General features: G+C 71.7%; 53 protein-coding genes (2 of these 53 only partly in view). 25 read left to right on the forward strand and 28 right to left on the reverse strand.

Annotated features, from left to right (window positions below; genetic code table 11):
* The 3 genes from OG522_RS21385 to OG522_RS21395 form a co-directional block, all read right to left on the reverse strand.
* On the reverse strand, nt 1–899 hold the 5' portion of the coding sequence (locus tag OG522_RS21385) for a transporter (protein WP_329464599.1). It extends 709 nt beyond the left edge of the window; only the first 899 of its 1608 coding nucleotides appear in the window; the start codon lies at nt 897–899; its stop codon lies beyond the left edge, outside the window.
* Nucleotides 896–1720, reverse strand: coding sequence for an ABC transporter ATP-binding protein (locus OG522_RS21390; RefSeq protein WP_329464600.1), 825 nt, complete (start codon nt 1718–1720; stop codon nt 896–898). The genes OG522_RS21385 and OG522_RS21390 overlap by 4 nt, the downstream gene beginning before the upstream one ends.
* 67 nt (nt 1721–1787) lie before the next feature.
* Nucleotides 1788–2477 (reverse strand): bifunctional DNA primase/polymerase, encoded by a 690-nt coding sequence (locus OG522_RS21395; RefSeq protein ID WP_329464601.1) that lies wholly within the window; start codon nt 2475–2477, stop codon nt 1788–1790.
* Nucleotides 2478–2736: 259 nt separating this feature from the next.
* Between OG522_RS21395 and OG522_RS21400 the strand changes: the two genes are divergently transcribed.
* The gene (locus OG522_RS21400; RefSeq protein ID WP_329464602.1) at nt 2737–4119 is read left to right on the forward strand and encodes a transcriptional regulator; all 1383 of its coding nucleotides are present in this window, start codon (nt 2737–2739) and stop codon (nt 4117–4119) included.
* A 109-nt stretch (nt 4120–4228) separates the two neighbouring features.
* Nucleotides 4229–5851, forward strand: a complete 1623-nt coding sequence (locus tag OG522_RS21405; protein ID WP_329464603.1) for a hypothetical protein — start codon at nt 4229–4231, stop codon at nt 5849–5851.
* A gap of 10 nt (nt 5852–5861) precedes the next feature.
* Here the strand turns inward: OG522_RS21405 and OG522_RS21410 are convergent, their stop codons facing one another.
* Nucleotides 5862–7223: an ABC transporter substrate-binding protein gene (locus OG522_RS21410; RefSeq protein ID WP_329464604.1), complete on the reverse strand. Its 1362-nt coding sequence runs from the start codon at nt 7221–7223 to the stop codon at nt 5862–5864.
* Nucleotides 7224–7396: 173 nt separating this feature from the next.
* Between OG522_RS21410 and OG522_RS21415 the strand changes: the two genes are divergently transcribed.
* Nucleotides 7397–7843 carry an SCO4402 family protein gene (locus OG522_RS21415; RefSeq protein WP_329467670.1) on the forward strand — a complete coding sequence of 149 codons (447 nt, stop codon included), beginning with the start codon at nt 7397–7399 and terminating at the stop codon, nt 7841–7843.
* Nucleotides 7844–7899: 56 nt separating this feature from the next.
* Complete coding sequence (gene purU / locus OG522_RS21420) at nt 7900–8751, forward strand: formyltetrahydrofolate deformylase (RefSeq protein WP_329464605.1); 852 nt, start codon at nt 7900–7902, stop codon at nt 8749–8751.
* A 54-nt stretch (nt 8752–8805) separates the two neighbouring features.
* Here purU and OG522_RS21425 read toward each other — a convergent pair whose 3' ends face one another.
* A complete protein-coding gene (locus OG522_RS21425; protein WP_329464606.1) occupies nt 8806–10188 on the reverse strand; it encodes a zf-HC2 domain-containing protein in 1383 nt (460 codons plus the stop codon).
* Nucleotides 10185–10766: a sigma-70 family RNA polymerase sigma factor gene (locus OG522_RS21430; RefSeq protein WP_329464607.1), complete on the reverse strand. Its 582-nt coding sequence runs from the start codon at nt 10764–10766 to the stop codon at nt 10185–10187. The genes OG522_RS21425 and OG522_RS21430 overlap by 4 nt, the downstream gene beginning before the upstream one ends.
* Nucleotides 10767–10976: 210 nt before the next feature.
* On the opposite strand from OG522_RS21430, the gene OG522_RS21435 reads away from it, so the two are divergent.
* On the forward strand, nt 10977–11351 hold the full coding sequence (locus OG522_RS21435) for an STAS domain-containing protein (protein ID WP_329464608.1): 375 nt from the start codon (nt 10977–10979) through the stop codon (nt 11349–11351).
* Nucleotides 11352–11435: 84 nt separating this feature from the next.
* Nucleotides 11436–11957, forward strand: coding sequence for an EF-hand domain-containing protein (locus OG522_RS21440; RefSeq protein WP_329467671.1), 522 nt, complete (start codon nt 11436–11438; stop codon nt 11955–11957).
* Between the two features lie 7 nt (nt 11958–11964).
* On the opposite strand, the gene OG522_RS21445 is transcribed toward OG522_RS21440, so the two are convergent.
* Entirely contained in the window at nt 11965–12909 is a 945-nt protein-coding gene (locus OG522_RS21445; protein WP_329464609.1) for a phosphatidylinositol-specific phospholipase C, read from the reverse strand.
* A gap of 43 nt (nt 12910–12952) precedes the next feature.
* On the reverse strand, nt 12953–14488 hold the full coding sequence (locus OG522_RS21450) for a class I adenylate-forming enzyme family protein (RefSeq protein ID WP_329464610.1): 1536 nt from the start codon (nt 14486–14488) through the stop codon (nt 12953–12955).
* 185 nt (nt 14489–14673) lie between these two features.
* Between OG522_RS21450 and OG522_RS21455 the strand changes: the two genes are divergently transcribed.
* The 3 genes from OG522_RS21455 to OG522_RS21465 all read left to right on the forward strand — a co-directional run bounded on the left by OG522_RS21455 (nt 14674) and on the right by OG522_RS21465 (nt 17600).
* Nucleotides 14674–15837, forward strand: coding sequence for an acyl-CoA dehydrogenase (locus OG522_RS21455; RefSeq protein ID WP_329464611.1), 1164 nt, complete (start codon nt 14674–14676; stop codon nt 15835–15837).
* A complete protein-coding gene (locus OG522_RS21460) occupies nt 15837–16694 on the forward strand; it encodes an acyl-CoA dehydrogenase family protein (protein WP_329464612.1) in 858 nt (285 codons plus the stop codon). The genes OG522_RS21455 and OG522_RS21460 overlap by 1 nt, the downstream gene beginning before the upstream one ends.
* A 384-nt stretch (nt 16695–17078) precedes the next feature.
* Complete coding sequence (locus OG522_RS21465; RefSeq protein WP_329464613.1) at nt 17079–17600, forward strand: ATP-binding protein; 522 nt, start codon at nt 17079–17081, stop codon at nt 17598–17600.
* Nucleotides 17601–17836: 236 nt separating this feature from the next.
* Here OG522_RS21465 and OG522_RS21470 read toward each other — a convergent pair whose 3' ends face one another.
* On the reverse strand, nt 17837–18763 hold the full coding sequence (locus OG522_RS21470) for a cyclase family protein (protein ID WP_329464614.1): 927 nt from the start codon (nt 18761–18763) through the stop codon (nt 17837–17839).
* Nucleotides 18764–18850: 87 nt separating this feature from the next.
* On the opposite strand from OG522_RS21470, the gene OG522_RS21475 reads away from it, so the two are divergent.
* The 3 genes from OG522_RS21475 to OG522_RS21485 all read left to right on the forward strand — a co-directional run bounded on the left by OG522_RS21475 (nt 18851) and on the right by OG522_RS21485 (nt 22097).
* Nucleotides 18851–19762, forward strand: coding sequence for an SDR family oxidoreductase (locus OG522_RS21475; protein WP_329464615.1), 912 nt, complete (start codon nt 18851–18853; stop codon nt 19760–19762).
* 146 nt (nt 19763–19908) lie between these two features.
* Nucleotides 19909–21051: an acyl-CoA dehydrogenase family protein gene (locus OG522_RS21480; RefSeq protein ID WP_329464616.1), complete on the forward strand. Its 1143-nt coding sequence runs from the start codon at nt 19909–19911 to the stop codon at nt 21049–21051.
* Nucleotides 21048–22097, forward strand: a complete 1050-nt coding sequence (locus tag OG522_RS21485) for a Zn-dependent alcohol dehydrogenase (RefSeq protein WP_329464617.1) — start codon at nt 21048–21050, stop codon at nt 22095–22097. Before OG522_RS21480 ends, OG522_RS21485 begins: the two co-directional genes overlap by 4 nt.
* A 28-nt stretch (nt 22098–22125) precedes the next feature.
* On the opposite strand, the gene OG522_RS21490 is transcribed toward OG522_RS21485, so the two are convergent.
* Nucleotides 22126–23115 (reverse strand): GlxA family transcriptional regulator, encoded by a 990-nt coding sequence (locus tag OG522_RS21490; protein WP_329464618.1) that lies wholly within the window; start codon nt 23113–23115, stop codon nt 22126–22128.
* 113 nt (nt 23116–23228) lie between these two features.
* Between OG522_RS21490 and OG522_RS21495 the strand changes: the two genes are divergently transcribed.
* On the forward strand, nt 23229–24536 hold the full coding sequence (locus OG522_RS21495) for an MFS transporter (RefSeq protein WP_329464619.1): 1308 nt from the start codon (nt 23229–23231) through the stop codon (nt 24534–24536).
* Nucleotides 24537–25128: 592 nt separating this feature from the next.
* The gene (locus OG522_RS21500; RefSeq protein ID WP_329464620.1) at nt 25129–25401 is read left to right on the forward strand and encodes a hypothetical protein; all 273 of its coding nucleotides are present in this window, start codon (nt 25129–25131) and stop codon (nt 25399–25401) included.
* 226 nt (nt 25402–25627) lie between these two features.
* On the opposite strand, the gene OG522_RS21505 is transcribed toward OG522_RS21500, so the two are convergent.
* The 4 genes from OG522_RS21505 to OG522_RS21520 all read right to left on the reverse strand — a co-directional run bounded on the left by OG522_RS21505 (nt 25628) and on the right by OG522_RS21520 (nt 31053).
* A complete protein-coding gene (locus tag OG522_RS21505) occupies nt 25628–26218 on the reverse strand; it encodes a flavin reductase family protein (protein ID WP_329467672.1) in 591 nt (196 codons plus the stop codon).
* Between the two features lie 114 nt (nt 26219–26332).
* Nucleotides 26333–27187, reverse strand: a complete 855-nt coding sequence (locus OG522_RS21510; RefSeq protein WP_329464621.1) for an enoyl-CoA hydratase/isomerase family protein — start codon at nt 27185–27187, stop codon at nt 26333–26335.
* A gap of 144 nt (nt 27188–27331) precedes the next feature.
* Nucleotides 27332–29557, reverse strand: a complete 2226-nt coding sequence (locus tag OG522_RS21515; RefSeq protein WP_329464622.1) for an acetate--CoA ligase family protein — start codon at nt 29555–29557, stop codon at nt 27332–27334.
* A gap of 356 nt (nt 29558–29913) precedes the next feature.
* The gene (locus OG522_RS21520; protein WP_329464623.1) at nt 29914–31053 is read right to left on the reverse strand and encodes a flavin-containing monooxygenase; all 1140 of its coding nucleotides are present in this window, start codon (nt 31051–31053) and stop codon (nt 29914–29916) included.
* Between the two features lie 152 nt (nt 31054–31205).
* Between OG522_RS21520 and OG522_RS21525 the strand changes: the two genes are divergently transcribed.
* Both OG522_RS21525 and OG522_RS21530 read left to right on the forward strand, forming a co-directional pair.
* Nucleotides 31206–31628, forward strand: a complete 423-nt coding sequence (locus OG522_RS21525) for a Zn-ribbon domain-containing OB-fold protein (RefSeq protein WP_329464624.1) — start codon at nt 31206–31208, stop codon at nt 31626–31628.
* Between the two features lie 8 nt (nt 31629–31636).
* Nucleotides 31637–32194, forward strand: a complete 558-nt coding sequence (locus OG522_RS21530; RefSeq protein ID WP_329464625.1) for a GNAT family N-acetyltransferase — start codon at nt 31637–31639, stop codon at nt 32192–32194.
* A gap of 114 nt (nt 32195–32308) precedes the next feature.
* On the opposite strand, the gene OG522_RS21535 is transcribed toward OG522_RS21530, so the two are convergent.
* Nucleotides 32309–32971, reverse strand: a complete 663-nt coding sequence (locus OG522_RS21535) for a pyridoxine/pyridoxamine 5'-phosphate oxidase (protein ID WP_329464626.1) — start codon at nt 32969–32971, stop codon at nt 32309–32311.
* A gap of 103 nt (nt 32972–33074) precedes the next feature.
* Nucleotides 33075–34259, reverse strand: coding sequence for a thiolase C-terminal domain-containing protein (locus OG522_RS21540; RefSeq protein ID WP_329464627.1), 1185 nt, complete (start codon nt 34257–34259; stop codon nt 33075–33077).
* 152 nt (nt 34260–34411) lie between these two features.
* Between OG522_RS21540 and OG522_RS21545 the strand changes: the two genes are divergently transcribed.
* Nucleotides 34412–35599, forward strand: a complete 1188-nt coding sequence (locus OG522_RS21545) for an acyl-CoA dehydrogenase family protein (protein ID WP_329464628.1) — start codon at nt 34412–34414, stop codon at nt 35597–35599.
* Entirely contained in the window at nt 35596–36093 is a 498-nt protein-coding gene (locus OG522_RS21550) for a nitroreductase family deazaflavin-dependent oxidoreductase (RefSeq protein WP_329464629.1), read from the forward strand. Before OG522_RS21545 ends, OG522_RS21550 begins: the two co-directional genes overlap by 4 nt.
* Nucleotides 36094–36212: 119 nt before the next feature.
* On the opposite strand, the gene OG522_RS21555 is transcribed toward OG522_RS21550, so the two are convergent.
* Complete coding sequence (locus tag OG522_RS21555) at nt 36213–36860, reverse strand: TetR family transcriptional regulator (protein ID WP_329464630.1); 648 nt, start codon at nt 36858–36860, stop codon at nt 36213–36215.
* A 555-nt stretch (nt 36861–37415) separates the two neighbouring features.
* On the opposite strand from OG522_RS21555, the gene OG522_RS21560 reads away from it, so the two are divergent.
* From OG522_RS21560 to OG522_RS21570, 3 genes are all read left to right on the forward strand, one after another.
* Nucleotides 37416–38213, forward strand: coding sequence for a VOC family protein (locus OG522_RS21560; protein WP_329464631.1), 798 nt, complete (start codon nt 37416–37418; stop codon nt 38211–38213).
* A gap of 146 nt (nt 38214–38359) precedes the next feature.
* Nucleotides 38360–40726, forward strand: a complete 2367-nt coding sequence (locus OG522_RS21565; RefSeq protein ID WP_329464632.1) for an outer membrane protein assembly factor BamB family protein — start codon at nt 38360–38362, stop codon at nt 40724–40726.
* Nucleotides 40727–40996: 270 nt separating this feature from the next.
* Nucleotides 40997–41785: a putative protein N(5)-glutamine methyltransferase gene (locus OG522_RS21570; protein WP_329464633.1), complete on the forward strand. Its 789-nt coding sequence runs from the start codon at nt 40997–40999 to the stop codon at nt 41783–41785.
* Nucleotides 41786–42183: 398 nt separating this feature from the next.
* Here the strand turns inward: OG522_RS21570 and OG522_RS21575 are convergent, their stop codons facing one another.
* The 4 genes from OG522_RS21575 to OG522_RS21590 form a co-directional block, all read right to left on the reverse strand.
* On the reverse strand, nt 42184–42432 hold the full coding sequence (locus OG522_RS21575; protein WP_329464634.1) for a hypothetical protein: 249 nt from the start codon (nt 42430–42432) through the stop codon (nt 42184–42186).
* Nucleotides 42433–42468: 36 nt separating this feature from the next.
* The gene (locus tag OG522_RS21580; RefSeq protein ID WP_329464635.1) at nt 42469–42954 is read right to left on the reverse strand and encodes a glycine-rich domain-containing protein; all 486 of its coding nucleotides are present in this window, start codon (nt 42952–42954) and stop codon (nt 42469–42471) included.
* Between the two features lie 336 nt (nt 42955–43290).
* Nucleotides 43291–43563 carry a DUF7848 domain-containing protein gene (locus tag OG522_RS21585; protein WP_329464636.1) on the reverse strand — a complete coding sequence of 91 codons (273 nt, stop codon included), beginning with the start codon at nt 43561–43563 and terminating at the stop codon, nt 43291–43293.
* Between the two features lie 196 nt (nt 43564–43759).
* Nucleotides 43760–43951, reverse strand: a complete 192-nt coding sequence (locus tag OG522_RS21590; protein ID WP_329464637.1) for a hypothetical protein — start codon at nt 43949–43951, stop codon at nt 43760–43762.
* A gap of 178 nt (nt 43952–44129) precedes the next feature.
* On the opposite strand from OG522_RS21590, the gene OG522_RS21595 reads away from it, so the two are divergent.
* Nucleotides 44130–45365 (forward strand): helix-turn-helix transcriptional regulator, encoded by a 1236-nt coding sequence (locus OG522_RS21595; protein WP_329464638.1) that lies wholly within the window; start codon nt 44130–44132, stop codon nt 45363–45365.
* A gap of 352 nt (nt 45366–45717) precedes the next feature.
* Here OG522_RS21595 and OG522_RS21600 read toward each other — a convergent pair whose 3' ends face one another.
* Genes OG522_RS21600 through OG522_RS21610 form a run of 3 tightly spaced genes read right to left on the reverse strand, consistent with a single transcriptional unit; the run spans nt 45718 to nt 48071 of the window.
* On the reverse strand, nt 45718–46491 hold the full coding sequence (locus OG522_RS21600) for an enoyl-CoA hydratase/isomerase family protein (RefSeq protein WP_329464639.1): 774 nt from the start codon (nt 46489–46491) through the stop codon (nt 45718–45720).
* Nucleotides 46488–46919: a Zn-ribbon domain-containing OB-fold protein gene (locus OG522_RS21605; RefSeq protein ID WP_329464640.1), complete on the reverse strand. Its 432-nt coding sequence runs from the start codon at nt 46917–46919 to the stop codon at nt 46488–46490. The genes OG522_RS21600 and OG522_RS21605 overlap by 4 nt, the downstream gene beginning before the upstream one ends.
* Before the next feature lie 3 nt (nt 46920–46922).
* Entirely contained in the window at nt 46923–48071 is a 1149-nt protein-coding gene (locus OG522_RS21610; RefSeq protein WP_329464641.1) for a lipid-transfer protein, read from the reverse strand.
* 141 nt (nt 48072–48212) lie between these two features.
* On the opposite strand from OG522_RS21610, the gene OG522_RS21615 reads away from it, so the two are divergent.
* Nucleotides 48213–49820 carry a FadD3 family acyl-CoA ligase gene (locus OG522_RS21615; protein ID WP_329464642.1) on the forward strand — a complete coding sequence of 536 codons (1608 nt, stop codon included), beginning with the start codon at nt 48213–48215 and terminating at the stop codon, nt 49818–49820.
* A complete protein-coding gene (locus OG522_RS21620) occupies nt 49817–50107 on the forward strand; it encodes a type II toxin-antitoxin system VapC family toxin (protein ID WP_443074726.1) in 291 nt (96 codons plus the stop codon). Before OG522_RS21615 ends, OG522_RS21620 begins: the two co-directional genes overlap by 4 nt.
* A 97-nt stretch (nt 50108–50204) precedes the next feature.
* Here the strand turns inward: OG522_RS21620 and OG522_RS21625 are convergent, their stop codons facing one another.
* The 4 genes from OG522_RS21625 to OG522_RS21640 form a co-directional block, all read right to left on the reverse strand.
* Complete coding sequence (locus OG522_RS21625; RefSeq protein WP_329464643.1) at nt 50205–50675, reverse strand: SRPBCC family protein; 471 nt, start codon at nt 50673–50675, stop codon at nt 50205–50207.
* Nucleotides 50676–50873: 198 nt separating this feature from the next.
* A complete protein-coding gene (locus OG522_RS21630) occupies nt 50874–51056 on the reverse strand; it encodes a hypothetical protein (RefSeq protein ID WP_329464644.1) in 183 nt (60 codons plus the stop codon).
* A 181-nt stretch (nt 51057–51237) separates the two neighbouring features.
* The gene (locus tag OG522_RS21635) at nt 51238–51447 is read right to left on the reverse strand and encodes a hypothetical protein (RefSeq protein ID WP_329464645.1); all 210 of its coding nucleotides are present in this window, start codon (nt 51445–51447) and stop codon (nt 51238–51240) included.
* 206 nt (nt 51448–51653) lie between these two features.
* Nucleotides 51654–54665: an AfsR/SARP family transcriptional regulator gene (locus tag OG522_RS21640; RefSeq protein WP_329464646.1), complete on the reverse strand. Its 3012-nt coding sequence runs from the start codon at nt 54663–54665 to the stop codon at nt 51654–51656.
* Between the two features lie 240 nt (nt 54666–54905).
* Between OG522_RS21640 and OG522_RS21645 the strand changes: the two genes are divergently transcribed.
* Nucleotides 54906–55891 carry the 5' portion of an amidohydrolase family protein gene (locus OG522_RS21645; RefSeq protein WP_329464647.1) on the forward strand. It continues 235 nt past the right edge of the window, so 986 of the gene's 1221 nt are visible here — the first part of the coding sequence; the start codon lies at nt 54906–54908; its stop codon lies off the right edge, out of view.

The raw sequence follows: 55891 nt of genomic DNA on the forward strand, positions 1-55891 counted from the left end.
CCGGTGCGGCCCTCGGGGAGCAGCGCGGCGAGCCCCTTGCCGGAGGACTCCTTGCGGGAGGCGTCGGACGCGGCGAGCGTGGAGCCGTCCGGCGTGGTCATCAGCTTCACCAGCGATCCCTGCCAGGCGTACAGGAGCAGCCCCAACGCGGCCAGGGTGAGCAGGAGTTGGGCCGCCGCGCGGCCGTACGCGCCCGCGCCCACCGAGTCGACCGCGCCGATCGCGGCACCCGGCGGCAGCCAGCGCACCACCTTCGCGACCGGGTCGAGCGCCGAGAGCCCGCCGGCGTCGCCGAGCCGCCGGGCGCCGAAGTTCACGAACTGGAAGCCGATCGCGATCACCAGGCCGCTCAGCACCGCGAGGTCGCGGCCCTTGCGCGAGGTGAGCAGCCGGGTGTTGGCGGCCGCGACGGCACGGGCGAGCGCCAGGCACACGAGCAGCGCGAGCGGCACGGCGAGGACCGCGGTCAGGGCGGCGCCGATCCCGTGTGCGACGGCGATCGCCGAACCCAGCACCAGGCAGAGCGTGAACAGCGGCCCGATCCCCACCAGGGAGGCCACCAGCAGCGCGCCGACCAGGGGGCGCGGGCGCAGCGGCAGCATGACGAGCCGGGTCGGGTCGAGGGTCTCGTCGCCGCTCGGGAAGAACAGCGGCATGACCGCCCAGCCGACCGCCATCAGCGCCACGATCAGTACGGTCAGCGTGCTCGCGTGGGGGGTGCCGCGCAGCAGGATCAGGCCCAGCAGTTGCAGCGCCGCGAACAGCAGGGCCAGGACCGCGGAGGTGATGTAGGCGGCCCGCCGGCCGCTGGACTGGCGCAGTCCGTTCTTGAGCAGCGACAGCTTGAGGCGGACGAAGACGGGCATCAGCGCGGAGGCGCTCTGGGACTGCGCGGTCATCGGGCGCCGCCGCCGAGCCAGTCGAGCGAGTCCCCGGCCTTGCGGCCGCCCGCGCCGACGAGTTCGAGGAAGGCGTGCTGGAGCGAGTCGGCGCCGCCGCGCACCTCGGCCAGGGTGCCCTGCGCGCGGATGCGGCCCGCGGCCATCACCGCGACCCAGTCGCACAGCGACTCGACGAGCTCCATGACGTGGCTGGAGAACACGACGGTCGCGCCGGAGCCGGTGTAGCGCTCCAGAACGCCGCGGATGGTCTGCGCGGACACCGGGTCGACACCCTCGAACGGCTCGTCCAGAAAGAGGACTTCGGGGTTGTGCAGCAGCGCGGCGGCCAGGCCGATCTTCTTGCGCATGCCGGTCGAGTAGTCCACCACCAGCTTGTGCTGGGCGCCCGCGAGATCGAGTACGTCCAGGAGCTGGGCGGCCCGTTTGTCGACCTCGGCGCCGGGCAGCCCGCGCAACCGGCCGGAGTAGCCGAGGAGTTCACGGCCCGAGAGCCGCTCGAAGAGGCGCAGCCCCTCCGGCAGCACGCCGATGCGGGACTTCACGGCGACCGGATCGCGCCACACGTCGTGGCCGGCCACCTCCACCGTGCCCTGATCGGGCCTGAGCAGCCCCGTCACCATGGACAGCGTGGTGGTCTTGCCCGCGCCGTTCGGGCCGACGAGCCCGATGAACTTGCCCGCGGGCAGCTCCAGATCGATCCCCGCGACCGCGATCTGCTCGCCGAAGCGCTTCCACAGCCCCTGTACGCGGACGGCGGCCGGCGCCGTACGCGCTCCGCCCGCCGTGTCCGCTGTTCCTTCGAATGCCTGGTCCGGCATGGTGGTGCCTTTCGTCCCCGTGACGGTGCTGACCAAGCCACCATAGGAGTGAAAGGCGGCATGCGCGCTAGGGGCGTCGGGTCCTTGCCGCCGCCGCCTCGCGGCCACAGGCGTAGGCGAGGGGACTGATCAGTTCCTCGGCGTCCGGCAGCCAGCGGTTCGCGGGGGTGGGGCGGCGCGCCCACTGCACCGCCCCGTGCCCGCCGACCCGGGTCGGCGGCGCCGCCACGTAGTCGCCCTCGCCCCGGGTGACCAGGTCGATCGCGGCGGGCGTCCACCCCAACTTGCGTACCAGGTCCGGGACTTTGGCGCCCGCGCCGGGCAGTACGAAGAACAGCATGCGGCGGTCGGGGGTGCAGGTGACCGGGCCGAGCGTTAGCTCCATGCGCTCCATGCGGGCGAGCGCGAGGAACCCGGCCGACTCCGGTACGTCGATGGCGTCGAAGGTGCGCCCGGTGGGAAGCAGGATCGAGGCCCGGAGCTGCTTGGACCACAGGCGGCGCGCGGCGACTCCGCTGCCGGTCGCCTGGGTCGCCCAGTCCGGCCGGGCCGGGTGCGCACCCGGTTTCGGGCACGCGGTGTCACCGCACGAGCAGCGCTCGACGCCCTCGTCCGCCTCCAGCGAGGTGCCGGGGAACACGTCCCAGTGCCGCTCCTCCGCGTACCGTACGGCGCTGTCCAGGAGCTGTTCTCCGCGCTGCTGGGGGATCTGTGCGGATGCCGTACCCGTGCCGGTGCCTGTGATGGTTTCTTCCACGACGGACTCAACTCCCGCCACCACCGAGGGTTACGGGCGTGCGAAGCGCGGGATCAGCGGTATCGGTCCTGCATATGGGGCGCATGGGTGCATGGGCGGGGGCGCGCGTGCGGCTGGGTGGCGGCGGCAGGGTAGCCATATGCCGGGGAAGCTCACAGGAATGCTGGCAATGACGCCATTTTCCGGATTCTCCTCGTTTCTCTGCATATTCGCAGGGCAGTGATCTCTCACTGATCAACTGCCGTCTCAGGGGGTTCTCATGGCAGCCAGGCCTCTAGTCGCCCGCCAGCCCAATGAACGGCTGCAGGCGCTCATCCAGGAAGCCGGATGTTCCAACGCGGGGCTTGCCCGGCGGGTGAACATGGTCGGCGCGGAGCGGGGCCTCGACCTCCGCTACGACAAGACGTCCGTGGCGAGGTGGCTGCGCGGACAGCAGCCGAGGGGGCGGGCCCCGGGCATCATCGCCGAAGCACTGGGCCGCAAGCTGGGCCGCACCGTCACGATCGACGAGATCGGCATGGCCAACGGCAAGAACCTCGCGACGGGCGTGGGCCTGCAGTTCTCGCCCACCGTCCTCGGCGCGATCGAGCAGGTCTGCGAGCTGTGGCGCAGCGACGTGGGGCGCCGGGACTTCCTGTCCGGCTCGACGGTGGCGTCCTCGGCCCTGGTCGAGCCGAGCCGGGACTGGTTGATCACCGGGGCCGACACCCAGGTGGCGCGCAGCGCCGGGCAGCGGGTGGGCACGGCCGACGTCGAGGCCGTACGCGCGATGACCGACGCCCTCGTACAGCTGGACCACAGGTTCGGGGCGGGGCACGTGCGGCCGGTCGTCGTCCACTACCTCAACAGTGTGGTGTCCGGGCTGCTCGCCGGGTCCTACCGGGAGTCCGTGGGGCGGCAGTTGTTCGCGGCGGTGGCCCGGCTCACCGAACTGGCGGGATACATGGCCGTCGACACCGGCCAGCCCGGCCTGGCCCAGCGCTACTACATTCAGGCGCTGCGCCTGGCCCAGGCCGCCGACGACCGGGGATACGGGGGATACGTCCTGGCCGCGTCGATGAGCCACCTCGCCGCCCAGCTCGGCAACCCGCGCGAGATCGCCCAACTGGCGCGGGCCGCACAGGAAGGCGCGCGCGGCCGGGTCACCCCGCGGGCCGAGGCGATGTTCTACGCGGCCGAGGCGCGCGGGCACGCGCTGCTCGGCGACGCGCGGACCTGCCAGGCGGTGGCGGCCCGTGCGATCGCCGCGCTGGACGCGGCGCCGGACGGATCCGGCGACGACCCGGCGTGGATCGCACACTTCGACCACGCCTACCTCGCGGACGAACTCGCCCACTGCCACCGGGACTTGGGCCAGGCGGAGGCCGCCGCGCGGCGGGCCGAGGAGTCCCTGGCCGGGCACCCCGAGTCGCGGGCCCGGCGGCGCGCCATCGGCCTCGTCCTGCTCGCCACCGCGCAGGTCCAGCAGCGCGAGGTGGAGGAGGCGTGCGCGACGGGCACCCGGGCGGTGGAGCTCCTGTCCACCCTGCGCTCCAACCGGGGCGTGGACTATCTCGAAGACCTCCAGGAGCGCCTGGAGCCGTACGAGAACGAGCCCGCGGTGCGGGAGTTCGGCGAGCGCGTGGAGGCCCAGGCGGCCTGAGTGCCTGGTGGAGAGGGCGGCGAGGGAGGGCTTGGCAAGGGCGTGGGGGGACCCGGTAGCGTGAACCGACGATCGAGAAGGTCCACGAGGTCCACGTACAGGAGTTCCGGTGACGCAGAGCCGACAGGGTGACGAGCCGCAGCATCCGGCTGTCCGGCCCGCGCACGAGGGCGTCGTGCTGCCCGCCGACACGAGCGGTCCCCGCGCCGGGGAGGCGCTGCCCGCGCCTGGCGGAGCCCAGCCGTGGGACCGCCCGTGGGGCCCGCAGTCCTCCCAGGCTCCCCAGCCGCCTTCTCACGCCCCGCAGCCGCAGGGACCGCAGACGTTCGGGCAACCCCTCCCGCCCGAGAACTCCGGCCGGGACGCGGAGGCGACCCAGTACATAGCGCCGATGCCGGGCGGACCGGGCAATTCAGGCAGCGAGGCCACGCAGTATCTGGCCCCCGTGCCCGCGGGTACGGGTAGCGAGGCCACCCAGTACATAGCTCCCCTGCCCGCCGGGCAGGGCGTCGAGGCCACCCAGTATCTGGCCCCCGTGCCCGCGGGTGCGGGCAGCGAGGCCACGCAGTACATAGCGCCGATGTCGAGCGGACCGGGCAATTCGGGCAGTGAGGCCACCCAGTACATCGCTCCCGTGCCGGCTGGTGGCGGGGACGCCGAGGCCACCCAGTTCATAGCCCCGGTGGGCGGGCCCGGGGCGTTGCCGCCGGAGAGCGCCGGGCAGGCGGCCGCCTTCCCCGCCGCACCGGCTCCCGGCGGCGCCGACCCGACCCAGGTCCTGCCGCCGGTGCCCCCGGCGCCGCAGGACGCCCCGTACGGGATACGGCCGGGCGCGCCGGGCGACCGGCAGCCCCCCGCCGAGTTCGACAGCCTCTTTCGGGCCGACGATCCGCAGCAACAGGGCGCCGGTACCCAGCAGTTGCCCCGCTTCCAGCCGTCCGTACCGCTGAACCGGCCGCAGCAGCAGGCCCCTTACCAGTCGCCGCAGGCCCCGGCACAGCAGTTCCCGGCGCCGCCGCACTCCGCGGCCGCGCCCCCGTTCCAGGAGGGCCCCGGGCAGCAGTCCGGGTACGAGCCCGAGGCGCCCCGGCGCAAGTCGCGGGCTGGTCTGATCGCCGCCGTCGTGGTCGGCTGCGCGGTGATCGGGCTCGGCGCGGGTGCGCTGCTCAGCGGCGGCGACAGCGGCTCCAAGACGAGCGACCAGCAGCCCGCGGGCGTGAGTTCACCAGCCACGGGTGACGGCGGCGGAGCCAAGGACGCGGGCGCCGACCCCGCCAAGGCGCAGGCCGAGGCGCTCGACAAGGTGCTCGCCGACAGCGGCAGCAGCCGGGACGCGGTGATCGGCGCGGTCGCCGAGATCCGGGCGTGCGGCAAGCTCGACCAGGCGGCCGCGGCCCTGCGCGGCGCCGCCAAGCAGCGCGGCGACCTGGTGACCCGGCTCGGCGGTCTCTCCCTCGACAAGCTGCCGGCCCACGACAAGCTGTCCGGTGACCTCACCAGGGCCTGGCAGTCCTCGGCCGCCGCCGACAACCACTACGCGGCCTGGGCCGACGCGGTGGCCGGTGACAAGGGCAAGAACTGCAAGGACGGCCACGCCAAGCGCAACAAGGACGCGGGCCAGGGCGACAAGGCGAGCGGGGACGCCACCAAGGCCAAGCAAGAGGCCTCGGGCCTGTGGAACGCCATCGCCACGAAGTACAGCCTGACCAAGCGCGGCGCCACCCAGCTCTGAGTGGCGACACCTAGCCGTTGGCGGCCGAGTCCTCCAGCGTCGAGCTCACATCGGTGAAGCCCTTGCGCAGCGAGACGAGCCGGCCGTCGCGTACGACCTGGAAGGTCACCTGGCGGTTGACGATGCGCGGGAAGTCCGGCGCGGCCAGCATGTCCTCGAAGCGCCAGCAGAGGTCGGGGGTGAGGCCGCCGGTGTTCACGACGGCGCCCGTGTTGAGCGCGCGGACGAGATCGGGCGGGCGCACGCTGTCCTGACCGAGGGACTCGACGACCTTCTTCAGGACCGTGTAGGCGATCCAGGTGGTCTGCACGCCCGCGTCCGCCGCGTCGATCGAGTCGTCCCCGAAGGCCTCTTCGCTGATGACCTTCTTCATCGGGTCCCAGCGCGGATCGTCGGCCTCCGGATACCAGCCGGTGACGTACGCGCCCTCGAAGGGGCCGTCCTTGCCGCCGGTGCGGTCGATGAGCGACTGGCCGACCGAGCCTATGACGGACGCCACCCGCACCATCTGGTCGTCGCTCTGCACCCGGCGGAAGGAGTCGAAGAACGTTTCCGTGCGGTCGCCGAGCACGGCCGTCACACAGCCCTTCTTCGCCTTCTCGGCGGCCGCCTTCCGGCCGATCCGGCTCACGAGCGCGGGATCCGCCCCGGCCTGCGCGAGCGCCCGCTCGGCCTGCGCGGTGTAGTCGCCGGCGTCGTCGGCCGTGCGGATGTCGGCGGCGGGCCTGCGGTGGGCGGCGTCGAGACCGGCGTCGAGCAGGTCCGGCAGGATGTCGCCGGAGATGGTGTCGGGGCGCACCAGTGCAACCTGTTCGCAGTCGGGCGCCAGTTGCCGGCCGCTGCCCGCGATCAGCGCCGCCTGGCCGCCGTTGACGGGATAGGAGAGCGCGCTGGTGAACTCCTGGTCGGAGATGCCGTAGCCGCCGAGATAGGGGATGCCGGCCGCTTCGAGCGGGGCCATGAAGGCGCTGCCGTACTGGCTGTACGAGCCGACGACGGCGACCGCCTGCTCCTTCACGGCGCGGCGTGCGCAGTCCGAGGCGCCGGTCGCGGTGTTGTGCTCGTTGCAGGTGATGACGTTCAGTTCGTGGCCGCCGATGCCTCCGTTGGCATTGGCCCAGCGGGCGAACGCCTTCGCCATGGCGGGCATGCCGGGGGCGTTGGTGGCCGAAGTGCCGTCGGGGGCCCAGGTCATGACGGTGATGGGCTCCCTGGAGCCCCCCGCGACTCCAGGGAGCACCCCGCAGCCGGTCAGGAGCCCGGCGCCCACCGCCGAACATGTGGCGAACACGGTGGCCGTCGTGCCGAGCGAGCGGTGGGTCCGGGCCGAGCGCCGAGTGAGCCGAGGACGCCGCCATCCGTAACCGGTCATGTGCCCACACACTTCCGCCCCAGGGGTAACGGGGAAGTGTGCGACGGTCACCGCAGGGTGACGTACAGATGAATTGCGGGGCCCGGTCGGGCGGCGAACAGGGGGAACGTACGATCGAAAACGTGCAGCAAGGTTCAGCAGGCTCTTCCCGTCGCGGCCGTCGCTCCTCCACCATGGGCGGCATGCCGTTGAATGACATGCCGTGGTGGCGCTGGCGTACGAACGTACGGTCCGCGCTGCACATGCTCTCCGACCCCGTCTTCCACGAGGAGACCTGGCTGGCCGGGCGCGAGGGGTTCGGGGACGTCACCGACGCCGTGTACCGGCTGGTCGAGGACACCTGGCTGGACAGCTGGTCCGCCGAGAAGTACGTCGGCACCATCTTCCGCGATTCGGGCGAGGCCGCACTCGTCGACCTCGCGGTGCTGCGGGTGCTGCGCATCATGCACCAGGTCGGCGCCGACGCCCCGGTCTCCGCCTACCTCGCCCACCCCGCCTGGCCCGAGGCCGTGCAGGCGGCGCGCGAGGCGCACGTGCGGCTCGCGCAGAGCGACGGGGAGGACCCCGATGCGCCGCCGCGCTCCCTCGAAGTGCTGAGGATCCTGACCCGGTCGGCCTGAGGTCCGGATTCTGGGCGGCCCCTTGCGGGGGTGTCCGGGTGTGGCATCCTGCCTGGATGACTGACCAGTATGTCCTCACGCTCTCCTGTCCGGACAAACAGGGCATCGTGCATGCCGTATCGAGCTATCTGTTCATCACGGGCTGCAACATCCAGGACAGTCAGCAGTTCGGCGACCGCGACACTGGTCTCTTCTTCATGCGGGTCCACTTCTCGGCCGAGGCCCCGATGCACGTCGACAAGCTGCGCGCCAGCTTCGCGGCCGTCGGCGACGCCTTCCAGATGGACTGGCAGATCCACCGTCCCGAGGAGCGGATGCGGATCGTCCTCATGGTGTCGAAGTTCGGGCACTGCCTGAACGACCTGCTGTTCCGCGCCCAGTCGGGCGCGCTGCCGGTGGAGATCGCGGCGGTCGTCTCCAACCACACCGACTTCGCCGAGCTCGTCGCCTCCTACGACGTGCCCTTCCACCACATTCCGGTCACCAAGGACACGAAGGCGGACGCCGAGGCGCGACTGCTCGCCCTGGTGCGCGAGGAGCGCGTCGAGCTCGTCGTGCTCGCGCGCTACATGCAGGTGATCTCCGACGACCTGTGCAAGCAGCTCAGCGGGCGGATCATCAACATCCACCACTCGTTCCTGCCGAGCTTCAAGGGCGCCAAGCCCTACCACCAGGCGCACGCCCGCGGTGTGAAGCTCATCGGTGCCACCGCGCACTACGTGACGGCCGACCTCGACGAGGGGCCGATCATCGAGCAGGAGGTCGAGCGCGTCGGGCACGACGTCACCCCGGAGCAACTCGTCGCGATCGGCCGGGACGTCGAGTGCCAGGCGCTGGCGCGGGCCGTCAAGTGGCATGCCGAGCACCGCATCCTGCTGAACGGGAGCCGGACGGTCGTGTTCGGATAGCTCCGCCGCTGACGGCCGTCGTCCCGGGGGCCGGTCCCCGGGACCGCCGGTGGTCTACAGCCTGCTCAAGGACGCCGCCGCGAACAGTACGTCGCTGATCGCCTCCCGGTCGCCGAGCTGACCCACCGCCGCCTCCTGCGGCGGCACATGGCCCGCGGCCAGTCTGCAGAACTCGACGCCGTCGAGGGCCACATGGGCCACCTCGTGCTCGGGCGAGGCGAGGGCGGCCGGGGAGTCCAGCGGGATGTGCCAGTCACCACCGCCCGCCCCCTCGATCTCCAGGCGCAGCGAGCGGCCCGGGGAGCCCGCCGTGACCAGGCCCCGCGCGGGCGAGGCGAGCCCGGCCCGGCGGCGGCCGGCCAGAGTGGCGGGCAGCACCCGGGCGGCCAGGTCGATCATGCGGTGCAGATGCGCTCCGGACGGCGGGTCGTAGGGATAGTCCACCGCATCCGCGATGTCACCCGCGTGGATCCAGCACTCGAAGGCCCGGTCGAGCATCGCGTCCTGGAGGGGCAGCGTGAACTCCCCGTAGGACACGCCCAGTTCGGCCGCGCCGCGGCCCGCGAACGACACCGTGCGCAGCAGCGTGTGGGACTGCTCGCGCCAGGGTTCGCGGACCGTGCGGGTCAGCGGGTACGGAGCCGTCCGCCACAGCGCCTCGGTGCGCGCGGTCGGCCCGGCCGCCGCGTCCTCGGGGTCGAGCGGCACCGGCTCTTCGAGCCCGAGGGCGGTCGCGAGAAGCGCGTCGACCGCCATCAGGTGCCCGATGACCCCGGCGACCGTCGTACGGCGACTGGTCTGCCGGTCCCGCTCGAACCACTTCAGCCGGACCGGTGCGTGCCACTCGGCGTCCCCGAAGTCGTTGAGCAGCGCGTCCAGCCGCGCCGCCTCGGCGTCGTACGGGGCCGCCCACAGCGGCACCGGAATGCGGGCCGGGCGCCTGCCGAGACAGGCCTCCAGGACCCGGGAGCGCAGCAGCGGATCCAGGTCGAGGCTGCGCTCGGCCTGGAGCAGACCCACCGCGTCCCGCAGCCGCAGCGCCTCGTCCGCACAGGGCGCGCACTCGGTGAGGTGCGCCTCGACGGCATCGGTCTCCTCGGCCGAACACGCGGCCAGCGCCCAGGCCCCGAGCAGCGACTTCAACACGGTGTGCGAGGGCGCCCCGGAAACAGGACGGGCGCCCTCGGTGGCAGCCGACTCCGCGGAGGCGCCCTTGGCGGGCGGCTGCTCCCGGTCCGTTTCGGGGGCCGGTCGCGGGTCCGTGTCATGGTCCGGCGCGGGGAAACGGTTACCCTCGCGCGGGCCGGGCACGAACGCGCCGGAGCCGCCCCGGCGGCCGTCGTTCGGCAGGTCGTCGCCCGCGGCCCGGGGTGCCGGTATGCGCGGGGTGTTGTCGTCGCCCGGGGCGGGTTCGCCCTGCTCCAGCGGCCCGCTCACAGCGCCCGTCCGTATCCGGGCGGCGCGGCTCCTTCCGGCGGCCGGACGGTGGCCGTGGACAGCAGTTGCAGACCGAGCCGAAGGCGCCGGCGCGCCTCGTCCTCGGTGATGCTGAGGTCGGCGGCGGCCTGCCGGTAGTCGCGCCGCTGAAAATAGGCCAGTTCGAGGGCGGCACGCAGGGGCGCGGGCATCGACGTCACGATGTAGTCGGCGCGGGCCGCCGCCGAGGCGCGCCGCACCTTCTGCTCCAGCTCCTCCGCCGAGCCGCCGCCGTTCGCCGCGTACGAGGACGTCTCGGCCTGGCGCAGGCGCTGCACGGCCTGGCACTGGGTGAGCTTGGCGACCCAGGAGCGCATCGAGCCCTGCTTGGGGTCGTAGGCGTCCGGGTTCTCCCACACGTACCCGAAGACCTCGCGGGTGATCTGGTCCGCCGCGTCCTCGTCGCCGAGCACCCGGTGGGCCAGGCTGTGCACCAGCGAGGCGAACCGGTCGTAGAACTCGCCGAGTGCGGCCGCCTCCCCGCGCGCGAGCCGCTGCTGCATCCGGCGGTCCCACCGAGGTGGTGCGTCCTTCGGCATAGGCTCCCCAACCCTGTCGTTCCCCGCTGTGCCCCTGTGCGCCCGTCCCTGTGTATCTACGAATGTAATGCGACGGGCTGACAACGCAGGTTGGTTTGCGCTAACTACGCCCGCACAAACCCAGGGAATGGTAAAGGCCGTGTTTCGCGGGTGTGTTCCGGGGCAGCCGGGCAAGGAGGGGGCCGGGCAGCACAGAGAGAGGCCGGCGGCGTGACGCTGATGGTGAACGAGGTCGTACAGGGCACGTGGACCGTGCTGCGGGTGCGCGGCGAGCTGGACCTGGTGACCGCGCCGAGGCTCCGCAGGCAGGTGCACGAAGTGGTCGCCGAGGGCCGCCACGACCTGGTCCTGGACCTGTCCGGGGTGGTCTTCTGCGATTCGATGGGCGTGGGGGTGCTGATCGCGGCCCGCCGTCTGATGCGTTCCTGCCAGGGCCGGCTGCGGCTGATCCTGCCCGCGCGCGGCGCCCTGGACGGCTCCCATGTGAACAAGGTGCTGGCCGCCCTCGGTGTGCGCCGCCTCTTCGAGGTGTACGGCGACGTGGGCTCCGCCGCCGACGACCGGGCCGAGCCGATCCCCGCGTGAGCGCGCCGCCCGGCGACGACGCCCCGGGTGGCCGTATCCCCCTCGCACGGCCGCCGCGAGTCGTACGCTCCGGGCATGGACAGTATGGATAGTCCCGAGAGTGTTGTGTACGAGCGCCGGGTCGCGACCCGCTTCGCCTCCTTCGACCAGGACGGCAACGGCTGGATCGACCGCGAGGACTTCTCGACGGCCGCGGCCCACCTGCTCGCCGAGTTCGGCATCACCGCCCGCTGCGACAAGGGGCAGGCACTGTACGGCGGCGCGGAAGCGCTGTGGCAGGGCCTGGCCGGGATCGCGGACGTGGACGGCGACCAGCGGGTGACGCGGCAGGAGTTCGTGGGCGGCACGCTGAAACGGCTGCGGGACCGCACGAGCGGGTTCACCGAGATCGCCCGGCCGTTCCTGCACGCGGCGTTCGCGGTGGCGGACACGGCCGGCGTCGGCACGGTGTCCGTGGCCGACGCCGAGCGTGCGCTGCGGGCGTTCGGGGTGTCGCCCAAGGTCGCGGGCGACGTGGCCGTGGCCCTGGACGGGGACGGCGACGGCCGCGTCACCGAACCGGACGCGGTGGCCGCCTTCGCCGCCTATTTCACGACGCTGCCCTGACCCGGGCTCAGTGCCAGTTCCAGTCGATCAGGGTGCGCAGCGTGTCCGAGTGGAAGTCGGGGAAGTCCATCGGGACGACGCCCAGGTGGGTCTGCTGGCTCAGGCGCGCGTTCAGATAGCTCTGCACGCCCGGCATGATCGCGTCCGCGTTCACCTTGGGCCAGCCGCCGCCCGCGTAGCTGGTGAAGTTGATGTAGAGCTGGGCGGAGTCCTGGTCGTTGTACGCGTTGTCGAACTGCTGGGTGACCTTGGCCGTCTTCTTCGACGGCCAGGACAGGCCCTGGTAGACGTCCTGGAGCCGGATGTACTGGTTGGACAGGAAGTCGTTGTCGCCGCCGGGCCACTGGAGGATCGGCCAGTCGTTGTCGAACTGCGCGATGAGCACGATCTTCCCGCGCGCCTCGCCGAGCGTGGGCACCCGGTCGGTGAGCAGGAAGCGGGAGCGCCAGCCCTTCTGGTCCAGGTACACGTTGAGCACGTTCTTGAAGTTGGCGCCCACGTCGTTGTTGGTCCCGTTCTCCTTCTTGAGCCGCATCAGCAGGACTTCGCCGGGGTGGCTGTCGAGGAAGGCCGCGCTCTGGGTGAGCACGTCGCCGAACGTCATGCCCTGGTAGTAGGCGGCGTGGTAGATCCCGAACGCGTCGTTCAGGTGCCCTTCGAGCCCGTTGGCCCGGATGTCGAAGAAGCGGACGCCCTCCTGCAACTGCTGCGTCAGACCCCAGTTCTGGGTGTGCGACCACTCGGTGCCGTTGCCCGGGTCGGTGCAGCAGGAGTCGTGGGTGCCGGGGATCGTCATGCGGAGCAGCGAGCGGGCGTCGGGCAGCGCGCCCATCCAGTTCGCCGGGTCCACGCTCGCGCCCGGCCGCACGGCGGCGTGCGCGGCGTTCGGCAGCAGCGCGGTGGCGGAGAGCGCGGCGGCGCCGAGTATGAGGTGTCTGCGGGTGAGTTCCATGGGTCCGTCCTCGTGGGGGGTGGGGAGTGGCGGGGCGCAGGGGTCATGCCCGCCCGAACCGCTCCCGCAACTTGTATTTCAGTACCTTGCTCAGCGTCTCGTTCCTCGGCAGCGCGTCCACCACCTCAAGCCGCTCGGGCAACTTGTGCACCGACAGCCCCTGTTCGCGCAGGTAGAAGGTGATCGCCGCAAGTGTCAACTCCCTTGCCCCGGCCACTGGTTCAACGACGGCGCACACCAACTCGCCGCGCTCGGGGTCCGGCAGGCCGATCACCGCCGCGTCGCCCACGCCCGGGTGGGTGTGCAGCAGGTCCTCGATCTCCTTCGCGGAGATGTTCTCGCCCTTGCGGATGATGATGTCCTTGATGCGGCCGGTGAGCACGAGGTGTCCGGACTCCTTCACGTGCCCCACGTCCCCGGTGATCAGGAACCCGTCGGCGTCGAAGGCGGCCGCCGACTGCGCCGGGTCGAGATAGCCCCGGCATACCGCTTCGCCGCGCAGCCGTAGTTCACCGTCGGTACCGGGCGGTACCGGCCCGCCCGCCTCGTCGGTGACGCGGATCTCCATGCCGGCCGGCGGGCGGCCCTCGGTGGTGGCGAGGTTCTCGGCGCTGTCGTCGGGGGCACCCATGGTGATCATCGGGACCTCCGTCATGCCGTACCCGTGGGTGAGCTGCACGCCCATCTCCCGGACGACCGCGTGGTAGACCTCCGGCGGCTTCGGCGCCCCGCCGCCCGCGAGCAGCCGCAGGGTGGGAATCACCTTCCGGCCGGGCCGTTTGCGCTGCTCGGCGAGGAACATCGAGTAGAACGCGGTCGACCCGCCGGCCACCGTCACGCCGTGCCGCCGGTACTCTGCCAGCGCCTGTGGCAGCGCGAAGTGCTCGAACAGCACGGCGGGGAAGCCGTAGAGCAGCAGCATCACCGTGTAGTCGGGCCCGGCTATGTGGGCGTACGGGAAGGCCATGGAGCCCACGTCGTCGGCCGTCAGATGCAGCGAGTGCGCGAGGCACGCGCCACCGGCGATCAGCGACCGGTCGGTGTGCAGCACGCCCTTGGGGTCGGAGGTGGTGCCGGAGGTCCAGTAGATCCACCGTACGGACGTGCCGTCGCCGGGGGGCGGCGGCAGCGACCCCGGGTCACCATCGGGTAGTTGGTCGTACGCCTCGAAGACTCCCCGCGCGCCGAGCCGCCGCGCCATGGCGGTGTGGTCGAAGCCGCGCCACACCGCCGGCACGGCGAAGAACTCGGCCTTGGAGGCGCGCAGCGCGAAGCCCACCTCGCGGTCCCGGTAGAAGGGGATCACCGGCGACTGCACCGCGCCGAGCCGGGCCAGCGCGAACGAGAGGACCGCCGTCTCGATGCGGGTCGGCAGCTGCCAGGCGACCACGCTCCCGGCCCGCACCCCCATCGCGCACAGGCCCGCCGCCACCCGTTCGCAGCGTTCGCGCAGGGCGCCGAAGGTGAGGGTGCGGTCGCCCTGGAGGAGGACCGGGCGATCCGGGGTGAGCTCGGCGCGGCGCTCGACGAGCTCCCAGAGGGTGCGCGAGGCGCCGAGCGTGTGTGCGGTGTCCGTCATTCCGCTCCCCTTAGCTGACGAGCCGTCAGATGTGGCGAGAGCGTAAGCCCGCACTCCTTGCTGGTCCAGAGGTGTGGAAGCTAGCCTTCGAACTGACGGGGCATCAGATAGGTGGAAGGGGACTTCATGCCCGGACCGCTCGTAAGTCCACCCCGGGTCCGCGACCCGCTCGGCCGGGCCCGCCGATGGACCTGACGTACACCGAGGAGGAAGAGGCCTTCCGGGCGCGACTGCGGCAGTGGCTTGCCGCCTCGCTGCCCGAACTCCCGCCCAGGCCCGACCCGTTGGACTGGCCGGCCCGGCGGGCGTACGACACCGCCTGGCAGCGGATGCTGTACGACGCCGGATACGCGGGGCTGCACTGGCCCGAGGCCGCCGGAGGCCGGGGCGCCACCCCCACCCAGCACCTCATCTACCTGGAGGAGACCGAGAAGGCAGGCGCGCCGTACGTCGGCGCGAACTTCGTCGGGCTGCTGCACGCGGGGCCCACCATCGCCGCCGAGGGCACCCCCGAACAGCGGGCCCGCTGGCTGCCGCCCGTGCTGCGCGGCGAGGAGATCTGGTGCCAGGGCTTCAGCGAGCCGGATGCGGGCTCCGACCTGGCGGCCCTGCGCACCAGGGCGGTCCGCGACGGCGACGACTACGTCGTGACCGGTTCGAAGATCTGGACCTCGCACGCCGAAGTGGCCGACTGGTGCGAGCTGTTGGTGCGCACCGAGCCCATCAGTGAGGCGGTGCCGAAACACCGGGGCATCACCTGGCTCGCGCTGCCCATGGACGCACCCGGCGTCACGGTCCGCCCGCTGCGCACGCTGGCCGGGTCGACCGAGTTCGCCGAGGTGTTCCTGGACGAGGTGCGGGTCCCAGCGGCCAACCGGGTCGGCGCGGAGAACGACGGCTGGCGGGTCACCATGGTCACCCTCTCCTTCGAGCGCGGCACCGCCTTCGTGGGAGAGGTGGTCGCCTGCCGCAGGACGCTGGCAGAACTGGCGGCGGTGGCGAAGGAGACGGGCCGCTGGGACGACGGGGCGGTGCGCCGCCAACTCGGCTGGCTGAACGCGGAGTTCACGGCGCTGTGGCGGCTGACCCAGTGGAACGTGAGCGAGTCCGAGCGCACCGGCGGGGTGCCCGGCACCGGCGGCTCCGTGTTCAAACTGCGCTACTCGCACGCCCGTCAGGAGCTGTACGACACCGCTGCCCGCGTCCTCGGCCCCGACTCGCTCGATCTCGACCGCGACTGGACCCTGGACAAGCTCTCGTCCCTCTCGTACACGATCGCCGCCGGCACCTCGCAGATCCAGCGGAACATCGTCGCCGAGCGCATCCTCGGCCTCCCCAAGGGGCGCTGATGGACTTCCAACCCACCAAGGACCAGCAGGCGTTGAGGGCGGGCATGCGGGACCTGCTCGCCGCCCGCTTCGACCGGCAGGCCCTGCGCGCGGCCGTCGAGCGGCCGGGCCTGGACCGGGCGCTGTGGCAGGCGCTCGGGGACGCCGGATTCTTCGCCCTGCGGCTGCCCGAGAGCGCGGGCGGGGTCGGGCTCGGCCTTCCCGAGGCGGTGCTCGTGTTCGAGGAGGCGGGGCGGGCCCTGCTCACGGGCCCGCTGGTGGCGACCCACCTCGCGGCCGGCAGCGTGGCGGGCGCGGCGAGCGGCGAGTCGGTGGTGACCCGGGTCGACGGCCCGCTCGTCGCCTGGCTGGAGGAGGCCGACCACGTCCAGGGAGACGCCTCGGGCGCGAGGGCCATGCGCTCGGTCGACCCCCTCACCCCCCTGCACCGCAGCCGGGGGACCCGTACGCCCGAGCCCGAAGCCGTTCTCCTCGCCGCCGCCGAACAGCTCGGCAGCGCGGGCCGGTGCACCGAACTCGCGGTCCAACACGCCAAGCAGCGCGAGCAGTTCGGCCGCCCCATCGGCGCCTTCCAGGCCGTCAAGCACCTCTGCGCCGACATGCTGGTGCGGACCGAAGTGGCGCGGGCGGCGGTCTACGCGGCGGCCGTGACCGAGGACCCGTACGAGATCGCGGGCGCCAAGCTGCTCGCCGACCAGGCGGCGGTGCGCGGGGCCCGCGACTGCCTCCAGGCGCACGGCGGCATGGGGTTCACCTGGGAGGCCGACGTGCATCTGCACCTCAAGCGGGCGTGGGTCCGGGCCGAGCAGTGGCAGACGGCGGACGAGGCCGCCGAGGTACTGGCTTCAGCGTTGTAAACAGTCACGATGCGTGGACAATCGGCGGCCCGGCGCACTCGTCACTAGCCGGAGTCGGGGGCCGTCTCGGGTACTCTCCGTGGGATGCGAGTGGTGGCGTGGCGCGGCTTTCCCGGAGTTGCCAGTGCGGCGGCTCCGGGGCCGGGAACGCGCGCTGCTCGCCCCGTACGGAGGCGTCGTACGCGCTCCCGTTCGACTCCCCGCAATGTGCGTCGCACAGTATGCACCACGCATACTCCTTCGCGCTGGAATATGCCCGAAGCGCTTGTTGCGGTGACTGTACGTCAACCATGCTGTCTCACATGGGAATCACGTTCCGTGACCCCGATTGTGGTCCCTGTGAGGCGCGAGGCGATGTGTCCGCCGGTTCGGATGGTGTGAACGGTGCAGGTGCTTCAGGTTCAGTTGGAGGTCGGTCCCGATCCCGCCGAGGTGGGCCGGGCCCGAAGGTGGGCCCGCTCACGGCTGGCGGGCTCGGGCATAGGGCCGGACGAGCCGCTCGCCGAGACGTTGATCCTGCTGATCTCGGAGCTCGTCACCAACGCCGTGGTGCACACGGGCTGTCCGGCCGTGTTGCGGATGCTCCTCGGTACGGATGAGGGCGGCACCGTACGCGTCGAAGTGGTGGACACCAGCTGCTGTCCGCCCAAACCCCGCCACGCGGAGGGCGACGACACCAACGGGCGCGGTCTCGAACTGGTCGACGGTCTCGCCGACCGCTGGGGCTGGCGGCCCGAGGGGGCGGGCAAGTCCATCTGGTGCGAGGTGGACCGCGACGTGCCCGGGACGACATCCGCCCCGGAGCACTCGGGGCACTCGGGGCTCAAGGAGCATAAGGGGCGCACGAATGGGGCGTACGGGAACGGGACGTATGAACCCCAGCGCGCCGTCACAAATACGGCATAAGTGGCAAGACCTTCAGTGGGTGTTGACGCGCTGTGTCGCCCTGATCACCCTGGAATGAGCGATTCGTCGCGAGGGGACGCCGAGGCCCTGCACGGCCTCGGCGAGTGCGGGTCGTGGCACGGCGTCAGCTCCAGCGGAGCGAGGCTCCTCTCGGGGCACCCGAGGAGCCGCCCGTACGCCGGTGCCCGGGTGGCGGCGGCCGGCGCGCGGCGCCGCCACCCGTGGATCCGGGCTCCTCACAGCACGGCCACCGGCGCGACGGGGCTCCCGGTCGCCCCCACGAACGGCTCCGGTGTCGCGCTCAGCAGGAACTCGTACCGAGACGCCTCCGCGCAGGCGATGGACAGTGCCTCCAGGTTCCAGTTCTGCCCCTGGAGCATCCCCATCTCCACGAGATCCAGCGCGTGCACCGGCAGCCACAGGTCCTCGATCTCCGGCGGGAAGATCTCGAAGGTGAGAGTGTCGTTGGCGACCGCGGCGACGTCCCGCGCGTGGAACCACTCGGGCGTACGGACGGAGAGCCCCGGCGACGGATAGCCGTAGCCGTGTTTGTCCCCGGCCAGATACACCTGCATCTGTCCGGTCCGCACGAGCACGATGTCCCCGGCGCGCACGGTGGTTCGCGCCAACTCCTCGGCGGCATCGAGGTCTTCGGGCGTGACGGCGTGCCCCCCTTCCAGTCGATCGGCCCCCCTGGCGCGGGCCACGTCGAGCAGAACTCCGCGCGACACGATGTGCCCCGGCCGGTCGATGCCGCTGAACTCGGCTCCCGAGTGCGCGGTGATGGTGGTGGCGGGCCGGCCGTTGTAGAGCTTCCCCGAGTGCGAGACGTGGGTCAGGGCGTCCCAGTGGGTGGCGGCCTGGAGGCCGAAGACGACCGCGTCGTCGCTGCACGCGACGGTGCCCGGACCGAAGATCTCCTGGTTGATCTGGGTCATGGTGTGCAGCGGATTGATCCGCCCGGGGATGACCCCGCTCTGTACGCCGTCCTGCTGGAGGGGGAGGGCGAGCGGTATGCGGCGCCCGGTACGGACGGTCGCGGCGGCGTCGCGCACGACCTGGTCGTGGATGTGGTTGAGCGTCCCGATTTCGTCGCTCTCTCCCCAACGACCCCAATTGTTGACGCGTTTGGCGATTTCGTGGAACTCGGGCGGCAGTGACATACGAGTCCCTCCCGGGGGCTTGTGGTGGAGTATCCGACGGGTCATAGAATCTAACGGTCCGTCAGAAACCGCGGGAAGGGGCCGGACGTGGGGAACTTCTTGGCAGGCAGGGTCGTCGCAGTGACGGGGGCCGGCCGGGGGATCGGCCGGGCCGTCGCGCTGGCCGCGGCCGCCGAGGGAGCCAGGGTCGTCGTCAACGACTACGGGGTCTCGATCGAGGGCGGCGAGCCCAGCAGCGAGATCGCCGACGCGGTGGTCAAGGAGATCGTCGCGGCGGGCGGCCAGGCGGTGGCGGTCGCCGACGACATCTCCACGATGGCGGGCGGTCAGCGCATCGTGGACACGGCGCTCGCCCAGTACGGGCGGATCGACGGGGTGGTGTGCGTCGCGGGCATCCTGCGCGAACGCATGCTGTTCAACATGTCCGAGGAGGAGTGGGACCCGGTGGTCGCCACCCACCTGAAGGGCACCTTCACGGTGTTCCGCGCGGCTTCGGCGGTGATGCGCAAGCAGGGCTCCGGAACCCTGATTGGCTTCACCAGCGGCAACCACCAGGGCAGCGTCGCCCAGGCCAACTACAGCGCGGCCAAGGGCGGCATCATCTCGCTGGTGCGCAGCGCCGCGCTGGGCCTGCACAAGTACGGGGTGACCGCGAACGCCGTCGCGCCGGTGGCCCGCACCCGCATGTCGGCGAACGTCCCCATGGAGCTGAAGGAGATCGGCTCGCCGGAGGACGTGGCGGCGCTGGTGACGTACCTCCTGTCGGAGCGGGCCCGCGCGGAGGGGATCACCGGCCAGGTGTACACGATCGCGGGCCCCAAGATCGCGGTATGGGCCCAGCCGCAGGAGCTGCGTGCGGGGTATGCGGAAGGGGCGTGGACCCCGGAACGCATCGCGGACTTCCTCCCGGGGACGGTGGGGGTGGATCCGATGCCGATGCTGGCGCGGCTGGAGGAGATGGCGAAGGCGGCGAACGCGGGCGCCCGCCCGAACGGCTGATTCCCCCGCCCCGCCCCGATCCTTCCCGCCCCTTCCCGAACCGGGGCGCCGCCCCGGCCCCCCGCTCCTCGATCGCCGGGGGCTTGCATTCGGCCGAGCCGTCCCCCGCGTCGGTTCCGGGGGACTCGCTCTGGACAGGAGGCACCGTGGACTTCAGCTTCGGCCCCGCCGACACCGCATTCCGCCAGCAGGCCAGGGCGTGGCTGGCCGAGCACACGGGCGTTCAACCACGCGACTGGGAAAGGGAGTTGGGGCGAGGTGGCTGGATCGGGATCGGCTGGCCGGAGCCCGCGTACGGCAACCGGACAGCAACCCTCACCCAGCAGATCGTCTGGGCCGAGGAGTATGCCCGAGCCGCCGCCCCCGCCCGCACCGGCCACATCGGCGAAAACCTCCTCGCCCCCACTCTCCTCACCCACGGCACCCCCGAACAGAAAGCCCGCTTCCTTCCCCCGATCGCCCGGGGCGAGGAACTGTGGTGCCAGGGGTACAGCGAACCCGGCGCCGGCTCCGACCTCGCCGGCATCCGCACCACCGCCCGCCGCGACGGCGACACCTACCGGATCACGGGCCAGAAGATCTGGACCTCGCTCGCCCGCGACGCCCACTGGTGCTTCGTGCTCGCCCGCACCGAGGAGGGCTCCCGCCGCCACCACGGCCTCTCCTTCCTCCTCGTGCCGATGGACCAGCCGGGCAGGATCGAGGTCCGACCCATCCGGCAGATGACGGGGACGAGCGAGTTCAACGAGGTCTTCTTCGACGGTGCGCGGGCCCGCGCCGAGCACGTGGTCGGCGGGGAGGGCAACGGCTGGCAGGTGGCGATGAGCCTGCTCGCCCTGGAGCGCGGGGTGTCCACCCTGGCTCAACAGATCGGCTTCGCAAGCGAGTTGGAGAAGATCTCCGCTCTCGCCCTCTCAAACGGCGCCGCGGCGGCCGACCCGGCCGTACGGGACCGGCTGATCCGCCAGTGGTCGGAGCTGAAGGTCATGCGGTGGAACGCCCTGCGCACACTGGGGAGTTCGGCCGACGCGGGCGCGCCCAGCGTGGCCAAGCTGCTCTGGGGCCGCTGGCACCAGCGGCTCGGCGAGCTGGCGATGGCGGTCCAGGGCGCGGCGGCCACCGCCACCCCGTACGACTGGAACGAGGCGGAGCCCTACCGGCTCGATCCGCTCCAGCACCTGTTCCTCTTCACCAGGGCCGACACCATCTACGGCGGCTCGGACGAGATCCAGCGCACCATCATCGCCGAGCGGGTGCTCGGCCTGCCGAGGGAGGTTCGGGTTCCGTGAGAGGTGTCCTGTTCGACGGGAAGCAGACCGAGGTCGTCGACGACCTGGAGATACGGGACCCGGGCCCGGGGGAGGTGCTGGTGGCCGTCGCGGCGGCCGGTCTCTGCCACTCCGACCTGTCGGTCATCGACGGGACGATCCCGTTCCCGGTGCCGGTGGTCCTGGGGCACGAGGGCGCCGGCGTGGTGGAGGCGGTGGGCGCCGGGGTGGGCCACGTGTCGGCGGGCGACCACGTCGCGCTGTCCACCCTCGCCAACTGCGGGGCGTGCGCCGAGTGCGACCGGGGCCGGCCGACGATGTGCCGCAAGGCGATCGGCAGGCCGGGCCGTCCGTTCTCGCGCGGCGGGTCACCGCTCTACCAGTTCGCCTCCAACTCGGCGTTCGCGGAACGCACCCTCGTCAAGGCCGTCCAGGCGGTGCGGATCCCCCGGGACATTCCGCTGACCTCGGCGGCGCTGATCGGCTGCGGGGTCCTGACCGGCGTCGGCGCGGTCCTGAATCGGGCGAAGGTCGACCGCGGCGACTCGGTGGTCGTCATCGGCACCGGAGGCATCGGCCTCAACGTCATCCAGGGCGCGCGCATCGCGGGAGCCTCGGTGATCATCGCGGTGGACACCAACCCGGCGAAGGAGGCGGCGGCCCGCCGGTTCGGCGCGACGCACTTCCTCGCCTCGGCGGACGGCGTCCGCGATCTCCTCCCGTCCGGCGCCGACCACGCCTTCGAATGCGTGGGCCACCCCGGCCTGGTCCGCGCCGCCATCGACCTCCTGGACCGGCACGGCCAGGCGATCCTGCTCGGCATGACCGCCCCCACGGTCGAGGCGTCCTTCCTGCCCGCCGCCCTGTTCCTGGACAAGTCCGTCCTGGGCTGCCGCTACGGCAGCTCCCGCCCGCAACGCGACATCCCGCTCTACGCCGACCTGTACCGCAGGGGCACCCTGCTCCTGGACGAACTCGTCACGAAGACGTACCCGGTGGAGGACTTCACCAAGGCGGCGGACGACCTGCACCACGGCCGGGTGGCGCGGGGGGTGCTGACGTTCTGAGACGGGCCCGGCGGACGCGCCCGCCGGGTCAGCCACCGGCCCCCGTGCGGAACGTACGCCGGTAGACCGTCGGCGGGACGCCGAGGGCCGTCTGTAGGTGCTGGCGCAGGGAAGTCGCCGTGCCGAAGCCCGCGTCGCGGGCTATCGCGTCCACCGACAGGTCGGTCGATTCCAGCAGGTGGCGGGCGTGCTCCACGCGCTGCTGGGTGAGCCACCGGCCGGGGCTCAGGCCGACCTCCTCGCGGAAACGCCGTGTGAAGGTGCGCACCGACATCGACTCCTGTTCCGCCATGTCGCGCAGCTGGATCGGCTCGTGCAGACGACCCAGCGCCCAGGCCCGCGCTGCCGTCGTGGCCGCCAACTGCCGCTCGGGAACGGGGCGTTGGATGAACTGGGCCTGGCCGCCGGAGCGGTACGGCGGGACCACCGTGCGCCGGGCCACCTCGTTGGCGACGGCCGCGCCGTGGTCGCGCCGCACGATGTGCAGACACAGGTCGATCCCGGCGGCGACCCCCGCCGAGGTGAGCACGTCGCCGTCGTCGATGAACAGGACGTCCGGGTCCACGTCGATCGCCGGGAACAGGCGCTGGAAGTGGTCGGCCGAAGCCCAGTGTGTGGTGGCCGGGCGGCCGTCGAGACGGCCCGCCGCGGCCAGCACGTAGCCGCCGGTGCAGATCGACACCATGCGGGTGCCGGGGCGTACGAAGGCGAGGGCGGCGGCCAGTTCGGGAGTGAGCACGCCCTCCTCGAAGACCGGGCCGAGCTCGTAGGAGGCCGGGATCACGACCGTGTCTGCGGTGGCCAGCGCCTCGGGTCCGTTCTCGACCAGGATCGAGAAGTCCGCGTCGGTGCGCACCGGCCCCGGTGGCCGCACCGAGCAGGTCACCACCTCGTACAGGGGCCGGCGGTCCGCGTCCCTCGCCCGCCCGAACAGCCGCTGCGGAATGCCGAGTTCGAACGGAAGGATCCCGTCCAGCGCGAGTACCACGACCCGGTGCCGGACGGGGTGACGACTCATGTGCTGCTCCCTCTCGACGGGCGCGGACCTCGCTGAGCCAGTGGCCCGATCCCTGCGAAGGGTGACTTCTCGGCCACTCGTGCCGTACGGAGCGTACCGCGAAGCTGTGTGACGTGACCCAGACAACCAACAGCCCCCAGGTGGAGCCCGCGCCGCTCCGGAAGGCCGAGCCGAGGATCCATCGCGCGTGGTTCGTGGCGGCCGTCGCCTTCGTCACGATCATCGGGGCGGCCGCGTTCCGCTCGCTGCCCGGACTGCTCATCGATCCGCTGCACAGCGAGTTCCACTGGTCGCGCGGCACGATCGGCGCCGCGGTCTCCGTGAACCTCGCGCTCTACGGCATGACCGCGCCCTTCGCCGCCGCGCTGATGGACCGCTTCGGCATCCGCAAGGTCGTCGCCGTCGCCCTGACGGTCATCGCGGTCGGCTCGGGCCTCACCGTCTTCATGCACGCGGCCTGGCAACTCGTCCTGTATTGGGGGCTGTTGGTCGGGCTCGGCAGCGGCTCGATGGCGCTCGCCTTCGCCGCCACGGTCACCAACCGCTGGTTCACCGAGCGCCGCGGCCTGGTCACCGGCATCCTGACCGCGGCCTCCGCCTCCGGACAGCTGATCTTCCTGCCGCTACTGTCGTGGATGGTCGAGGCCCACGGCTGGCGCCCGGCCGCCATCACCGTGACGCTGGCCGCGCTCGCCGTCGTGCCGTTCGTGTGGCTGCTGCTTCGCGACCACCCGGCGGACGTGGGGCTCGCGCCGTACGGTGCGACCGCGTACGTGCCGAAGCCCGCCCCGGTCACGGGCGCGGCCCGCCGCACCCTGTCCGTCCTGGCCAAGGCCGCCCGCACGGGACCGTTCTGGCTGCTCGCGGGCACCTTCGCGATCTGCGGCGCCTCCACCAACGGCCTGGTCCAGACGCATTTCGTCCCGGCCGCCCACGACCACGGCATGCCCGTCACGACGGCCGCGGGGCTGCTCGCGGTGATCGGCGTCTTCGACGTGGCCGGCACGATCTTCTCCGGCTGGCTCACCGACCGCTTCGAGTCGCGCCGCCTGCTCGCGACGTACTACGCCCTGCGCGGCGTTTCATTGCTGTTCCTGCCGATGCTGCTCGCGCCCGCCGTCCATCCCCCGATGCTGTTCTTCATCGTCTTCTACGGGCTCGACTGGGTGGCCACCGTGCCGCCGACCATGGCGCTGTGCCGACAGCACTACGGCGATGACAGCGCGATCGTGTTCGGCTGGGTACTGGCGTCGCACCAGGTGGGCGCAGCCGTCATCGCCTTCCTCGGCGGGGTCGCGCGCGACGTGTTCGGCTCGTACGACGTGGTCTGGTACGCCTCGGGCGCGCTGTGCGCGGCGGCCGCGCTGATGGCCCTGGTCATCCGCCGCCGGGGCCCTGGCGGGGAACCGCTGGCGGCGTGATCCCCTGTTCCTGGGTGGGGGTAGGGCCGATTCCCTGCGGGAGATGTGGGGGAGGGACCGTTTTCCCCTGCGGGAGATGTGGGGGAAGAGCAGAGCCGTTTCCCCTGCGGGAGAGCCGAGGGGGAGCGACGTCATGAAGCGGGGAAGAACGCGGCGGGCCGTGCTGGTCGGGGCCGTACTGTGCGCAGCGCTGACGGCCTGCGGCACGGCCCACCCGACCGACCCGGCGGCGGTCACCCCGCCGAAGCCGTCGGCCGCGGGGGCGCGGGAGTGCCCGGAGGGGAATCCGGGCCCGCCCACGGATGGGGATGCCGGGAATCCTGGTCCGCCGACGGATGGGGATGGGGGTGCGGGGAATGCGGGTCCGCCTACGGATACGGATGCCGGGAATCCTGGTCCGCCGACGGATGGGGATGTGGGTGCGGGGAATGCGGGTCCGCCTACGGATGGGGATGCCGGGAATCCTGGCCCGCCGACGGATGCGGATGCGGACGCCGGGAATCCCGGTCCGCCCACCGACGCTGACCCCGGCGTCCCCGGGCCGCCCACCGACGGCACGGCCGAGCCCTGCCTTCCCGCGGGCTGGTTCGACATGACGCAGGAGTTCGTCGACTACTACCGCAAGCACCTCACCAAGGCCGACGACGGGATGTGGCCGTCGGTGGCCGCGGTACGGATCCGCAAGCAGGGCGCGACCGAGGAGGCTGTGGTGACGGTCACCTTCGTTCCGCTCGGTGGGAGCGACTCGGACGGCCGCAGGGTGGCCGAGGTGTTCGCCGACTGGCGCCACGAGGCGTACGACGACAGGGGCACGCTGAGGGTGGAGACCCGCAGCGGGGGCCGCGTGGCGGAGGGCTCGTGGTGAGCGGCGGCCGGGCGCTCCGCGGGTAGGGGTGCACGTCGGGTGCGGGTGGGCCGTGGCCGGTCGCGCAGTTCCCCGCGCCCCTTCAGCCACGGTGCCGCACCGGGCTCGGACATGACCGCTTGGCTGCGGAACCGCCGGAGCCGCTCGGCGCGCTCGGGCGGTGGGCAGCTCCAGGTGAGCCGACCCCTCAGCTCGCTCGCAGGGCGGTGTGGGCCGCTCCTCAGGTTCAGCCGCTGAACCGCCCGAACCGGCCCGCGTGGAACAGCAGCGGGTCGGCGTCCACCGCGCAGTCGAGTGCCTCGACGCGGCCGACCACGATGAGGTGGTCACCGCCGGTGTGTACGTTCTGGATGCGGCAGTCGATCCAGGCCGGTACGCCGACGAGCCGGGGTGAGCCGGTCGCGGGGGCGGGTTCGTGCTCGACCCCGGCGAACTTGTCGGCCCCGCTGACCGCGAACCCCCGGCACAGCGCGCCCTGTTCGGCCCCGAGGACGTTCACGCAGAACACCCCGGCGCGGGCGATGCGCGGCCAGGTCGTCGACGTACGCCCCACCATGAAGGCGACCAGTGGCGGATCGAGCGAGAGCGACGCGAAGGACTGGCAGGCGAATCCGGCGGGGCCGTCCGCGTCCGACGCGGTGATGACGGTGACCCCGCTGGCGAACTGCCCCAGCACCCGGCGGAACCGGCCCGGATCGACCGGCGCCCGCTCGTCGTCCCGTACGGCCCGAAGGTCCGGCCGGGGCAGGAACTCGACGGGTTCGGCGGCCGTGGCGGCGCCGACGGACCTGAGGTATCGGACGACGGTGGCCGCCATCCCTGCGTGTCCCATCACATCAGCCATTGAAACTGACGCCTCGTCAGATTGGAACCCCCGCAGACCTCCAACTACCGGCCCGCTCCAGACCCGCTCCAGACCCATACCGGCCCACTACAGGCCCCGGTATTTCGGAGCGCGGCGCTCCACGAAGCCGGCCACGCCCTCGTTCGCGTCGTGGGTGGTCATGTTGATCTCCTGGGCCCAGGCCTCCGCGGCGAAGGCGGCCGTGCGGTCCGCGTCCAGGGAGGCGTTCACCAGGTGCTTGGTGAGGGCGAGGGCGCGGGTGGGGCCCGTGGCGAGGCGTTCGGCCCACTGCCGCGCGGTGGCGGTGAGCTCGGTGTCCGCGACGACGCGGTTGACCAGGCCCATGCGCTCGGCGTCGGCCGCCCGCAACGCGTCCCCGAAGAACATCAGCTCCTTCGCCCGCTGCGGCCCGACGAGACGGGGCAGCAGATAGGCGCCACCGCCGTCCGGCACCAGTCCCCTGCGGACGAACACCTCGATGAACTTGGCCGATTCGGCGGCCAGGACCAGATCGCAGGCGAGCGCGAGATGGGCGCCGAGCCCCGCCGCGGTGCCGTTGACCGCCGCGATCACCGGCTTCTCGCAGTCGAGTACGGCCGCGATCAGCCGCTGGGCACCCTGGCGGATCGTGCGCGCGACATCGCCCGCGACCCGCTCGCCGCCGCTCGTGGCCGCCCCGCGCAGATCGGCTCCGGCGCAGAACCCCTTGCCCGTGGCGGTGATCACGACGGCCCGTACGGCTGGGTCGGCGGAGGCCGCGCCGAGCAGCGAAATGACCCGTTCCCGCTGGTCCCAGGTGACGGCGTTCAGGGCCTCGGGACGGTTGAGCGTGATCCACGAGACGCCGTTGTCAGTGGCGTGAAGTACCAATGAATCGAGCGAATGCAATGACTCCGGGGAGGCCGGTGACGGCGGTGACTCCGGCGAGTGGGGCGAGTCCATGAGCGGCTCCGGCGTGGAAGGGGTGAAGTGATGGCGGGAGTGCGGCGCAGGCGTGCAACGGTTGCGGGGGTGCGGTGCAGGCGTGCAGCGGTGGCGGGTGTGCGACGTGGACGTGTAACGGTGGCGGCGGTGCGGCGCAAGGGCTCAGCGGCAGATGGCCAGCGCGTCCAGCGCGACCGCGCCCTGCCCGCGGGGCAGCACCATCAGGGGGTTGATGTCCAACTCGCTGAGTTCTTCGCCCAGTTCGAGGGCCATCCGCTGGACGCGCAGTACGACCTCGACCAGCGCGTCCACATCGACCGGCGGCCCCCCTCGTACGCCTTCGAGGAGCGCCCGCCCCCGGAGCTCGCCCAGCATGTCCCGCGCCTGCTCCTCGCCGAACGGCGGGACACGGACGGCCGAGTCGCCGAGCACCTCCACCAGTACGCCGCCGAGCCCGACGGTCACGGTGGGGCCGAACAGCGCGTCGTGCGTGACGCCGACGACCATCTCGACCCCGCGCTCGACCATCTGGCACACCAGGATGCCGTCGAGGTCGACACCCTCGTAGCGGGCGATGTCGGTGAGTTCGCGATAGGCGTCCCGCACCTGGCTGGCTGAGGTCAACTGGACTTTGACCAGGCCCAGTTCGGTCTTGTGGGCGAGGTGCGCCCCGGAGGCCTTCATGACGACGGGGTAGCCGACGAGCCCGGCCGCGCGCACCGCCGCCGCCGCGCTCGTCACCAGCTGCTCGCGCGGCACCCGGATCCCGTAGGCCCGCAGCAGTTGCTTCGCCGCGTGCTCGCTGAGCTGCTGGCCGGGGCGCATCAGGGCCTGGGCCTTGCGGAACGAGGGGGAGGGCACGCGCGGCGCCTCGTCGAAAGCGGAGCGGTAGCCGGCGGTGAAGCGGTGGTGCGAGAGGTAGGCCCGTACGGCGCCGATGCAGTTGCCGAACGTGCGGAACGTGGCGACCCGGTCCGAGCCGAGCAGCGTCTCGCGGTAGGCGGCCTCGGTGCCGAGCGGCGAGCCCCACACCACGCACACCAACTTGTCCGTCTGTTCCGCCGCGTCCACCAGGTCCTGCGCCAGCTTGTCGCTCATGGGCGGGAAGGGGCCGGTGATCGGGCAGATCAGCACGCCCACGGAGGGATCGTCGAGGATCGCGTCGATGATCTTCCGACCGCGCCAGTCGCCGACCGGGTGCCCGCCGTTGTCGACGGGATTGGCGACGTTCAGGTACCCGGGTATCCATTCGTGGAGCTCGGCCTGCTTGGCGGCGGAGAGAGTCGGGAGGCGGAGCCCCGCGGCGGTGGCCAGATCGGAGAAGTGGGCGCCGGTGCCGCCGGAGATCGAATACACGACGACGCCGTCGGCGACCGGCTTGCGGGCGCGCGCCAACAGGGCTGCCGTGTCCTGGAGTTGGTCGAGCCCGTCGACGCGGATGACGCCGTACTGGCGCATGGCGGCGTCCACGACATCGTCGGCGCCGGTCAACTTGCCGGTGTGCGAGGCGGCCATCCGGGATCCCGCCTCGGTCCGGCCCACCTTCACCGCTACAACCGGAACACCCGCCCGCGCTGCCCGGTCGGCCGCGAGCAGGAAGGAGCGCCCGTCCTTGAGCCCTTCGACATAGCAGGCGATGGCGCCGACCTCGGGCTGTTCGGCGAAGTAGGAAATGAAATCGGCGGTTTCGAGGTCGGCCTCGTTGCCGGTGGGCGCCCAGTGGGAGAGGCGTATCCCGAGCTCCTGGAGGGTGAACACGGGACGGCCCTGGTGGCCGGACTGCGTGATGAGCGCGATGGCCGGGCCGTCGAGGTCGTCCCGGAACTTCTCGAACGCGTTGAGGTTGGTGTTGGGTCCGAGCAGCCGCATCCCCGAGCGCCGAACGGCGGCCGTGAGCCGGGCCTGGGCCTCGGCGCCCTCCTCGCCGGTCTCGGCGAATCCGGACGCGAAGGCGACGGCGAACTTCACCTTGGCCTCGGCGAGTTCCGCTACGACCGGGAGCGGATCGCCGACCAGAAGCACGGCCAGATCGACCTGTTCCGGTAGGTCGGAGACGGAGGGAGCGCAGGGCAGGCCGAAAACCGTGTCCCGGGTGGGGTGTACGGGGTGGAGGCGGGCGCCGACCCGTTGCGCCCAGGCGATGAGCTGACGGGTGATGCCGGTGTTGGGCCGCCCTTCGGTGTCGGATGCCCCGACGACGGCGACGGACTCGGGACGGAAGAACTTGTCCAGGTCCGGTACGGCGGCGTACAGGGGCCGCCCGCTGACGTCGAGGTCGCCCTCGCCCGCCGCTCTGCCGTGGACGGCGCCGGGCGCGGGCTGCTCGCCGCAGGCGACCACCCGCGCGCGGAAGTCGGTCGTGAGGGTGCCGTGAGTCGATCCAAGCATCGTTCCGCCCGCTCCTGGTCGATGGCCAACATGGCTGAGCCGTGCGCGTGGTAACTGACGCCCTGTCAGATTACAGACCTGACGGTTAGTCAGGAACCGCCGTGCGAGCAAAGCCTGAGCCTGCGGGGCCTGAGGGACTGTGGAGCTGCCATGCCGCATGCCCAGGGAGATCGGCACTTGAAACGCGGGTGGGGCGCGGGGGGTTGGTTTCAGGCCCCGAGAGCGGGCAACCGGCCGGCCCCTCAATCCGCCCGTTCCTCGGCTTGGCCCGCCCTTCAATCGGCCGCTCCGTCAAGCCGCCCGCCCCTCAACCGGCTCGCTCCTCGCCCCGGCCCGTCCTCCGGCCCGCCCGCCCCTCAACCCGCCAGCGCCCGAGCGATTTTGCGCGCCTCGATGCCCAGCTCTCGCAGGGTCCCGCTGAGCGGGGTGCTGAAGCCCGTGAAGTACAGCCCCGCGGCACCCACCGCCTGTACCCCCCGCACCACCGGCAGCCCCCGCTCATCCAGCACCCCGAGGTGACCCACCAGCTCGCTCAGGCCCCGGCCGTACCCCGTCGCCGCGATGACCGCGTCCGGCGAGATGCGCGTGCCGTCCGCGAGGACGACCTTGCCCCCCTCGAAGGACTCGACCGCCGCGACGGGCTCGACCCGCCCGCTCTTCACCGCGTCGATGAGTCCCACGTCCTGCACGGGAATGGCTCCTTCCCGCGCCCGCGAGTACAGCCCGCTGGTCGGCCGGGGCAGCCCGTACGCCGCGAGGTCGGGCACCGAGAGCCGCTCGGTGACCGCCGCCGCCCGGTCCACGAGCCGTACGGGCAGCCGCCGCACCAGGATGCCGGTGGCCTGCGCGGGCCAGCCCGCCGTGGAGCGGCGCAGGATGTGCGGCGCGCCGCGTACCGCGAGCCGCACCCGCGCCGCGCCACCCTCGGTCAGGTCCACGGCGATCTCGGCACCCGTGTTGCCGACCCCGACGACGAGGACGTCCCGCCCGGCGTAGGGGGCGGCGTCGCGGTAGCCGCTCGCGTGCACGAGATCGCCGGTGTACGTCTCGGCGCCGGCCCACGGGGGAACGTACGGCGTGTGGTTGTACCCGGTGGCCACGACTACGGCCCGCGCGGCCAGCCGTCGCCCGCCGCTCGCGTCCAGCGCCCAGCCGGGGCCCTCGGGCGCCCGCTCGACGCGGCCGACCTCGACCCCGGTGACGATCTCCAGCTCGTGGACGGCGGCGTACTTCTCCAGGTACCGCACCACGTCGTCGCGGGACACCCAGCGCCCGAACCGGCGCGGGATCTTCAGTCCGGGCAGCGCGGAGAGCCGCCGCGTGGTGTGCAGGTGCAGCCGGTCGTAGTGGCGCCGCCAGGAGGCGCCGACGTCATCGGACCGCTCCAGCACGACGGCCCGGACGCCCCGCGCCCGCAGCGCGGCGGCGACGGCGAGGCCACCGGGCCCGGCGCCGATCACGTAGACGGGGCTGGTGGGGGTGGTGAGGTCGGCCATGACTGCTGAGCGTAACGGCGTGAACACGTGATGGGTCTCGGTCAAGAGCGGAATCGATTGCGATCTGATCACGCGTGCGCACCCCTTGCGCAGGGACGGGGCATCCGCTGAACTGACGTACCGTCAGAAATGGCTCAGGAAAGGGGCTTCTCGTGACCGCGGCCACGCCCGAAGTGGATGCCTTCACCCGTACGTACTGGGAGGCGGCCGCCGAGGGGCGCCTCCTGATCCGCCACTGCGGCGGCTGCGACCGCCCGCACCACTACCCGCGCGAGTTCTGCCCGTACTGCTGGAGCGAGGACGTGCGATGGCGCGAGGCGAGCGGCCGCGCCACGCTCTACACCTGGTCGGTCGTCCACCGCAACGACCTCCCGCCGTTCGGCGAACGCGTGCCGTACGTCGCCGCCGTGGTGGACCTGGCCGAGGGCCCGCGCATGATGACCGAGGTGGTGGGGTGCGGGGAGTCGGTCCTGCGCATGGGGATGGACCTCTATGTGACGTTCCGCCCGGAGCCGGGCGCCGAGGCGCCCGCGATCCCGGTCTTCACTCCCGTCGCTCCTGCCGCGGGCGGTTGAATGGCGGCATGGATCTTCAGCTCATACCCGCCGACCTGCGAGGTCACGGTCTGCGGCTGCGCACCTGGCGCGACGATGACGTCCACGTCCTCCTGCGCGCGGTGACCGACCCGGAGTACCTGCGCTGGAACACCCACCCGTCCCCCGTCGAGGACGAGGCGGCCGTGGCGGAAATGCTGAGGGTGCGGGCGCTGGGGTGGGCGCGGGGCGAGTTCGCCACGTACTGCGTCACGGACGCGAACAGCGGCGCGGTGCTGGGCCAGGTGAGCCTCAACGCCATCGCCTGGCCCATGCGTCGCGCCCGGGTCGGTTACTGGACGCTCCCCGAAGCCAGAGGCCGCGGCGTGGCCGGCCACGCCCTGTCGCTGCTCACCCGCTGGGCCTTCGAGCAGGTCGGTCTGCACCGCCTCGAACTGGGCCACGCGGTGGGCCACGAGGCGTCCTGCCGCGTCGCGGAGCGCGGCGGCTACGCGGCGGAGGGCACACTGCGCGGCGCGATGTTCGAGGCGCAACGCAGGGACGCCTACCGCGACCAGCACCTGCACGCGAGGCTGTCCACGGACTAGGCCCGGCCTTTTGATGGGGGCCGAGGCGCTTGTCCACCATCGGTGCCTGCGCCGGGTCCCGGGGCCGGCGCACAGGCCGGGCCGCCCGAATCCGGAGGGCGGCTACGCCCCGGCTTAGGGCCACAGCAATTCGCGCACCCACCCGGTGGACCCGGGCCCCGCCTCCCTTCGGTACCGGAGCCGCACGTGCCGCCGCCGGGCTTCGCCCTGGAAGAACTCCACCGATTCCGGGGTCAGGACGTACCGGGTCCACGACGGAGCGGCCGTCGCCGGGGCCGCCGTGGCGCGTGCCCAGGCTTCTTCCGACGCCTGCTCCAACTCGCCATATTCCGGCAGTACTTCACTCATCCGCCCCACCAGCGCCGCCGCCAGCGCCCCCGTCGAGCGTGCGTGCAGGTCCGCCTGCGACGCCGCCTCCCCGGCCGGGGTGACACTTCCGCGTACCCGTACCTGGCGGCCCACCTTGGGCCAGTAGAAGCCCAGCGCGGCGCAGGGGTGGGTGGCCAGTTGGCGGCCCTTCGCGCTGGTGGCGTGCGTGGCGAAGTGCCAGCCGTCGGTGTCGGCGTCGTGCAGCATGAGCGTGCGTACGTCGGGCCGCCCCTGCGCGTCGACCGTCGCAAGGGACATCGTGTGCGGCTCGGGCTGACCCGCGCCCGCCGCATGCATCAGCCACTCCTGGAACAGGGGCAGGGGTGAGACCGGTGCCGCGTCCGGGTCGAAGTGCGGCAGCGGTACGTCCCAGACGCGCAGCGTATGCAGAAACTCGCTGAATTCCATGCCCCCATGGTCACCCCGCGTACCCGCGTACCTGCCCCGCAGCCCCCTCACCTCCTGCCCCATGTTCTCCCCACGTACCCGGAGACCGGCCCCGCAGCCCCCCTCACCCCCTCCCCAGCACCACCGTCCCCGAAGAGCAGAACCAGCCGCCCGTCCCCGACGCCACAGCCAGCTCCGGGAGGCTGCCGTCGCCTCTGCGTACCTGGCCCGCGCCCCCCTCGCCCCGCAGCTGGCGTACTGCTTCGACCAGGAGGAACAAGCCCCGCATGCCCGGATGGCAGGCGGACAGGCCGCCGCCGTCCGTGTTGACCGGGAGTTCGCCGTCCCGCAGCAGCCTGCCCTTCTCCACGAACGCGCCGCCCTCCCCCTTCGCACAGAACCCCAGGTCCTCCAGCGTCACCAGAGTCATGTACGTGAACGCGTCGTAGATCTCCGCCAGGTCGATGTCCGCCGGGCGCACCCCCGCCCGCTCGAAGGCGAGGCGGCCCGAGACCGCCGCCGGGGACACCGTGAAGTCCTCCCACTGCGACATCGTCGTGTGCGAGACCGAGGTCCCCGAACCCAGCACCCACACCGGCGACTTGGCGGTGTCCGGGACGTGCTCCTCGGCCGCCAGCAGCACCGCACACCCGCCGTCGGAGCGGATGCAGCAGTGCAGCTTCGTGAACGGGTCCGCGATCATCGGGCCGGACAGGACCTCCTCGACCGTGACCGGCTCGCGGAACATCGCGTCCGCATTGGTGGCCGCGTTCGCCCGCGCCTGCACCGCGACCTGCGCCAACTGCTCGATCGTGGTGCCGTATTCGTGCATGTGACGGCGCGCCGCCATCGCGTACTTGGCGATGAGCGTATGGCCGTACGGCACCTCGAACTGGAGCGGGCCCCGGCCACCGAAGGAGAGGTTCGAGGTGCGCCGGCGCGCCTTGATGTCGGCGCGTGCCGTCGACCCGTACACGAGGAGTACGGCGTTGGCGTGCCCGGCGGCGATCGCGTCGGCGGCGTGCGCTGCCATGACCTCCCAGGTGGCGCCCCCGACAGCCGTGGAGTCGACCCAGGTGGGTCGGAGCCCCAGGTACTCGGCGACCTCGACCGGCGCGAGCGTGCCCAGGCCCGCCGAACCGAAGCCGTCGATGACCTCGCGCGAGAGCCCGGAGTCGGCGAGCGCCCGCCGGGCCGCCTGGGCGTGCAGCGCGTACGGAGTCGCGTCGTCCACGCGTCCGGTGTCGGACAGCGCCACACCGACGACAGCGACCTTGCGGGGACGGTGAGTTGAGGGCGTAGATGACATGAATCTGACGGTACATCAGATTACTCGGAGGTCGTCAGGGCCTCCATCGGCTCCCAAACAACCGCCGCCGCACCCTGGGCATCTGCGCCCGCCAGTCCTAACATGACGCCCCGTCAGATCAGAGGCCCCGCCTCTGGGGGAGGAGCCCGACGATGGACGCAGCCTTCACCGCGGAGCAGGACGAGATCCGCCGCACCCTGCGCGAACTGCTCGCCAAACACTGTGGCCCGCACGACGTGAAGAACGCCGTCCGCACCCCGCTCGGCCACGACGGCGCGCTCTGGGACCGGCTCGCGACCGAGCTCGGCCTGCCCGGACTCGCCCTGCCCGAGGAGTACGGGGGAGCCGGTTGCACCACCACCGAACTCGCCCTGGCCTGCGAGGAGACCGGCCGCGCCCTGCTGCCCTCCCCGCTGCTCGCCACCGCCGCCCTCGCCGCCCCGCTCATCACCGCACTCGGCACCGACGCGCAGCGCAACGCCCTGCTCCCGCTCATCGCCCGCGGCGAGCGCACCGCCACCCTCGCCGTACCCGGCGCCGGCCTCGCCCTCGCCCTCGGTCTGACCGGCGCGAACACCGATGGCGCGTGGGCGGGCGGCGGCCGGGCCGGAGGCGTCCAGGCCAAGGGGGCGCCGGACGGCACATGGCGCCTTTACGGCGAGGCCGACCAGGTGCTCGACGGGCACAGCGCGGGCCTGCTGCTCGTCGCCGCGCACACCGGCGGCTTCGCCCGCAGCCGCACCCTGCTCTTCCTCGTCCCCGGCGACGCGGACGGCCTGCGGCGCACCCGCCGGACCACCCTGGACGAGACCAGGCCCCAGGCCCGCATCCAACTCCGTGACGTGCAAGGTGAGTTGCTCGGGGCTGACGACACGGTCGACATCTCCGGCGCACTCGGCGCCACGGGGCGCGGCGCCGCGGTCTGTCTCGCCGCCGAGGCCGTCGGCGCCGCCGCCGAAGCCCTTGACCGGACGGTCGCGTACGTCAAGGAGCGCGAGCAGTTCGGCCGGGCCATCGGCTCCTTCCAGGCGGTCAAGCACCGGCTCGCGGACCTGTACGTGCAGGTCCAGGCGGCGCGGTCGGCCGCCTACTACGCGGCCTGGGACCCCGGCGCGGGCGCTCTCGCGCTCGCCCAGGGCCTGGACGCGCTGCGCGCCACCGCCGCGGAGGCCGTCCAGCTGCACGGCGGCATCGGCTTCACCTGGGAGCACGAGGCGCACCTCTACTTCAAGCGGGCCGCCGCCGACGAACTGCTCTTCGGGCCGGTGCACCGGCTGCGCGGCCGCGCAGCCGAACAGGCCGGACTCTTCGACCCGGCCGCGGCCGAGGTGACGGCGTGAGCGCCGCCCCGGCCCGGACCGCACCAGGGGTGCGGCTCGTGCAGAAGGTGTCCTCGACGCGTGCGTTCGCGCGTCTCGCCCCGCACTTCGTCCCGGCGATGGACCGCGCCGTACACCGCCTCACCCGGGGCCGGGTCATCCTCAGTGCGCGGATGCTGCCCGGTGTCGTGCTGACCGCGCGCGGCGCCAAGTCCGGGATCACGCGCACCACTCCGCTCGCCTGCATGCCGGAGGAGACCGGCACCTGGCTGCTGATCGGCTCCAACTTCGGCCGGCCCGGCCACCCCGCCTGGACCGCCAACCTGCTCGCCCATCCGGACGCGAAGATCAGCTGGAAGGGCCGGGACATCGCGGTACGGGCCCGGCTACTGGCGGGGGAGGAGCGGGCCGAGGCCTGGCGGGCCGCCCTCGACTTCTGGCCCCCGTACGCCACTTACCAGGCCCGGATCGAGCGGGAGATCCGGCTCTTCAGGCTCGAACCACGCGCCACCTGAGGGCGCCGCGGGGCGCCGCGGGGCGCGGACACGGGAACGCCGGCGGCGCCCACCCCGCTTGTGGGGTGAACCGCCGCCGGCGCGACAGGACTTGGATATATCGGCCGACGTGCCCCTGCCTACTTCGTCGGCTTCTTGCCCGTGATGCCGAGGTGGACCAACAGGGCGAGGTTCGGCCTGAGTTCGGCCTGCTTCACGCCCCAGGTCTGGAAGCCCTTCTGGTGCGAGGCCACCGACGCCAGCATCGCGACGAGCGAGCCCGCCATCGCCGCCGGACTGACGTCCTTGTCGACCTTGCCCTTGGCCTGGAGTTCGGAGACCGCGTCCGTAAGGGAGTTGGTGACCGAGTTCAGGATCTTCATACGGATCTTGTAGAAGCGTTTGTCGCCCTCGGCCGCGCCCAGATCGACGACCCGCAGGATCGCGTCGTTCTTGCGCCAGAAGTCGAGGAAGCCCTCCACGAGCTCCTCCGCCGTCTGCCAGCCCGCCCGGCCGACCCAGGAGCGGCCCTCGACCAGGGAGGTCAACCCGGCGCCCTCCTTGGCCATTTCCTCCGCGACCTCCAGGACAGCGCCCTCGACGTCGGGGAAGTACTGGTAGAAGGTCGCGGGTGAAGTACCCGCCTTCCGCGCCACATCGATGACTTTTACGTCCCGGTACGGCGAGGAGCTGAGCATTTCACTGAGGCAGTCGAGCAGCTTCTGCCGTGTCGCCTGGCCGCGTCGGCCGGCCACTCGGCCGTCGACGGTGCGTACTTGTCCTGTCATGCCGTCAGCTTACCGAGGGGTGATCGGAGCGCGATTCGGCCGAGTGCAAATGGGGGCCCGGGGACGATACGCCCTGATCGGCGCGGGTCGCGGCAGCCGCGGGTGACTGTGGCCGGGGGCGGGCGCCACAGCCGTTCGTCGGTCGCTGGTCGCTGGTCGCTGGCCGCCGGTCGCTGGTCGCTGGCCGCTGGTGCCCCGGTCCGTCGGTCGTCGGTGGCCGGTGTCCCGGTACGCCCGCCTCCGGTCGCCAGTTGCCAGTGCCCCGGTCCGTCGGTCGTCGGTGGTCGGCCGCCGATCGGCGGCCGACCACCGACCCCTTCGCCGCCGACGGGGGCGAAGGGGTCGGCCACTCGAATGGTGTTATCAACAACCTGTGGGCAACTTTGGTGGACAGGCCAAGCGGGACTTGGGTCGACGCCCCTCCCGTCGCAGAAATCTGGCCATATGTTCGAATTGCGAGGCCGCGCCGGACGTGATGGGTCGTTAGTTTGACCCCGGGACGGCTCCACGACGGGGCACCCCAGGGACGGGGCACCTCAGGAAGGAATCAGTCGCATGGGCGGATATCCGGAAGGCGCGCCGTGTTGGGCCGACGCCTCGCTGTCCGATCTGGCGGCAGGCAAGCGGTTCTACGGGGAGCTCCTCGGCTGGACCTTCGACGAGGACACCCCCGCGCGGCACGGGCACTACACCAGCGCGTACAAGGACGGGAAGCGCGTCGCGGCCCTCCAGCCCAAGCGGGACGGCCGGATGCCGACCACCTGGACCGTCTACTTCGCCACCCCCGACGCCCGCGCGCTCGCCTCCCGGATCCGGGAGGCCGGCGGACAGGTGATCACCGACCCGCTGCCGGTTCCGCCGCACGGCACGATGGCGGTCGCCGCCGACCCGGGCGGCGCGGTCTTCGGGCTCTGGCAGGCCGACGCGCACACCGGCTTCGAGCTCACCCGGGAACCCGGCTCGTTCTGCTGGACCGAGGTCTACACCCGCGACAAGGACCAGGCCGACGCGTTCTACGAGTCCGTCTTCGGCTACCTGGGCGGCAGTGCGGGCAGCCCCGACGAGCTGGGCGCCGACATCCGCACCTGGTCGCTGCCGGGGACCGAACCCGGCCCCGGCACCGCCGTCGGCGCCCGCAGCCTCATGTCCCCGGCCTTCCCCGCGGTCCTGCCCGACCACTTCCTCGTGTACTTCCGCGTCGAGGACTGCGACGCGAGCGCCGCCGCCTGCACCCGCCTGGGCGGCCGGGTCACCGCGGAACCGTTCGACATTCGATACGGGCGGATGGCGGTCCTCAACGACAACCAGGGCGCCACCTTCGCAATCCTGGGGGGACAGCCGGTCGGCAACTGACCGAGGTGTCCCGGATAGGGATGAGACATCCCGTTCTGTACCCGGGTTGGCCACCAGCCACCTCCGGCAGGAAGAATCGGGGTGCCGCGTGAGACGCTGCACGGGGCCGAATTCACGCAGGGCCCGTACGGGGAGGTGGCAGGCAAGTGGAGCAGCTGACGCAGCACGACCCGAGGCGGATCGGTCCGTTCGAGGTCCTTGGTCGGCTCGGGGCGGGCGGCATGGGCCTTGTCTATCTGGCGCGCTCGGCCTCCGGCCGCCGCGTCGCGATCAAGACGGTGCGCACCGAGCTCGCCGAGGACCAGCTCTTCCGGGTCCGCTTCACGCGCGAGGTGGAGGCGGCCCGAGCGGTGAGCGGTTTCTACACCGCCGCCGTGGTCGACGCCGATCCGCGCGCCGCGGTGCCGTGGCTGGCCACCGCGTACGTACCGGCGCCCTCCCTCGAAGAAATAGTGAATGAGTGCGGGCCGCTCCCGGCCCAGGCGGTGCGCTGGCTCGCCGCCGGTATCGCCGAGGCCCTCCAGTCCATCCACGGCGCCGGTCTCGTGCACCGCGACCTGAAGCCGTCCAACGTCCTCGTGGTCGAGGACGGGCCGCGGGTGATCGACTTCGGTATCGCGTCAGGGGTCTCCAACACCCGCCTGACCATGACGAACGTGGCTGTGGGCACCCCCGCCTACATGTCGCCCGAGCAGGCCAAGGACTCCCGCAGCGTGACCGGCGCGAGCGATGTGTTCTCGCTCGGCTCCACGCTGGTCTTCGCGGCCACCGGCCACGCGCCCTTCCACGGCGCGAACCCCGTCGAGACCGTTTTCATGCTGCTGCGCGAGGGCCCGGACGTCAGCGGCCTTCCCGACGAGCTGCGTCCGCTCATCGAGTCCTGCATGCAGATGGAGCACCCGAACCGGCCGTCCCCCGAGGACCTCCAGGCCCAGCTCGCGCCGCACCTCTTCGCGTCCGGCTCGGACGACAGCGGTACGGCGTCGGCCTGGCTGCCGCCCCGCTCGGTCGCGATGATCGAGCAGCGCAGGGGCGGCGGCCGCATGCAGGCCGTCGCCCAGTCCGTCGACCCCTCGCCGAGTTCGTCCCCGCGTTCCAGCAGGGGCGGCGGCCCTGCGGCGCCGCCCCGCCCGGCCGAGCCGCCGTACGTCGCGCGGCACGGCGCCGCGCCCGTCACCCATCCACCCCGCCAGGCGGAGGAGCCCGTCCGGCTGCCCGGCGCCAAGGTCCCCATCGGTCCGGGCCCGCGGGCCGACGCCGCCCGCGTCTCCGTCGACGCCGGGCCCACCACCGGCTGGGTGCGCAGGCCCGCCGCCCCCGTCGTCACCAACGGCGCGCTGGCCGCGCCCGTACCGCCGCCCGCGCACCCGCCGGAGACCCCGGGCCGCTGGCGCCCCTGGCGGTTCCGCATGTCGAACGACGTGTGGGGCACCCCCGCCGTCGCCGGCGACCTGCTGTACGTCACCTCCTTCGAGGTGCATGCCCTCGACGTGGCCAGTGGCCGCCGCCAGTTCAAGACGCGGGACGTCGCCTGGGCGATGGCCATCGAGTCCGGCCGTATCCACGCCTCCGACGGCCCCACCCTGTACGCCCTTGACGCCGCCGACGGCGGCGAGCTGTGGCGGCTGCCCACCGACGCCTGGGTGTACTCCCTGAAGGCCGACCGCGGCACCATCGTCACCGGCACCCGCGGTGGCGGCGTCCAGGCCTGGGAGGCGGCCAACGGCGAGAAGCTGTGGGAGCTCTCCGGCGCCCAGAGCGACTTCGAGACCCCCGAGGCCGGGCCCTCGATCCACGACGGAACGGTCTACGTCTGGCAGGACGCCCGGCTGCGCGCCCTGGACGCCCGCAGCGGTGTCGAGCGCTGGTCCTACCCGGTCGGCGACGCGGCGTCCTGCGGCGGCGTCCCGGTGCGGGTCGCGCCCGCGCCCGACGGCTACGTCTACGTCTCGGCGGGCACCCGCGTCCTGGCCATCGACATCGCCTCCGGCCACGTCCGCTGGCACTTCGAGGCGCCCGCCGCCTTCCTGTGCCCGCCGACGTTCGCACCGGGCCCGGCGGTGGCCGGCGGCGGCGTGTACCTCGCCGACTACCTCGGCACCGTGTACGCCCTGGACGCGGCGACCGGCAAGGACCGCTGGCGCATCGCCACCGAGTCCCGCCAGTCCGTCGAGCCGGTCCTGGTGGCCGACGGCAACGTCCACGTGGGCAGCGGCAACGCGCTCTACACCCTGGACGCGGTGACCTCGACCCCCAAGTGGCGCTTCGCGGCGGGCGGCGAGGTGGTGGGCACCCCGGTCGTCGCCGACGGCCGCATCCACTTCGGCTCGGCCGACCACTGCCTCTACACCCTGGACGCGGCGGGCGGCCAGCTCCGCTGGAAGCTCGCCACCGGCGGCGAGATCACCGGCTCGCCGGTGGCCCGCGGAGGCGTCGTGTACGCGTGCAGCAAGGACCGCTGCGTGTACGCGCTGGACGCGGTGAAGGGGACCGCCACTTCCGGATCCCGCTAGTGCCGTGCGGCGCGCGGCCCGGTTCGCTGGTTGCCCCGGGCGGCGTGGCCCCGATTCGCTGCGGGCCGTGCGTAGCTGATCGCGCAGTTCCTCGCGCCCCTTGTGTGGGCCGCCGCCCTGGTTCGCTGCGGGCCGTGTGTGGCTGGTCGCGCAGTTCCTCGCGCCCCCTTCTGGGGCGCGCCACCCTGGAAGAGGTGTGGGATGTGCGTTGCTGGTCGTGTAGTTTCCGCGCTCCTTCTTGGGGCGGTACCCCGAAAGGTCTTGTCCCGTATGGCAGTTGAGGCGCTCTCCCCTTCCGTCGTCATCGGCCGGTTGCGGGCCGCCGGGTGCGTATTCGCCGAGGACGAGGCGGAGTTGCTCCTCGCCACGGCCGAAGACCCCGCCGAACTCGCCGCGATGGTGGAGCGGAGGGCGTCCGGACTACCCCTCGAACACGTCCTGGGCTGGGCCGGGTTCCACGGTCTTCGGGTGGCCGTGGACCCCGGGGTCTTCGTCCCGCGCCGACGCACCGAATTCCTCGTCCAGCAGGCGCTGGCGCTCACGGACACCACCGCCCCGGTCGTCGTCGTGGACCTGTGCTGCGGTTCGGGCGCGCTCGGCGCCGCGCTCGCCTCCGCGCTGCCGAACGCGGAACTGCACGCCGCCGACATCGATCCCGCCGCGGTGCGCTGCGCCCGCCGCAACCTGGCGCCGCTCGGCGGGCACGTCTACGAGGGCGACCTGTTCGCCCCCCTCCCGCCGTCGCTGCGCGGCCGGGTCTCCATCCTGGCCGCGAACGTCCCGTACGTACCCTCCGACGAGGTGGGTCTGCTGCCCGCGGAGGCCCGCGAGCACGAGCCGCTGGTCGCCCTGGACGGCGGCTCGGACGGCCTCGACGTCATGCGCCGCGTCGCCCTGGAAGCCCCGCACTGGCTCGCTCCGGGAGGCACGCTGCTCGTGGAGACCAGCGAGCGACAGGTGCCGGGGGCGCTGGAAGCGATGTCAGCGGGCGGCCTGCGGGCCACCCTGGTGACCTCGCAGGAGCTGTACGCGAACGTGGTGACCGGCGCACGCGACTGACCCCCTGCCGGACCCCGTGAGGCCCGTGACGGCCGTCGTACCAGGCACGGAAGGGGCTCCGGACGGCGGCCGTCGCTCCCAGGAGAGCGAGGATCGAGCCGAGGACGTACGGACCTCGCCGACCCTCCTTCCAAATAGCTCTCGCTGCCGACGCTACGCCCGCCAAGAACCCCCCGCGACCCGTGAGCCGACCCGGTGGGGGGCGAGGAACTGCGCGACCAGCCCCGCACGGCCGGTAGCCGAAGGATAGGCCTTTCAGGGGCGCGGGGGAGTGTGCGGCTTAAAGAGCCACAGATCAACTGACGAGTGCCGGGCCTGTCCCGAGATCTGGGAAACCGCTGGTCAGACAGCAAAAGACCCCGGTCAGCGCTCGGGGGAACGCCAACCGGGGCCGGAGGTCAGTCTTTGGACGGGATCACGAAGCCTCTCCGTGCGCTGACCGCTGCACTTGGCAGGGGGCCCTGCACGATCTTCGCGAGTACGGACGCTACGGCATCAGCCTTGATGGGTTTCCGGGTCACAGGATCGGCGATGTCGAACACGCCCCAATCCCCAGCCGCGTTGTTCGGGTCTACCGGCGCGACCACCCAGGAAAGCCCCAGCCGCCTGAGTGTGGCGTCCACCTTGCGGGCCTTTTCCGCGTCCATCGGCTCACCTTCCGTCGTACGTTCCGGGCAGCCTAGCTATTCGCCGTCGCCCCCACCGTGCGTTGCGCAGTTGCCGGGGTTAATCGGCCCGCAGCCTCCCGGTACCGGAGTGTGGGAGCAGTCCGCGGCCACGCCGACAAGGGTCTTGGTCGGGCCCGTCCACAGCTCTGCGTCTACGGTGAACCCTGCTTGCTCGATCAGTGCCACTGTGCGGGTCAGGACGTCCGGATCGTGCCTCTCGGGCCCCGGGCGCTCGGGGAAGTGGTTCACGAAATGCCCCAGCCCCTCACAAAGCTTGGCGTACAACTGCGTGTGGAGGATCAGCGCGTGCCAACCCTCGTCCACCACCTTGGACGGTTGGATGTACACGGTCGGGAACTGCGCTGCCGCAGCAACGTACTTGAGTGCTTCCGTCACGATGCGCTCAGCCGTAGCCTCGTCCATGTCGGGGTTGTTGTCCGTGACCGTTGCGGCCACGCCCTCGAACGCGGCAGGGGTCAGTAATGCGCGTGCGTCTTGCATGTGCGTGCCTCCCTGTTGTGGATGGGAGCCCGCCCCGACCGTTCGAGCTGTCCAAGGTCTATCGGTCGGGGCGGACGCTTGCCCCGCTGTCCGCGTTGGACCTCATATCACGACGCAGACAGCGGGAGTTGAACCCGACCCTCAGCAAGGGCGGGACCGCTGCCACGTCCGCCTGCCATCCGTAGCAGGGGCGGACCGGTGCAAGCCTCACCGAGGGCCGGGGGTCTTAGAGGCGGCCCGTCACGGCCCATACGAGAAGGACGACGGGCAGTGCCCAGCCGATGACGGCCATGAACACACCGGCCACGCGTCCGAGTGAAGTCGCTAACCGAGGGTTCATACCGTCACCCGCGCAACGCGCGCCGGTTGAAGCTGGTCAGTGGGCAGGAGTTCAGCGAAGTCGTCGAAGCTGCGCCGGAAGTGGCGGTGTCCGGTCTGCCGCATGTGATCGCGCATCCAGTCGTCCACTTCATCGGCGCTCAGGTGCTTGCCGGACGTGGCGGTGCAGTATCGCTCTTCGCCGGATACGCATCGTGCGCGGTATTCGGGTTCAACGGTGAGGTCCTGTCTGGTGGTCCACTTCTCGTACCGCAGGATGCTGGGGGTCATCGCTTCCTCTTGTTGGCGCTGAGCGTCGGATCAACGGTTGGCTTGTCTCGGTGACGGGGGCACCGACACGGCGGGTAAGCCATGGAGCCGGGCGGAAGGTCGGCGCCGTCCGCTCCGCCGTCCTTCGCGACCAGGAGCACGCCGTCGACAGCGCGGGCCGACATGAGCCGGGTGAGCGCTTTCCGCGCGCTGCTGCTCACGAGATCAGCCGTTCCAGTGCAGCGAGCACGGTGGGAAGGTCCACGTGGTCCCGGTGGGCGAAGCCGCCGCGTGGTCGCCAGTAGGGCAGCGCCCAGGGGCCGAACACCCTTATGAGCGCCACCAGCTCAGCTGCGTCGGGATGAAGCCCGCGTGCGGGTGCTGTGCTCTCGGCTCCGTCAGTGCTCATCCTGATCACTCCTCCGCCCGTCGTGCCGTGGCACTGACAGGGAACCGGGTCGGAGGCAGGGTGCCCACGGCAGAAAGGCCGCAGTCCGGCCGCATTTCTGCCCGCACAAGGCCGCATTGGGGCCGCACTGGCTACGCTGAACTGGGCGGACGGCAGGTGATCAGAAAGGACGGGCCCGATGGTGAAGCGGGAGCGGTTTGCCGCGCGGCGCAAAGCGTGTGGCTACAGCCAAGAGCGCCTTGCAGAACTCCTGAGAGTCGATCGCTCAACGGTGCAGCGGTGGGAAAGCGGTGAGGTTGAGCCACAGCCATGGCAGAGGCCAAAACTGGCTAAGGCGTTCCGGATTTCCGGCAAAGAGCTTGATGCGCTTCTCATTCCAGAGATTTGCACTCCCAAGTTGGTGGTCAATGAGTGGCAGACGCTACCTGTCCCCACGACTGATGATGAGTTTGAAGCACTGGAGTTGTCCAGGCGTGCACAGGCTAGTGATGTCGGCGCGGGGATGCTGAACAGGCTAGAAAGTGCCTTCGATGATTTGGCCACTAAGTACCCCGTTACTCCACCACGGGAGTTGTTGGAACGTGTGCGGCGCCACTCATCCTATGTCGCCCACCTAATGGATGCCCGCATGACTCTCAGCGAACATCGTCGCCTGTTGGTGGTCGGCGGCTGGTTCCAGCTCCTAGGGGCCACACTGCATATCGACCTTAACCAGGAATATGCGGCGACTGCGCGTCTCCAAACCGCTGCAACGCTCGCAGCGGAAGCCGGGCACCCCGAAATTACGGCATGGTGCTATGAGACCGACGCATGGTGCGTCTTGACTGAGGGCGATTACGCTCACGCACTAGAGTTGTCGCGAATTGCTCAAGGCTACGCGCCTGCCGGAAGCTCAGTTGCCATTCAAGCTACAGCGCAAGAGGGGCGAGCTAGTGCACGCCTAGGTGACGCAAAACTGACTTATGCGGCGATTGAGAAAGTGCAGCGCATGTCGGCTTCTCTGGAACAGCGAAAGGGAGTGGAGCACCACTATCAATACGATCCCGGAAAGCAGCTCGCGTACACAGCTACTACTCTGGCATGGCTGGGTGATCCGGCGGCAGAAACCTATGCGCGCGAAGTGATTTCGCTCCTTTCGCCCGGAGATGACATTCACAAATGGCCACGCCGAGTAGCATCTGCCAACATTGATTTGGCTCTCACCTTGCTAAGTGGTAATCGACTTGATGAAGCCTGCGATGCAGCACAGAAGGCAATCCTCTCCGGTCGTGTCGTCCCGTCGAACCATTGGCGTGCGCTTGAAGTCGTCAACGCTGTTGAGTCGCGGCAACTGCCGGAAGCCTCAGACTTGCGAGAGGCGTACCAAGGAATGAAAGCGTTGGCTATCGAAAGCGGAACAGCATCCGACTCGTAGCCTGCCCGTGGTTGGTGAAAAGCAAAAGCCCCCGCAGCCACCGCTGACGCCGTTGGCCTGGTCGGCGACGAACAGCACCCGCCACCCAGGTGACAGCGCGAACGCCCGGCATGCGTCCGTCTGAGACTTGATCGACGTACTCAGGTCGTCGGCCCGGCTCAGACGGACGTAGATGATGCAGGTGGGCTTACGGCGTTGGCGCGGGAGCGTAGTGGTGTTCATGCGGTCCCCGTGGTGAGTTTGTGAACTCACCCGGGTGGACCGTTAGGTCAGAACCACGGGGAACTGCGCGCTCAGCCCCCCCACGGCCGGCAGCCGAATACCCGCCCACCCCCCGGAGCACCGGCGGAGCTCACCGCACTCGAAAGTCCCCGGAGCGCCGAGCGGCGAACAGGTCGGCCTGGCGCTCCGGCGGCAGGTTCCCCAGGGACACGAGGTGCGGGGCCAGCGTGAAGGCGCGGGCAAGCGCCCCCTCCCGCGCCGCCCACACCGACCGCACCGTGCCCTGCACGGCCTCCGTCGGATACCCCGCGATCGTCTCCGCGCACCGCAGCGCCGACGCCAACTCCCCGCCAGGAGCGGCGAGTTCGCTCACGAGCCCCACCTCGTACGCCCGCCGCGCCGACATCCGCTCCGCCGTGCCCATCAGCGCCAGCCTCGCCGCTTCCCCGTACGGCATCCGCAGCGCCAGGTACATCGACTCGTAAGCGCTGACCATCCCGTACGTCGTGTGCGGGTCGAAGAACGTCGCGTCCTCGGCGGCGACCACGAACTCCGCCTCGCCCAGCAGATAGAACGCCCCGCCGCAGGCCATCCCGCGCACCGCGGCGATCACCGGCTTCCACAGGTCGTTGGCCTTCGGGCCGATCGCGATCAGTGGATCGTCGGTCGAGTACGGCGACGAGGGCTGCGGCACCTGGGCCCAGCGGTCGATCCCGGTGCAGAACGCCCGCTCCCCGGCCCCGGTGACCACGATCGCCCGTACCGAGTCGTCGGACCTGAACTCGCGCCACGCAGTGGACAGTTGGGTCGCCGTCTCCAGGTCCACCGCGTTCAGGCGCTCCGGCCGGTTCAGGGTGACGACCGCGACGCCGGTTTCCTCGTCGCGTTCCACCAGGACGCTCACGCGCGCTCCAGGAGCCAGCGCGGCACGGTGATCCCGTCGGTCTCGGTGAACGCGACCTGCACGCGCGCCCCGATCCTGAGCCGGGCCGGGTCCACCGAGTCGAGTGGGGCGTCCGGCTCGGCGACCACATTGCCGACCAGGCGGATCAGCGGATCCTCGGCGAGCTCCACGATCACCGCGTTGTACGGGGCCTGCGCGGCGTAGTCGGGCAGCAGCGGGGGATGCGGGAAGACGTACGACCAGATGCGGCCGCGGCCCGACACCCGCCGCCACTCGCTGTCGAAGGACTGGCAGTGCGGGCAGCACGGCCGGGGCGGGAAGCGCAGCCGGCCGCAGTCGGGTGCGGCGCAGGCCTGGATGCGGAGTTCGCCACGGGCCGCGTACTCCCAGAAGGGGGCGCCGTCGTCGTCCACCACGGGTGTCAGCATCTCTCAGCTCCTCAGCAGCAGGGCGGAGGTGGGAACCCCCTCGCCCGCGGTGACCAGGCAGGTGGCGGCGTCGGGGACCTGGGCGGTGCTCGTGCCGCGTAGTTGCTTCACGCCCTCGTTGATGAGGTTGAACCCGTGGACGTAGGCCTCGCTGAGGCCGCCGCCCCCGGTGTTGATGGGCAGCCGCCCGCCGATCTCCAGGGCGCCGCCCTCGGTGAACGCGGCCCCTTCGCCGCGCCCGCAGAAGCCGTAGCCTTCAAGGGAGAGCGGGATGAGCGGGGTGAACGCGTCGTAGATCTGGGCCACGTCGACGTCTTGGGGGCCGAAGTCGGCCTGCTTCCACAGGTGCCGGGCGGCCGTCCAGGCGGGACCGGTCAGCGGGTCGTCGTTCCAGTAGTTGACCATGCCGTGGTGCTGGGCGGGCAGACCCTGGGCGGCGGAGTGGACGTACACCGGCTTCTGCCGGCAGTCGCGCGCCCGCTCGGCGGAGACCACGACGCACGCCAACGCCCCGTCCGTCTCAAGGCAGTTGTCGAAGAGGCAGAGCGGTTCGCTGATCCAGCGGGAGGTCATGTACATCTCGCGGGTCAGCGGGCGCTCGTACATGATCGCGGCGGGGTTCTGGTTGGCGCGGTTGCGGCAGGCGAGGGCGACGTTGAAGAGGTGGTCACGAGTGGCGCCGTACTCGTGGAGATAGCGGCGGGCCAGCATGCCGATCTCGTCGGCGGGCCGCAGCAGGCCGAAGGGGCGCGTCCACTGCGCGGGCGTCGGAAGCTGAACCGCCGTGTTCTTCCAGGGCCTTGGGCCGCTGCCGCGCTTCCTGGACCGCCAGGCGATGCCGACGCTCGCCTGTCCGGTGGCGATCGCGGAGGCCAGGTGGGCGACGGTGGCGCAGGAACCCCCGCCGCCGTACCCGACCTTGCTGAAGAAGGTCACGTCGCCCGCCCCGATGGACTTGGCGACTTCCACCTCGTCGGTCTCCTCCATCGTGTACGAGGCGAACGCGTCAACCTCCGACGGGCTGATCCCCGCGTCGTGCAGGGCGGCGAGGATCGCCCGGCACGCCAACGTCTTCTCGGATTCGGGGAGTTGCTTGGCGAAGGCGGTCTGCCCGATCCCGACTATGGCTGTCGCGTCCTTCAGGGCGGCCATGGCCCCACCTCCACGAGCGTCACCAGTACTGACAGCGGAGGAGGCTACAGCTAATCTGACGGATAGTCAGCTATGGAGTGTCCCCTGCTCGAAGAGAGTTGCGGGCCCGGGACGGCGGAGGGGCTTTCGATGGGGCTTGCGATGCGCGGAGACCTGGAGTGGGGCACGATCGCGAAGCTGGTGCGCGACGCCGCCGCGCGGTACGGCGAGCGGGAGGCCGTCGTGGAGGGCCGCGCCCGGATCTCGTACGGGGAACTCGGTGAGCGCGTCGAACGCGCGGCGGGGGCGTGCATCGCGGCGGGTGTCGCGCCCGGCGACCGGGTGGCGGTGTGGGCGCCCAACACCACGGACTGGATCGTCTCGGCGCTCGGCGCGGTGACGGCGGGCGCGGTCCTCGTGCCGCTCAACACGCGGTTCAAGGGCGCGGAGGCGGCGTACGTCCTCGAACGCAGCCGCGCGAAGCTACTGTTCGTGACGGGTACGTTCCTGGGCACCTCCTACGTCGCCTCGCTGCGCCGCGCCACGGCCAACGGCAGCGGCCCCGGCCCGCTGCCCTCGCTCCCGCACCTGGAGCAGGTGGTGGTCCTCTCCGACGACGCGCCCGGCGACTTCCGTACCTGGAAGGACTTCCTGGCCGGTGGGGAAGAAGTCTCCGGGACGGAGGTCAGGGCGCGCGCGGACGCGATCGCGTCCGATGCCGCCTGCGACATCATCTTCACCTCGGGCACCACCGGCCGCCCCAAGGGCGCGGTGATCACCCACGCGCAGACGCTGCGCGGCTATGCCGTCTGGTCGGAGCTCGCGGGCCTGCGCGAGGGCGACCGCTACCTGATCGTGAACCCGTTCTTCCACACCTTCGGCTACAAGGCGGGCATCATCGCGTGCCTCATGCGGGGCGCGACGATGGTGCCGCAGCCGGTGTTCGACATCGACATCGCGCTCGCCAACATCGCCTCCGAACGCATCTCGGTCCTGCCGGGACCGCCCACCCTGCACCAGTCCCTGCTTGACCACCCGGCCCGCGACCAGCACGACCTGAGCGCGCTGCGGCTGGTGGTGACGGGCGCGGCGGTCGTCCCGCTGCGCCTGGTCGAACGCCTTCGGGGCGAGCTGGGCGTGGCCACCGTACTGACCGCGTACGGCCTGTCCGAGGCGAGCGGCATCGTCACGATGTGCCGGCGCGGCGACCCGGCGGAGGTCATCGCCTCGACCTCGGGCCGCGCGATACCGGGCACGGAGGTACGCGTCCGTGCCGAGCCGGGCGAGCCGGGCGAGATCCTGGTACGCGGCTTCAACGTCATGCGGGGCTACTTCGAGGACGAGGCGGAGACGGCGGGGGCGATCGACCCACAGGGCTGGCTGCGCACCGGCGACATCGGGGTCCTGGACGCGGCGGGCAACCTCCGCATCACCGACCGGATCAAGGACATGTTCATCGTCGGCGGCTTCAACGCCTACCCGGCGGAGATCGAGCAACTCCTGTGCCTGCACCCGGAGGTGGCCGACGCGGCGGTGATCGGCATCCCGGACGCGCGCCTGGGCGAGGTGGGCAAGGCGTACGTGGTCCGCCGCCCCCGCTCGGTCCTGACGGCGCACGACCTGATCGCCTGGTCCCGCCGCGAGATGGCGAACTACAAGGTGCCGAGGGAAGTCGAATTCCTGGCGGAACTGCCGAGGAACGCGAGCGGGAAGGCGGTGAAGGGAGAGCTGAGGCGACGCCCCCGCCCTCGCGCCGACGGCCTTGAGTGACCCCGCCCGGCGTGTACGTCAGTGCCGTGTCGCCGTGGGAGATCGCCATCAATCAGTCGCTCGGGAAGCTCGACGGGCCACAGGATCTGGCGGAGCGGGTGCGCGACAGCCAGTTCACCGGCCTGCCCATCACCGCGGGGCACGGGGTGCGAGCGGGGCGCCTTCCTGCGCACCACCGTGATCCGTTCGACCGGATCCTGGTTGCCCAGGCACAGATCGAAGGCATGACCTTGGTGACGCGTGACAAGTGGATTCCGCAGTATGAGGTACCGGTGATGCTCGCGTGATGGTGAGGGGGCGGTTTCGCGGCGTCGTCCGTGCATGACCTCGACCGCGTACCGCCCTCTCGGCCGGAGCGAACCCGCGGCATGGCGCAACCGCCCGCTACCGGGCGCGCCCACGACCGGCGGTGGCCGGGCGCGCTGTGAGTGCTCGGTCGGCCGTGGCCAGGATGTTGGCGAAGGCGTGGGCGATGAGGGGCTTGGCGAGGCGGGTGAGGGCGGCGCCGAAGGGGGCGCGGACCTCGAACCTGGTCGTCCAGACGACCTCCGTGCCGCCGTCGACCTCCGTGAAGGTCATGCGGCCGAACTCGTGCCGGGACGCCGGAACGCTGCGCTCGACGGTGTAGTCGAAGCCGTGCGGCGCGTCGTAGGCGGTGATCCGCTCGCGGAAGTAGCCGATCGTCCACGTGTGCAGCCGGACCGCGCCCACTCCGTACGGCGCCCCCGCGCCCGGCCGGGCCAGGCGGGCCTTGAGGATGTACGGGGAGCGGGTGTAGTTGGTGCTCGTGGCGCACCAGTCGAACACGTCGGTGATCGGCGCTGCGATGACGCGTCGTACGGTCAAGGTCTCCATGGTTCGTCCCCTTCTCCTGGCCGAAGTGGCGCGGTGCGGTGACCGCGCTCGACAAGTGGACGGACCGCAGGCCCGGGGTGTGACATCGCTGATTGTGAGCCCCGTCGCATGGGTGCGGCGGTCACCTGGAGGGTGGAGCCGCACCTGCCCGGCGGCGGCCCCCCCCGGTCCGGAGTGCGAGACGGGAGCGTCCGTCGCTCAGGTGGCGTGGATGTCCTGAGGGGTGATCACCGTGGCATGGATGTCCTGGGCGATCACGTCGGCCGGTGAGGCCAGGGCCGGGGTCGCGGTGGCCGGGGAAGCCAGGGCCGGGGTCGTGGCGGTGAGGGCGGCCGATATGGCGACGGCGAGCGTGGCGAGCACGCGAGTGGTGCGGGTCATGGCAACTCCAGGTGCGGGGCGGGGTGTTGGACGTGCGCGGCGGCGGTGCCGGCCGTGGACAATGATCGCCGGTCCCGGTGGCGGGGCGGCGGGGGGTCGCTGGAACCGGCCGACTCCGGACATGCCGCGGCCGCGACGGCTCCCCTCCGCGCCGTCGCGGCCGTCCCCCGCTCAGAAGGAGCTACTTGATGGGCTCCGAAGTGGCGTGGACATCGTTCGGTGAGGCTTCCCCGGCCACCGTGGCGTGTACGTCCAGCGGCTTGATGGTGCCGTCGTTCCCGGCGGCCGTGGCGTGTACGTCCAGCGGCTTGACCGTGCCGTCGTCGCCCACGGCGGTCGCGTGGACGTCCAGCGGCTTGATGACCGGGTCGGTGCTCTTGATGTCGCCCATGGTGTATCTCTCCCGTTGGCCGTGCTGTCGTGATGGATGAGACCCGTCCGGCCGCTCCCCCGTGGGCTTCCGGACGGGTCTCTCAGGGCCGCTCAGAGTAGTACCGCGGCCGTTCGCCCTCCCGCTTGCCCCCCGGCGCCACGGAACGACTAAGTAGGAGAATGCCGGGTGGCGATAAACGAACGATGAACGTGCTGTCCCAGCCCCTATGCGGCGCGCACGGGGGCCAGCAGCGCTCGGACGGCGTCGGCCTCCGGCGCTCCCAGCCCCTCGAACAGCTCCAGCGACTCCCGCCAGCAGACCTGCGCCCGGCCGGTCTGTCCTATGGCGGCCAGCGCCTGTCCGAGGACCGTCAGGACGTTCCCGCGCCGCCAGTCACCGCCTATGCCGCGCAGCCGGGTCAGCGCCATCTCCGCGTTCGCCGCGGCCTGCGCGGGCCGTCGGGCCGCGACGTCGACCTCGGCGAGGCGGAACAGCGCCATGCCCTCCCACAGGTGCTGGCGGCTGTCCCGGAAGACGTCCAGGGCCTCCTGGAGCCGCAGCACCGCCTCGGCGTGCTGCCCGTTCTTCGCTAGGGCCAGGCCCAGCGCGTAGCGGGCGTTGGCGCCCCGCAGCGAGTTGCCGAGCCCGTCGTATATGGCGATCCCGCTCTTCGCGAGCGCAACCGCGCTGGCCGTACGGCCCATGGCGAGGTGGATGCGCGACAGGTTGCACAGGGCGCTGGCCTCACCGGGGCGGTCGTCGCTCCCGGAGTAGTTCTCGATCGCCGTGGTCAGGTGCTTCTCACCCTCCTCGTACCGGTTCTGGTAGAGGGCGATGACCCCGCGAATGTTGGGGGCCCAGCAGCCGGGAACGGGGTCCCCGGCGATCTCGGCCAGCCGCATTCCCTCGGCGGCCTCCCGGTCCGCCTGGTCGAAACTGCCCGCGGTGTGCCGGGCGTTGGCGAGCGCGGTCAGGGCACGCCCCTCCGCCCGTACGTCCCCGCAGGCGCGGGCGGACACCTGGAGCGCCGAGCCGGTGGCCACGTACTCCTTGGAGTTGGTGCCCGACTCGGCGAGGTCGAGGGCGGTCCACAGCAGGTCGGCGGCCCGGCGCAGCGACTCCGGGCGGTCCGCGACCTGGCGTACGCACGCGAGCAGCGGGATGGCCTCCGCGTACAGCCAGTCCTGCGCGGCATGGCGGTCGGCGAACGGCAGCCCCTCGCGCCCGGTCGGCTCCAGATGGTCCACCAGACGGTCCCCGGGACGCTCCAGGGCGTACACCCGCGCCGCCGTCGCCAGATAGAAGTCGAGGAGCCGGGACATCGCCAACTCCCGCTCCACCGGCGGCTGTTCGTCGCGCTCGGCGCAAGAACGCGCGTAGAGCCGCACCAGGTCGTGGTAGCGGTAGCGGCCCGGCGCCGCGGATTCGAGCAGGGAGGTGTCCACCAGGGACTCCAGGAGGTCCTCGGTCTCCTGGAGCGGGAGGTCGAGGACGGCGGCCGCGGCGGCCAGCGAGATGTCGGGGCCGTCGGGCAGGCCGAGCAGGCGGAAGGCGCGGGCCTGGGCGGGCTCCAGCTGGCCGTAGCCGAGCTCGAAGGTGGCCTTCACCGCGAGGTCGCCGGCCTGGAGCTCGTCCAGGCGGCGGCGCTCGTCGGCGAGCTTCGCCGCGAGCACCGACACCGTCCAGGTGCGGCGCGAGGCGAGGCGGGAGGCGGCGATGCGGATGGCGAGCGGGAGGAAGCCGCAGGCGGCCACCACGTCGAGGGCCGCCTCGCGTTCGGCGCCCACCCGCTCCTCGCCGACGATCCTGGTGAACAGCTGGAGCGCCTCGTCGGGAGACATCACGTCCAGGTCGACCAGGTGCGCGCCGACCAGGTCGACCATCCGGATCCGGCTGGTGACGAGCGCCGCGCAGCCCGCGGTGCCCGGCAGCAGCGGCCGGATCTGGGCGGCGTCGCGGGCGTTGTCGAGCAGTACGAGCACCCGGCGGCCGTCGAGGGTCGAACGGAACAGGGCCGCGCGCTCCTCCATCGAGTCGGGGATCGCCGAGTCCGCGGTGCCGAGGGCGCGCAGGAAGGCGCCGAGCACCGTCTCGGCCTCGGCGGCCCGCGCGCCCGCGCCCTGGAGGTCGACGTACAGCTGGCCGTCCGGGAAGTGCGGGCGGGCCGCGTGGGCCACGTGCACCGCGAGGGTGGTCTTGCCGACGCCTCCGATGCCGGCCAGCGCGGAGACCGCCATCACGGTCGTCTCGGCCTGGGCCAGCCGCGAGGTCAGCTCCCGCACGAAGGAGGCGCGGCCCGTGAAGTCCGGTACGGATGCGGGCAGTTGCGCCGGGCGGACCGGTGCCGTGAAGGTCGCCGCGGTCTCCGCGGGCGGCCGGGCCAGATCCTCGTCGGCCTGGAGGATGCGCTGCTGGAGACGGGCGAGTTCGGGCCGCGGGTCGACGCCGAGCTCGTCGGAGAGCAGCCGCCGGGTGTCCGCGTACACCGCGAGCGCCTCGGCCTGGCGTCCGCTGCGGTACAGCGCCAGCATCAGCAGTTCACGAAGGCGTTCGCGCAGCGGGTGGGCGGCGGTCAGCGCGGTCAGCTCGGAGACGGCCTCCGCGTGGCAGCCCGCCTCCAGGTCCATGTCCAGGCGCGCCTCGGTGAGCTGGAGGCGCCATTCGGCGAGGCGGGTGCGCTGGGTGTCGGCGTACGGGCCCGGCACGTTGGCGAGCGGTTCGCCGTCCCAGTGGGCGAGCGCACTGTTGAGCAGGTCGCGGGCCCGGCCCTGGTCGCCGCCGGCCCGCGCCTTCTCGGCGCCGGTGGCCAGCTCCTGGGCACCGGTCAGGTCGAGGGTGGCGGCCGTGGCGCGGATCGCGTAGCCGCCGGACTCGCTGGCCAGGACCCCCGGGCCGAGGACCTTGCGCAGCCGGGAGGCGTAGGTGCGCAGTGCGGCCAGCGCCTGCGAGGGCGGTTCCTCGCCCCAGATGGCGTCGATGAGTTCGCCCGCCGTGGCGGTGCGGCCGTCGCGCAGCAACAGTGCTGCGAGCAGGGCGCGCTGCTGCGGGGAACCGGACGGCAGGGCCTGACCGCCCCGCCAGGCCCGAACGGGTCCGAGTACGCCGAAGCGGAGCCCGGCCCCCGGTGCCTGGGGGTCGTGCTCGGCCGCCTCCTGGGCGAGGTGCTCCGTCGCGCGCTGCGGCGTCGGTTGCGGAGCGCGCTGCTCCGGTACGCGCGGCCCGCCGTCACGGTCCATAGCTGCCCCCTGTACCCCCGTACTCCTGGTGTGCCCCCGCCAGTCTGCCCTGTCCGGAGGGGTCGCGTCAGCAGCGGGTGACGCTCTGCACAAGGCCTCGACACATGCACTTCACACCTAACGCAAGCGCCGGCGGGGCGAGCCGGTAGGCACCGACCGGCCGGTTTGCCGCCAACAGCGGGCCGAGAACTGGTCCGCGACTAGCTGACGGATCGTCAGATTCGGTCTACCGTGGACGGCATGGAGACCTTCCCGAAGATCATCTCGGTGGACGACCACACGGTTGAGCCCCCCAACGTCTGGCGGGACCGGCTCCCGTCCAGGTTCCGCGACACCGGACCGCGCGTCGTGCGGGCCCCCCTGAAGGAAATGACCTTCCTGGGCGGGAAGTTCGCTCCGATCATGGGCGCGCGGGGCGACGACGGACCGATCGGTGACTGGTGGGTGTACGAAGATCTGCACCGACCCCTCACCCGGCTCGACACCGCCGTCGGCTACGACCGGGACGAGATCAAGCTCGAAGTCATCACCTACGAGCAGATGCGCAAGGGCTCGTTCAGCGTGCCCGAACGGCTCGCCGACATGGACGTCAACCACGTCCAGTCCGCCCTGTGCTTCCCGACCTTCCCGCGTTTTTGCGGCCAGACCTTCACCGAGGCCAAGGACCGCGAACTGGGGCTGCTCTCGGTGCGGGCGTACAACGACTGGATGGTGGAGGAGTGGTGCGGCCCCGAGGCGCACGGCCGGCTCATCCCGCTCACCCTCATCCCGTTGTGGGACGCCGAGCTCGCGGCCGCCGAGGTGCGCCGCAACGCGGCGCGCGGGGTGCGCGCGGTGGCCTTCTCGGAGATACCCCCGCACCTCGGCCTGCCCTCCATCCACACGGACTACTGGGATCCCTTCCTCGCCGCCTGCGACGAGACCGGCACGGTGGTGGCGATGCACATCGGGTCGTCCTCGAAGATGCCCTCGACGTCCGCCGACGCACCGCCCGCCGTCGGCTCCACCATCACCTTCGCCAACTGCTGCTTCTCGATGGTCGATTGGCTGATGAGCGGCAAGTTCGAGCGCTTCCCCAACCTGAGGATCATGTACGCCGAGGGCCAGATCGGCTGGATCCCGTACGTCCTGGAACGCGCGGACGTGGTCTGGGAGGAGAACCGCGGCTGGGGCGGCGTCGCCGACAAGGTCCACCGCCCGCCGTCCGAACTCTTCGCGGAGCACGT

This window comes from Streptomyces sp. NBC_01431, assembly GCF_036231355.1.
Lineage (GTDB): Bacteria > Actinomycetota > Actinomycetes > Streptomycetales > Streptomycetaceae > Streptomyces.

Coding starts and splice junctions, on each gene's coding strand:
- OG522_RS21390 (WP_329464600.1), bottom strand. CDS start 1,720: ATGCCGGACCAGGCATTCGAAGGAACAGCGGACACGGCGGGCGGAGCG.
- OG522_RS21400 (WP_329464602.1), top strand. CDS start 2,737: ATGGCAGCCAGGCCTCTAGTCGCCCGCCAGCCCAATGAACGGCTGCAG.
- OG522_RS21410 (WP_329464604.1), bottom strand. CDS start 7,223: ATGACCGGTTACGGATGGCGGCGTCCTCGGCTCACTCGGCGCTCGGCC.
- OG522_RS21415 (WP_329467670.1), top strand. CDS start 7,397: ATGGGCGGCATGCCGTTGAATGACATGCCGTGGTGGCGCTGGCGTACG.
- purU (WP_329464605.1), top strand. CDS start 7,900: ATGACTGACCAGTATGTCCTCACGCTCTCCTGTCCGGACAAACAGGGC.
- OG522_RS21430 (WP_329464607.1), bottom strand. CDS start 10,766: ATGCCGAAGGACGCACCACCTCGGTGGGACCGCCGGATGCAGCAGCGG.
- OG522_RS21440 (WP_329467671.1), top strand. CDS start 11,436: ATGGATAGTCCCGAGAGTGTTGTGTACGAGCGCCGGGTCGCGACCCGC.
- OG522_RS21445 (WP_329464609.1), bottom strand. CDS start 12,909: ATGGAACTCACCCGCAGACACCTCATACTCGGCGCCGCCGCGCTCTCC.
- OG522_RS21450 (WP_329464610.1), bottom strand. CDS start 14,488: ATGACGGACACCGCACACACGCTCGGCGCCTCGCGCACCCTCTGGGAG.
- OG522_RS21455 (WP_329464611.1), top strand. CDS start 14,674: ATGGACCTGACGTACACCGAGGAGGAAGAGGCCTTCCGGGCGCGACTG.
- OG522_RS21460 (WP_329464612.1), top strand. CDS start 15,837: ATGGACTTCCAACCCACCAAGGACCAGCAGGCGTTGAGGGCGGGCATG.
- OG522_RS21470 (WP_329464614.1), bottom strand. CDS start 18,763: ATGTCACTGCCGCCCGAGTTCCACGAAATCGCCAAACGCGTCAACAAT.
- OG522_RS21490 (WP_329464618.1), bottom strand. CDS start 23,115: ATGAGTCGTCACCCCGTCCGGCACCGGGTCGTGGTACTCGCGCTGGAC.
- OG522_RS21500 (WP_329464620.1), top strand. CDS start 25,129: ATGACGCAGGAGTTCGTCGACTACTACCGCAAGCACCTCACCAAGGCC.
- OG522_RS21505 (WP_329467672.1), bottom strand. CDS start 26,218: ATGGCGGCCACCGTCGTCCGATACCTCAGGTCCGTCGGCGCCGCCACG.
- OG522_RS21510 (WP_329464621.1), bottom strand. CDS start 27,187: ATGGACTCGCCCCACTCGCCGGAGTCACCGCCGTCACCGGCCTCCCCG.
- OG522_RS21515 (WP_329464622.1), bottom strand. CDS start 29,557: ATGCTTGGATCGACTCACGGCACCCTCACGACCGACTTCCGCGCGCGG.
- OG522_RS21520 (WP_329464623.1), bottom strand. CDS start 31,053: ATGGCCGACCTCACCACCCCCACCAGCCCCGTCTACGTGATCGGCGCC.
- OG522_RS21530 (WP_329464625.1), top strand. CDS start 31,637: ATGGATCTTCAGCTCATACCCGCCGACCTGCGAGGTCACGGTCTGCGG.
- OG522_RS21535 (WP_329464626.1), bottom strand. CDS start 32,971: ATGGAATTCAGCGAGTTTCTGCATACGCTGCGCGTCTGGGACGTACCG.
- OG522_RS21540 (WP_329464627.1), bottom strand. CDS start 34,259: ATGTCATCTACGCCCTCAACTCACCGTCCCCGCAAGGTCGCTGTCGTC.
- OG522_RS21545 (WP_329464628.1), top strand. CDS start 34,412: ATGGACGCAGCCTTCACCGCGGAGCAGGACGAGATCCGCCGCACCCTG.
- OG522_RS21555 (WP_329464630.1), bottom strand. CDS start 36,860: ATGACAGGACAAGTACGCACCGTCGACGGCCGAGTGGCCGGCCGACGC.
- OG522_RS21560 (WP_329464631.1), top strand. CDS start 37,416: ATGGGCGGATATCCGGAAGGCGCGCCGTGTTGGGCCGACGCCTCGCTG.
- OG522_RS21570 (WP_329464633.1), top strand. CDS start 40,997: ATGGCAGTTGAGGCGCTCTCCCCTTCCGTCGTCATCGGCCGGTTGCGG.
- OG522_RS21575 (WP_329464634.1), bottom strand. CDS start 42,432: ATGGACGCGGAAAAGGCCCGCAAGGTGGACGCCACACTCAGGCGGCTG.
- OG522_RS21580 (WP_329464635.1), bottom strand. CDS start 42,954: ATGCAAGACGCACGCGCATTACTGACCCCTGCCGCGTTCGAGGGCGTG.
- OG522_RS21585 (WP_329464636.1), bottom strand. CDS start 43,563: ATGACCCCCAGCATCCTGCGGTACGAGAAGTGGACCACCAGACAGGAC.
- OG522_RS21590 (WP_329464637.1), bottom strand. CDS start 43,951: ATGAGCACTGACGGAGCCGAGAGCACAGCACCCGCACGCGGGCTTCAT.
- OG522_RS21595 (WP_329464638.1), top strand. CDS start 44,130: ATGGTGAAGCGGGAGCGGTTTGCCGCGCGGCGCAAAGCGTGTGGCTAC.
- OG522_RS21605 (WP_329464640.1), bottom strand. CDS start 46,919: ATGCTGACACCCGTGGTGGACGACGACGGCGCCCCCTTCTGGGAGTAC.
- OG522_RS21610 (WP_329464641.1), bottom strand. CDS start 48,071: ATGGCCGCCCTGAAGGACGCGACAGCCATAGTCGGGATCGGGCAGACC.
- OG522_RS21615 (WP_329464642.1), top strand. CDS start 48,213: ATGCGCGGAGACCTGGAGTGGGGCACGATCGCGAAGCTGGTGCGCGAC.
- OG522_RS21625 (WP_329464643.1), bottom strand. CDS start 50,675: ATGGAGACCTTGACCGTACGACGCGTCATCGCAGCGCCGATCACCGAC.
- OG522_RS21630 (WP_329464644.1), bottom strand. CDS start 51,056: ATGACCCGCACCACTCGCGTGCTCGCCACGCTCGCCGTCGCCATATCG.
- OG522_RS21635 (WP_329464645.1), bottom strand. CDS start 51,447: ATGGGCGACATCAAGAGCACCGACCCGGTCATCAAGCCGCTGGACGTC.
- OG522_RS21640 (WP_329464646.1), bottom strand. CDS start 54,665: ATGGACCGTGACGGCGGGCCGCGCGTACCGGAGCAGCGCGCTCCGCAA.